The organism is Sphingomonas kyungheensis, assembly GCF_037120395.1.
GTDB classification, from domain to species: domain Bacteria; phylum Pseudomonadota; class Alphaproteobacteria; order Sphingomonadales; family Sphingomonadaceae; genus Sphingomonas; species Sphingomonas kyungheensis.
In genome coordinates, this window is sequence record NZ_JBBBDM010000002.1 from 222,028 (window position 1) to 278,151 (window position 56,124).

Below are 56,124 nucleotides of genomic sequence, written 5' to 3' on the forward strand. Positions count from 1 at the left end.
GGGCGGATCACCTTCGGCGACGTCGGCCTGTACGACGATGCCACCGAGGCGGCGATGGCGCGGGTGCTCGAATCGGTGCGCCGCCATTCCGACATGCCGATTGCGATCCAGCTCGCCCATGCCGGGCGCAAGGCGTCGACCGACCTGCCGTGGCGCGGTGGCAAGCAGATCGCGCCCGACCATGCCGACGGCTGGCAGACGGTCGCGCCGTCGCCTGCGCCCTTCGCCGAGGGCGAGAATCCGCCGCACGCGCTTTCGGTCGCCGAGATCGAGGCGCTCGTCGCCGCCTTCGCCGAATCCGCCCGCCGCGCCGCGCGGCTGGGGATCGACGCGGTGCAGTTGCACGGCGCGCACGGCTATCTGCTCCACCAGTTCCTGTCGCCGCTCAGCAACCGGCGGACGGATGAGTATGGCGGCAGCCTCGACAATCGCATGCGCTTCCCGCTCGCAGTGTTCGACGCGGTGCGCGCCGCCTTCCCGGCGGAGCGGCCGGTGACGATGCGCGTCTCGGGCACCGACTGGGTCGAGGGCGGCTGGGATGCCGAACAGACCGTCGCCTTCGCCCGCGCGCTCGAAGCGCGCGGCTGCGCGGCGATCCACGTATCGAGCGGCGGGCTCGATCCGCGCCAGCAGATCCCGACCGGGCCGAGCTATCAGGTACCGCTCGCCCGTGCGGTCAAGCAGGGCTGCGGCCTGCCGGTCGTCGCGGTCGGGCTGATCACCGACTATGAGCAGGCCGAGGCGATCGTCGGCACCGGCGATGCCGACATGATCGCGCTCGCCCGCACCATCCTCTACGAACCGCGCTGGCCCTGGCATGCCGCGGCGCATCTCGGCGCGCACGTCAAGGCGCCCGACCAATATCTGCGCTCGCAGCCGCATCGCTTCCGCGACCTGTTCGACGCGTGAGGCAGGCTGGTTTTGTCAGACTGGACCTGAACCCCGGATCGGAGGATGTAGCGCCAGCTTCAACCTGGAGGGGATATGCCATGACCGATCATCACGTGCGCACCGTATTGCCGGTACAGGCGGTACTCGGCGAGGGGCCGGTGTGGATCGGGCGCGAGCAGGCCGTGTGGTTCGTCGACATCAAGAGCCGGCATATCCACCGCTTCGATCCCGCGAGCGGCACGGCGCAGCGCTGGGATGCGCCCGATCAGGTCGGCTGGGTGCTGCCGAGCGACGACGGCGGCCTGATCGCCGGCCTGCGCACCGGACTGCACCGCTTCGATCCCGCCGACGGCAGCTTCACCTTCCTGGCGCGGCCCGAGGGCGATGCCGCCGGCAACCGGCTCAACGACGCGGCGACCGACAGCGCCGGGCGGATCTGGTTCGGCACGATGGACGACGCCGAGACGGATCTGACCGGGCGCGTCTATCGCCACGCCGGCGGCACGGTCAGCGACAGCGGCCTCGCCCCGGTATGCATCACCAACGGCCCGGCGATCGCCGGCGACGGCGTCACGCTCTACCATACCGACACGCTTGGCAAGACGATCTGGCGCGCGACGATCGATGGCGACGGCCGGCTCGGCGCGGCGACGCGCTTCGTGACGATCGAGGAGGGCGCCGGCTATCCCGACGGTTCGGTGGTCGATGCCGAAGGGTGTCTGTGGGTCGCGCTGTGGGGCGGCTGGGGCGTGCGCCGCTACGATCCCGCGGGCGCGCTGATCGGCACGGTGCGGCTGCCCGCGTCGAACATCACCAAGATCGCCTTCGGCGGCGCCGATTTGCGCACCGCCTATGCGACGAGCGCGCGCAAGGGACTCGATGCCGAAGCCTTGGCGGATCAGCCGGAAGCGGGCAATCTGTTCGCCTTCGATCCGGGCGTGGCCGGCGTACCGGTGACGCCGGTGGCGGTGTAAGGAGCGCCTTCCGGAGGTGTCGCACCACATTGATGCTTGGCGGGCCTTGAGGATATCGGCACGCCCGAACACGTCTGCGCAAGTGTCGCTGCACCTGCCAGAGCATCACAGTATTCCTGCGCGGGCGGGAATCCGGTGGCCAAGCAGACCATCGGGTTACGACTAAGAAGACGCTGGGCTCCCGCCTGCGCGGGAGTACTGCAATACTTCGCCCGTCATGCCGGACGCGTTCCAGCATCCACCGTTCGGCACGAGCATAACCCGACATATTGCGGCGCGACGGCCGCCGGAGCAATCCGAAGCCGCTCGGAAGGTCGTCCCGTAGCGACACGCACCACCCCCGGCGAAGGCAGGGGTCCAGTCGGGTGAAGCGCGGTGGAGTCTTTCGACGACGCTCTAACTGGACCCCGGCCTTCGCCGGGGTGGTGCGAGGTTCGGGAAGGTTTCGATCATCGTCTGGCGCGACGATCGGTTCGAGGTGATGCCGAGCCTGTTCAACAGGGCTCGTTCCGCTTCAAACAAAAGCGGGCGGGCGACCAGAGGCCGACCCGCCCGCCTCATGAACGACACTCCCGCCCTTGGACGGGAGCATCCACAGCTTACCGCGGGCTGGCTTCGCGCTTGCCGTCGAGCCGGCGGGCGATGCTCCAGCCGTTGTCGTCGCGCAGCGCGGCGGGGAGCAGCGCCGGCGCGAGGTTCTGGAAGCAGACCGGGCGCAGGAAGCGCGCGATCGCCAAGGTGCCGACCGAGGTCGTCCGCCCGTCGCTGGTCGCCGGGAAAGGGCCGCCGTGGACCATCGCCGGCGCCACCTCGACACCGGTCGGCCAGCCGTTCGCCAGCACGCGGCCGACGCGGCGTGCGATCACCGGCATCAGCTTGGCCGCATCCGCCTCGTCGGCGGGATCGAGCTGCAGCGTCGCGGTGAGCTGACCTTCGAGCTTGCCGACCACCGCGATGATCTCGTCGATGCTGGCGCAACGGACGACCACCGACGACGATCCGAACACCTCGTGCGACAGCGCGACGTCGGCGAGGAACTGCTCCGCCGTCGTCTGGAACAGCGCGCCGACCGCCTGGTTGACACCTTCGCCGACCTTGCCGCGCGCGATCGTCGTCACGGCGGAATGGCTGGCGAGCGCCTCGACGCCCTTTTCGAAGCTCGCATGGATGCCGGGGGACAGCATCGTCGCCGGCTGGCTGTCGGTCAGCGCCGCGCCGGCGTCGCGCACGAAGGCGTCGAGCTCAGGACCGTCGATCGCCAGCACCAGGCCGGGGTTGGTGCAGAACTGCCCCGCGCCCATCGTCAGCGATGCGACGTACTCCTTGGCGAGCGCCGCCCCGCGCGCGGCGAGCGCGGCGGGGAAGATCACCACCGGGTTGATGCTCGACATCTCGGCATAGACCGGGATCGGCTCGTCACGCTCGGCGGCGATGCGGGCGAGGGCGAGGCCGCCGGCGCGCGAGCCGGTGAAGCCGACCGCCTGGATGCGCGGATCGGCGACGAGCGCGCCGCCCAGCTCGTTCGTCTCGCCGGGCAGGTAGGAGAAGACGCCGGCGGGCAGCCCGGCGGCCTTCACCGCCTGCTGGATCGCGCGGGCGACCAGCTCGCCGGTACCGGGATGTGCGGGATGGCCCTTGACCACCACCGGGCAACCGGCGGCGAGCGCCGAGGCGGTGTCGCCGCCCGCCACCGAGAAGGCGAGCGGGAAGTTGGACGCGCCGAACACCGCCACCGGACCGATGGCGAGGTTGATGCGGCGCAGGTCGGGGCGCGGCAGCGGCGCGCGCTCGGGCTGCGCCGGATCGATCGTCGCGTCGAGGAAGTCGCCCTGGCGCACGACGCCGGCGAACAGACGCAGCTGACCGACGGTCCGGCCGCGCTCGCCCTCCAACCGGGCGCGCGGCAGGCCGCTCTCGGCCATCGCGCGCTCGATCAGCGCGTCACCGATGTCGAGGATGTTCTGCGCGATGCCTTCGAGGAAGGCGGCGCGCGCCTCGAGGTCGGTGGCGGCGAAGGCGGGGAAGGCCGCTTCGGCGAGCGCGCAGGCCTCGGCCACCGCATCGGCACGCGCCGACGAGAAATCCGGGGTCAGCGTTTCGCCGCTCGCCGGATTGACCGCGGTGAAACGGTCGGAAGCTTGGCGTGATTCGCCGCCGATCAGCAGGGCGCCGTCGATCATCGGAAATACCTCTCAGGAAATTGTCTGAGTTAATCTAGGCCACCGGCCGCCCCGCGACAATGGCGCACGTTGATCCTCGTCGCGCGTCAGGCTCACTCCTCCGCTTCGAACGTCACGGCCTCGCCGCTGTCCTGCGGATCGAGATCCCAGAGCGCAGCGACCTGTTCGACCGCGCGGCGGGCGATCGCGTCGAGCGATTCGGGGCAGGAGGCCTGCACGTCCCAATTATGCCCGGCTCCCGCCCACGGCTCGGCGAGCGTCGGTAGCATGAAGTCGATGGCGGTCCCCTCACTGTCGAGCGACAGACGCAACGCCGCGCGGTTGAGCTCGTCGCGCAGGGCCTCGGCACCCAGCGTCGGGCGGGGGTGGCCGGCGGCGGCAGCATGTCCGGCCGATCCGGACTGGGGTTCGTCGTCTTCCATGACAGGGCAAGCGCAACAGGATGAGGATCGTTCCGCTACGTTACCCATCGACATTTTCGACCCGAAACCTGCCGCGATGCGGTAGATTGCTGTTCTTCATCGGAAAAAGCGTCAATGGGCGGGGATGCGCTATTTGCTCCTGCCCGCCCTGACGCTCGCCACCCCCGCCGTCGCGCAGACTGGCGCGGCGGCCGACGACATCGTCGTCACCGGGCGCGGCCTGCCCGATTCGCCCGGCGAGCGCGCCTTCGACATCGTCACGATCGATCGCGACCGCTTGCAGGCCAATGCCGCCGCGCGGCTCGAAAGCGTGCTCGCCGACGTCGCCGGCCTCCAGCAATTCCGCCGCTCGGACAGCCGCAGCGCCAATCCGACCAGCCAGGGGATCAGCCTGCGCGGCATCGGCGGCAATGCGTCGAGCCGGGCGCTGCTGATCGTCGACGGCGTGCCGCAGGCCGATCCGTTCGGCGGCTGGGTCGCCTTTCCGGCCTATGCCACCGGCCGGTTGGGGCAGGTGCGGGTGACGCGCGGCGGCGGCAGCGGCTATTTCGGCCCGGGGGCGCTCACCGGCACGGTGCAGATCGACAGCGCGACACCCGACCAGCTCGCCCCGCTCGACGCGAGCGTCTTCTACGGCAGCCGCGATTCGGTCGACGCGCAGGGCAATGCCGCCCTGGTCCGCGACGGCGGCTTCGCGACGCTCTCCGCGGCCTATGCGCGCGGCGACGGCTTCGTGCCCACCGTCGCCGGACAGCGTGGCCCGGTCGACCGGCCGGCGCCCTACGAACAGGCCTCCGCCGCGCTGCGCACCGTCGTGACGATCGCGCCGGCGACCGAACTCCAGGCCAATGTCAGCGCCTTCACCGACCGGCGCGAGCGCGGCACCGCTTATACCGCCAACCAGTCCGACGGGGCCGACGCCAGTCTGCGGCTGGTCGGACGCGGCCGCTGGGGCTGGTCGGCGCTCGCCTATCTGCAGACGCGCGCCTTCGCGTCGAGCTTCGCCAGCGTCAACGCGGCGCGCACCACCGCCAGCCAGTCGCTGAATCAATATAACACGCCCGCGACCGGACTCGGCGCGCGGATCGAGGTGCAGCCGCCGGTCGCCGACACCGTCGACCTGCGGCTCGGCGCCGATCTGCGCGACGTGTCGGGCAAGACGCAGGAGCTGTTCACCTTCGTCGCCGCCCGTCCGACGCGGCGCCGTGAGGCGGGGGGCGAGACGCGGACGCAGGGCCTGTTCGCCGACGGCAGCGTCACGCTCGGCGACCTGACGCTGACCGGCGCGGCGCGGATCGACTGGTGGACGATCGACGGCGGCTATCTCAGCGAACGCCCGCTCGCCGGCGGCGCGGCGCTGACCGATACGCGTTTCGCCGACCGGTCGGGGGACGAGGCGACCGGGCGGGTCGGCGCGGCCTGGCGCGCGGCCGACTGGCTGACGCTGCGCGCCGCCGGCTATCGCGGCTGGCGGCTGCCGACGCTCAACGAACTCTACCGGCCGTTCCGCGTCGGCAATGACGTCACCGCCGCTAACGCCGCGCTGTCGCCCGAGCGGCTGACCGGGATCGAGGCGGGCGCGACGCTCACCCCGCTTGCCGGAGCGAGCCTCGCCGCGACGGTGTTCCGCGACCGGCTGACCGATGCGATCGCCAACGTCACTTTGTCGTCGACGCCGACCAGCGCGTCGCGCGTCCGCCGCAATCTCGACGCGATCCGCTCGACCGGGGTGGAGGTGGACGCGCGCTACGCCTTCGGGCCGTTCGACGCGCTCGCCTCGTGGAGCCATGTCGATGCGCGGGTGCGCGCCTCGGGTGCGGCGGCGACGCTCGACGGGCTGCGCCCGGCGCAGACGCCGCGCGATGCGGTGTCGGCGACGCTCGGCTGGCGCCGCGAACGCGCCGCGCTGTCGGCGACGCTGCGCCATGTCGCGCGACAGTTCGATGACGATCAGAACAGCCGCAGCCTCGCGCCCGCGACGACGCTCGACGGCTATGCCGCGCTGCCGCTCACCCGCGCGCTGACGCTGGAGGCACGCGCCGAGAACCTGTTCGATGCCCGCGTCGAGGCGGGGATCAGCGGCGCGAATATCGTCGAGCGCGCCACCCCGCGGACGCTGTGGATCGGGCTGCGCGCACGGCTCGGCTGACGCGGGCATCGACGCGGCGGCCGCGGGGGATTAAGCGGCGCGCGTGACCGCACCGCTTCGCCTCCGCCTCGACGCCGCCGCTCTCGCCGACAATTGGCGCACGCTCGACCGGATGAGCGGCGCGGCAGCCTGCGGCGCGGCGGTCAAGGCGAACGGCTATGGCCTCGGCGCGATCGCGGTCGCGGAGCGGCTCGCCGCCGCCGGTTGCCGCGATTTCTTCGTCGCGACCTGGGCGGAGGCGGAGCGGCTCGCTCCGCTCGGCCTGTCCGTGTCGGTGCTGCACGGCGTGCGCGACGCGGACATGCCGCTGGCGCTGGCGGGGATCGCCCGGCCGGTGCTCAACAGCGAGGCGCAGGTGGCACGCTGGCGCGCGGCGGGCGGCGGCGCCTGCGACGTGATGATCGATACGGGGATCAACCGGCTCGGCGTCGCGCCGAAGGCGGTGCGCGACGGCCTGCTCGACGGTCTGGCGATCGAGACCCTGCTCAGCCATCTTGCCTGCGCCGATGAGGACAGCGAAATGAACGCGCGGCAGCGCTCCGCCTTCGCCGGGCTCGCCGGGGCGACCGCGGCGCGGCGGATGAGCCTTGCCAATTCGGGCGGCATCGCGCTCGGCGGCGATTATGCCTTCGATCTGACCCGGCCGGGCATCGCGCTCTATGGCGGCATCGTCCGGTCCGACTATGCCGGGCGCATCCGCAGCGTCGTCACGCCGCAGGCGCAGGTGCTGCAACGCCGTACCGTCGCGGCGGGCGAGACGGTCGGCTATAACGCGACGTGGAGAGCGCCGCGGGCGAGCGAGGTCGCGATCCTCAACCTCGGCTATGCCGACGGTTACGTCCGCGGCTTCTCCGACACCGGCACCGCGGGGGAGGGGCGCCTGCCGGTGATCGGCCGCGTCTCGATGGACCTGCTCGCGCTCGACGTCAGCGCCAGCCCGGATCTGGGCGAGGGCGATTGGGTGACGCTCGACTTCGCGTTGCCCGACGCGGCGGCGGCGAGCGGGATGTCGCAATATGAGCTGCTGACGCTGATGGGGCAGCGTTATGATCGGGTCTGGGGTTAGGCGGCTTCCGGGCCGGTCCATACGTCGAACGGGCGCGCGCGTATCCATCGCGTCGCCAACCATTTGACGCCGCTGCGCACCGGCTCGCCGGCGTGGCGGGCGGTGGCGAGCGCATGCCCCGCGGCATCGACATTGTCGAAGATGATCGCGTCTCCCACGCGCGGGCGGATGACGAGCCCGTGATCGGGAAAACTCGTCTCGCCGCCGGTGAAATCGTCGTTGAGATAGACGAGCACCGTCGCGACGCGCTGATTGCGCACCTGCGGAAGAATGTCCGAATGGAGGCGGAATTGCTGGCCGGGCCGGTAGCGCAACACGGTCAGCGCTTCGCCTTGGCCGATCCGGGTGGCGCTCAGCGCGGCGATCCGCTGGTTGAGCGCGCGGATCACCGGGTCCTCGCGCACCGGGCCGATCACCGCCGCGTCCGACGTGCGGATCGGGTGCGGCACCGATCGCCCGGTGCGCGGATCGACGACCGCTGCCGGCGCGAGCAGATCGTCCGCGGCGCGCGCGATATGGGCGCATTCCGCCAGGGTGAAGGCCGCGACGGCGCGACGCACGCTGCCGTCGGCGGTGAGCGGCTGAATCACGGGCAGGCTTGCCGGCGTCCCTGCGTCATCGAGCGACATCGCGGCAAGCAGCGTTTTTAGCTGACGCGCCGGCACGTTGCCCGCTGCGACCGCAGTATCGAGCAACCCCATCGCCGTGTGCCAGTCAGCGTCGGCACCGGTGCCGTTGGCGGCGAGCGCGATCTCGATCAGCTGCGCTTCGTCATGGCCGGCGTCGGCCGCCCGTCTGAGTGCGGCACGCGCGCCGGGCAGGTCGCGCGGCAGGGGGCGGCCCTGCAATTGCCACAGGCCGAGCTGGAACAGTGCCTCGCCTTCCCCGGCAGCGGCACGTCGTTGAACCGCTGCGACGGCGGTCATCGGGTCGTTCTGCATCGCCGAATGGTGGACGAAAAAAGGGCCGGTGGAAACCACCGGCCCTCCAGTTTTCGGGTTTGCAGAAGCGCTTAGAAGCGCGCGGTGACGCCCGCGTAGAAGCGACGCCCGATATTGTCGAAGATCGCGCTGCCGGCACCGATGCCGGTCGCGCCGAGCGGCGGCAGGCGATCGGTCAGGTTGTCGACGCCGATGTAGAAGGTCGACCGCTCGCTGAAATCGATGCCGAGCTTGGCGCCGATGTACAGGACATCCGGATAGAAGGGGATGTCGTAATCGTCGAGGTTCTGCGCCGGGCGACCCTGGAAGGCGCTGTGATTCTCGATCGCGCCGACCGACTGCTTCGACAGATAGCGGAATTGCGTGTCGAGGGTGACGAGACCGAAATCGGCGCCGAGGTTCACCGTCACCTGATCCTTCGGATAGCCCAGCTCGCCGACGAAAATATCCGCGAAGCTCGGCTGCAGCGGATTGAGGAAGTTGCTGGCCTCCAGGATATGCGTGTAGATCACCTGACCAGACAGGCGCGTACCGCCGAAGCTGTGCGCGTAGGACAGGTTAGCGTCGATGCCGCGCCGCTTCAGGCTCGCATAGTTGAGCGGATTGTCGAGTAGCGCACCTTCGATGATTCGATAGGACTGTTCGCCATTCGGACCGGTCGCGCCGGCGGCAACGCGGGTGAACTGATTACAGAACTGATTGTCGGTGATCGTCGGCGAGTCATAGCAATTGTTGACGGTGGCCTGCGCGCCCGCCGACTGGATGACGTTGTTGACCTTGATGTTGTAATAATCGACCGACAGGATCAGCCCCGGCACGAAGGTCGGCGAGATCACCGCGCCATAGGTGTACGAGTCAGACTTTTCGGCGCGCAGATTGGCGTTGCCGCCGCTCAGGATTTCGAGCGACTGGACATATTGATAATTGTAGCTGGTCGGAATGCCCGCCGCGGCGCAGTTGGCGGCGCGGAACTGTGTGCCGCGGCCAAGATTGTCCGCCGAGCACGGATCGAGGAAATTGGGCGCGAAATTCTGCCCGGCCGACGCATACAATTCGCTGAGGTTCGGTGCCCGCACCGAGCGGCCGTAATTGGCACGCAGGCGAATGCCCTCGACCGGCGCCCAGACGCCGTTGAGGTTGTAGGTGTAGACGGTGCCTGCCGAGCCCTTGTAGTCCGACACGCGACCGGCGGCGCCGACCGTGACTTCCTTGAGCAGGGTGATGTCCTTCAGCAACGGCACGCGCAATTCGCCGAACGCTTCCTTCACCTCGAACGACGGCGGATCGAACCGGGCCAGCGCGTTGTAGAAGGTGTAGCCGGCCTGGACGTAGGGATCAGCCTGGAAATAGTTCGTCTCACGACGATATTCCGCACCGATCGAGAAGCCGACGGCGCCGCCGGGCAGGTTGAAGAACTTCGACGAATCACCCGACACGTTGGCGAGCAGGTCGAGCTGGGTGATCTTGCCTTCCGAGACGGTGTTGCGCAGCACGTAGTTGCGCGTCGCGTCCGAAATGCTGCCGACGCCGAACGGATTGAGCGGCTGGCAGGCGGCGATATCGCTGGCGAGGTTCGCGGCATTGCCGCCGAGATCCTCACCGAAGGCGAAGCGGCTGGCATCGAGCTGCGCGCCGCAGACGATCTGGCCGGTCGCCGGATTGCGCACCGCGTCGAGCGCGAGGCTCAGCCGCTGCACGTCGACGTTGCCGAGGACGCGGGTACGCTCCTTGAACTCGCCGTAATTGGCCGACACTTCGTAGTTGAACGTATCGAGGAAATCACCGCGCACGCCGCCGACGATGCGATACGTCTCGCGCCGCGCATCCTCGCGCCGCGAGCCGAGATCGGTCAGGTTCTTGCGCAGGATGAAGCGATAGGCGCCGCTGTTGATCTGCGTGCGCAAGGTTGCGGCCTGGTCCGCGGTGATCGCCGCACCGGTGGTGGGATTGATCCCGTTGTTGACCGCCAGCAGCGCCTGTGCGGTCAGTGCCGCACTTGCATCCGCGCTCAGGAACGGGTTGTCGAGGCGCGGACGCTCATATCGCGCGTCGATCGTCGATCCGGTGTAGAAGGCCGGACCCGAGCCGCCGAGGCTGACCGAGTCGACGCGGACATATTTGGCTTCGATGAACGGGACGAAGGCATCCGACACGGCGAAATGGCCGACCAGATTGGCCGAATAGCGATCGAGCTGCGGCAGCAGCTGGATCAGCGTGCCTTCACGGCGCGTATTGCCGTTGCCGCCGATGAACGCGCCCGAAGGAGCCGCCGAGGGCGCCGCCGCCGAGCCGTTGGCGATGCCGACGCGCGTCCCGGTCTCCTGGATCAGCGAACCGCCGGGCTGGAACAGATAGTTGCAGGTATAGGCGCGGCCGAGCGGATCGCGGCCGCAGCGCGCATTCGACGCCGCGCCAAGCCCGGCGCCGGCGAAGGTGACCAGGCCGCCGTCATAGATGGTGGCGCTGCGCACGTTGCGGAAAAACACCGCGTCCGGCACGCCGTCATAATTGAGCTTGCCGTCGACACCGACGCCCGCCGCATCGACGTTGGTCGTGACGAACGTGTCGTTCTGGCGATAGGCCTTGCGGTCCGACGCGAACAGCGCCTCGGTGCGGGCATATTCGAGGTTGACCGCAAGGTTGCCGCGGCCGTCGGCGAAGTTCTTGCCGCCGGTCAGGCTGACGAAATAGCTGCCTGCGTCCTTCTCGTCGCTGACGCCGCCCTGGGCGCGGATCTGCAAGCCTTCGAAATTCTGCTTGAGGCGGAAGTTGACGACGCCGGCGATCGCGTCCGAGCCGTAGACCGCGGAGTTGCCGCCGGTGACGAGGTCGACGCCCTCGATCAGGTCGGTCGGGATCGTGTTGACGTCCACCGACACCGCATTGTTGAGGATGTCAGACCCGACATGGCGGCGGCCGTTGACGACGACGAGCGTGCGCGACGTGCCGAGCCCGCGCAGATCGAGCAGGTTGAGACCGCCGGTGCCGAGGAAGCGCGTCGAGTTCGACTGGCTGTAGGTGCTCTGCAGCTGCGGCAGATCGTTGAGCACGTCACCGATCGAGGTGCGCGCGGTCTGGGTCAGCTCGGCGGCCGACACGGTGGTGATCGGCACGACCGATACCGCGTTGGGCGAACGGATGCGCGATCCGGTGATAACGATTTCCTCGGACGGCCGCGTCGGCTCGTCCTGATCGGGCGCCGCCATCGAGGTCCCGGCCGTGTTGCTGCCGGCCTGCGGCGCATTCGTATCGGGAGCGGTTTGCGCGAAGGCATTGGTGGCGAGCAGCATCCCGCCCGCGAGCGCGCTCGCGGAGAACAACCAGTTCTTCATAATAGTCCCCTGTGTCAGGCGTTTATCGCCTTTGTCAGGGGACCATGTTGGCAAACGCACGGCCGCAGGGACAAGCGGCAATGCCTCCAAAACGTGTCAATCTTGTCATTTAGCTGTAATGTGTCGCCAAAATGACACGATCATGACGGTCATCGTGTCCGAATGTTGCGATTATGTCAGCGGCCGTGTCGTATGGCCTCAGCGCTCCACGCACATCGCGATGCCCATGCCGCCGCCGATGCAGAGCGTCGCCAGCCCCTTCTTCGCATCGCGCTTCTGCATCTCGTAGAGCAGCGTGGTGAGCACGCGCGCGCCGCTCGCGCCGATCGGATGGCCGATCGCGATCGCGCCGCCGTTGACGTTGACCTTGTCGGCATCCCAGCCGAGCGCCTTGCCGACCGACAGCGCCTGCGCCGCGAACGCCTCATTGGCCTCGATCAGGTCGAGATCGGCGAGCGTCCAGCCGGCCTTGTCGAGCGCCTTCTGCGAGGCGGGCACCGGCCCGATCCCCATCACCGACGGGTCGACGCCCGCGCTCGCCCAGCTGCGGATCGTCGCCAGCACCGGCGCGCCGCGCTTTGCGGCCTCCTCGCGGCTCATCAGCACCAGCGCGGCAGCGCCGTCGTTGAGGCCGCTGGCATTGGCGGCGGTGACGGTGCCGTCCTTCTTGAACGCCGGGCGGACACCGCCGACGCTCTCCAGCGTCGCGCCGGCGCGGATATATTCGTCGTCCGCCACCACCGTGTCGCCCTTGCGGCCTTTGATCGTCACCGGCGCGATCTCGTCGGCGAAGCGGCCGCCGGCGCGCGCCGCCTCCGCCTTGTTCTGGCTGGCGACGGCGAAGGCGTCCTGGTCGGCGCGCGTCACCTGATATTCCTCGGCGAGATTCTCGGCGGTGATCCCCATGTGATAGCCGTTGAACACGTCGGTGAGCCCGTCGACCACCATCGTATCGACGAGGCTGATCGCGCCCATCTTGGTGCCGCCGCGCATCGTCTGTGCGTGCGCGCTCAGCGACATGCTCTCCTGGCCGCCGGCGACGACGATCGTCGCGTCGCCGGTCTGGATCGCCTGCGCGGCCAGCGCCACCGCGCGCAGCCCCGATCCGCACACCTGGTTGACGCCCCAGGCCGGCACCTCCTTGGGGATGCCCGCCGCCATCGACGCCTGCCGCGCCGGATTCTGGCCCTGCGCCGCGGTCAGCACCTGGCCGAGGATCACCTCGGACACGTCGGCGCCGTCGACGCCGGCCTGGGCGAGCGCCGCCTCGATCGCGATGCGGCCGAGCTCGTGCGCGGGGGTGGCGGCGAAGGCGCCCAGGAAGCTGCCGACGGGGGTGCGCTTGGCGGCGGCGATAACGATCTCGGTCATGATGATCCTACTCCTTTGCGGCCTGTCTACCGCCCGGCAGCGCGGCGATCCAGTGCGCCAGCGGCTCCCACAGCATCGCCCGCCCGCGTCCGCCGACGATCATCCCGACATGGCCGAGGCCGAGGTCGCGCCGATCTTCAAGCCCGGCGGCGGTCGCCGCGGGGACGATGCGATCGGTGAGCGAGACGAACTCGACCGCGGGGCAGGTGAGGCGCTCCGGCCCGGCGGCGACGCCGCGGATCGGCCAGCCGCCGGTGCCGGGGCGGTCGGCGGCGACGAAGCCCTCGAACAGGTCGCGCGCCGCGGCGAGCGGCAGCGGCTCGCCGGCATTGGCCCAATCCTCGAGCCGGACGAAGGCGCGCGCCGCCGCGCCGTCCGGATCGAGCCGGCCGAACGATTCATATTTGGCGACGGTGCGCGCCGGGTCGAGCCGCCAGAAGCCCGCCTGCAACGCCTCCATCGGCAGCACGCCGAGCGCCTCCGCGGTCGGCGCGGCGGCGTGCCACAGGTCGAGCATCGCCGGCGCGGCATCGCCATAGCCGGCGAAATGCCACGGCGCGGCGATCGTCGCGAGTCCCGCGACCTGCGTCGCCCCCGCCGCGGCGAGCGCCATCGTCCCGCCGAGGCAATAGCCGACCAGCACCGGCGGTTCGTCGAGCTGCTCGATCAGCCGCAGCAGCAGCGATTCGACGTGGCCGGTCATGTCCATGTCGCGGTCTGCGGCCCCCGGCGATCCCCAGTCGACCAGCGCGACGCGGAATCCCTGTTGCGCCATCCAGCGGACCAGCGATGCCTCGCCGAGGTCGAGGATCGCCGGCGGATTGATCAGTGACGGCACGAACACCACCATGCGCCCGCGCCCGCCGTAATAGCGCAGCGACGCGCGCCCCGCGGTGGCGAGCGCCGGCATCGGCGCGGGCGGCGCGGGGCGGGGCGCCTGCTGATAGGCGGCGAGTCCCGCCAGCGCCGCGGCGGTACGCGCCGGCTGCGCCGCGGTTTCGCTGCGCAGCATCTCGAGGAACAGGGGCAACGGCCGCGGACCGTGTTGCGGTGCGAAAAATTGCGGCGTACCATCGGGATCAGTCACGGCAACGCACCGTCGCGCAACAGGGGAGCGGTATGAGGAAACAGGCCAGGGGCGACGGAATCGTCATCATCAAGAAATACGCCAACCGGCGCCTCTACAATACCGAGACCTCGTCCTACATCACGCTCGACCATCTGGCGACGATGACCCGCGACGGCCGCGACTTCAAGGTCGTCGACGCCAAGACCGACGACGACATCACCCATAACGTGCTGACCCAGATCATCATGGAAGAGGAAAGCCGCGGCCAGACGATGCTGCCGGTCAGCTTCCTGCGCCAACTCATCTCGATGTACGGCGATTCGATGCAGGCGATGGTGCCGGGCTATCTGGAGGCGTCGATGGACAGCTTCCGCCGCAACCAGGAACAGTTCAAATCGGCGGTCGAGGGCGCCTTCGCCCACTCGCCCTTCGCCGAGATCGCCAAGCGCAACCTGCAGATGTTCGAGGTCGCGGCGCAGGCGTTCCAGACCCCGGCGGCGGCGGTCGCGCCCGCCCCCGCCGCGCCGCCGGCGAGCAAGGACGACGAGATCGCCGCGCTCAAGGCCGAATTGCTGCGGCTGAAGGATAAGGTCGAAAAGCTCGGCTGAGCCATGCCGCTCCTGTTCTGGGGCGCGGGCGGCACGGTGCTGCTCGCGCTCGTCGCCGCCTTCGCCGACCGCCGCCGCCGGTTGCGCGCCGACCCCGACCGGGTCGGCTTCATCGACTGGCGGACGGTGCAGATGGCGGCGCTGCTCGCGACGATCCTGCTGGTCAGCCTCGGGCTGCACACGCGGTAGTTTTTTCTCTTCGACGCGGAGGCGTTTGGGTTCGCGCATAGGCGCGAAGGGCGCAGAGGGGTCCCGATCGGCGTGTATCGCCTCTGCCGTTCTGGCGACGTTGGATCGCCGGAACGATCAACCCTTCCGCGCCTCCGCGCCTCCGCGTGAACAATTTTTCTTCGCCCGCCGCTCATTCATAAGAAGCGGGGATGAGCCATTGGCGAGAAGAAGATAGGGTTCACGCGGAGGCGCGGAGATGTCTCTTTTGCCGCGCACGATTTGCCCCAATCCTACAAGTGAGGTGGGGCTGCTGGCGCAGCCATTGTCTCTGCGTCCTCTGCGCCTCTGCGCGCATCAAATCTTCAGTAGAATTGCCGCAGCGTCAAAGTCCGCACCGTCCCGTCGCACAGGCCGAGCCGCACCACCGTTCCCGGCGTACCGATCGCCCATTTCGCCAGCGCGCTCGTCGGATAGTCGGCCGTTACCGGCGCGTCGTTGATCCGGCAGATCGTCTCGCCGGCGCGCCAGCCCGCCGCCGCCGCCGGTCCGCCGCGCATGACGTGCAGCACCTTGAGCCGGTCGCGCGTTAGCCCGACGAGCAGCCCGCTGGTCGAGCGCAGCGGCGGCGCATCCGCATCGGGGCCGGGCTTGAGCACCATCCGCCCGGCGCCGGGGTCGAGCAGCACCCGATAGCTCTGCAACAGCCCCGATCCGACCCGACCGGCGACGCCGATCGTCTCCGAAAAGCCCGCGGGCGGCTCGACGCGCGTCTCGACGTTGCGGATCTGCTGCTGGCCGATCGCGACCGCCGGCAGGATGGCGAGCGTGCTCACCGTCTCGCCGGCGAGGCCGAAGGAGATGGTCGTCGTCGTCGGCAGCTTGGCGATGCCCGCACTCGCCGCCGACGCCGCCGACAGCGTCAGCGCCGACCCGTCGCCGGTGTCGACGATCATCGGCGACAGCCGCTTGCCCGCGATCGTCGCGCTGCTCTCATAGACGCGGCGCCCGGCCGAGATGGTCAGCGGCGCGATCGCGCCGACGAACGGCAGCCGCCCCGACGGGAGCAGGCGGAAGCGGTGATTGGCATAATCGATGTCGAGCGCATGGCCGCCGGTGACGTCGCGGCCGATCAGCATGTCGACCGCCTGTGCGCTGCCGGTGGCGAGCGCCGGCAGATCGGCGACGGTGACGCCGCCGCCGCTGCGCGTCAGCCCGCCGATCACCAGCCGCCGGGTCGGCAGCCAGCCGACCGCCACCGCGCCATTGCCGCCGCCGCCGATCGCCGTCGCCTGTCCGTCGGCGGTGATCCGCGCCGGATCGGCGGCGGCGGATTTGCTCGCCAGCACCGAATAACTCACGCCGGTATCCAGGATCGCGGTCACGGGGCGCGCATCGAGCGTCAGCGTGAAGCGGATCTGGTTGCCCGGGGTGAGATCGAACGGCACCCAGCGCGCTTCGCTGTCGGCGGCGAGCGTCGCCACGCCTTCGCGCACCGGAGGCACGGGCGCGGCGGCGATCAGCAGCAGGGGAAGAAACAGACGCATCGCCGGACCCTAACGACGGATCGCCGACGCCGCCACAAAGGCTTGGGGGCAGGGTGGCATCAACCCGGTCGAGGATCGGGCCGAATGTCGCTCGATGCTTGTGCAGGCATGGCCCTGGCGCGATCCACCCACCCATCACCGCCGTCATCGCGGTGAATGACAGCCGCCGCCGCGTCGCCTAAGGGATTGCGCGTGACGTCGCTCCGCCGCCTGTTGCTGGATCATCGCGCGCTGGCGGCGTGGCTGCTGGCGCTGGCGCTCGCCGTGCGGCTGCTCGTGCCGGCGGGCTATATGATCGATCGGGTCGATGGCCGGCCGGTGCTGGCGATCTGTAGCGGTTATGGGCCGGTGCGCGCCGCGCCGATGGCCATGACGATGCCGATGGCGCATGCCGGTGCCGGCCATGACGCGCAGGGCGGACCGCATCCGGTCGCGGACAGCCCTTGCCCGTTCGGCGCGCTCGCGCAGGCCGTCGCGCTGCCGGTCGTGCCGCTGCTGCTCGCGCTCGCGATCGCCTTTGCGATGGCGCTGGCGATGCGGCCGCACCGCCGGCCGGTCCTGCCCGACCGCATCTACCTCCGCCCGCCGCTGCGCGGACCGCCGCGCCCCGCCTGATCCGACCTTTGCCTTCATGACGGCGCGCGCCAGCGGGTGCGCGCCTGGATCAGGACGAATATCAATGCACCTCAGACCAACCGCGGCAGCGGCGGGCCTTGCGCTCGCGCTGGCGAGCCCGGCATGGGCACAACAGGACGACGCCACGCGACCATCGGCGACGCAGGACACCAGTTTCTCGGTCGGCGACATCGTCGTCACCGCCGGCGAGATGATGCGCGCGCCGAGCAACGTCGTCACCTCGATCGACCGGCTCGGCGGCGATGTCGCGCAGCGGCAGAATGTCGACAACAGCTGGGAATTGTTCGCGCGCCTGCCCGGCGTGTCGCTGACCGACTTCAATCAGGGCACCACCTCGGGCCGCTTCTCGATCCGCGGCTTCAACGGCGAGGGCGAGATCAACGCGGTCAAGCTGCTGATCGACGGCGTGCCGAACAATGCCAACGACGGCAGCATGCCGCTGATCGACGCGGTGATGCCGCTCGACATCGCGCAGATCGAACTGGTCCGCGGCACCGCCGACCCGCGCTACGGCCTCCACGCGATCGCCGGCAGCGCCGATATCGCGACGCGGATCGGCGGGAATTACCTCGACATGCGCGCGCTCGGCGGCGCGTTCGGCACCGCCGACGGACAAGTGTCGGCGGGGGTCGAGACCGGCCGGTTCAGCCAGAATTACGCGCTCGGCTACCGGCATAGCGACGGCTATCGCGATCATGCCGGGCTCGATCGGCTGAGCTTCGCGGGCAAATGGTTCTACGACTGGGGCGGGGTGCGGCTCGGCGGCATCGCCCGCTATGCGCAGACGCGCGCCGACGAACCCGGCTATCTCACCGATGCCGATGCCTATCGCGACCGCCGCCTGTCCTATCCCGTCTCGGCGAGCGACGGCGGCCGGCGGCAGACGGGCCAGTACAGCCTTCACCTCGATGCCGATCTCGCCCCGACGCTGGCGCTGACCGCCAAGGGCTATGCCAGCAGCCTCGACGACGATCGCTACGTCCGCTTCTCGGCGACCGTCGCGCAGCAGCGGCGGCTGACGCAGGAGCAGCAATACGGCGGACTCGCCGCGCTCCATTACCATCCGCAGGTCGGCTTTCTGCACCGGCTGATGATCGAGGTCGGCGGCGACGTACAGCGGCAGGACAACCAGAGCCTGCGCTGGCTGACCGCCGACCGCCGCATCACCAGCCAGACGCGCGATCAGGCGTTCGGGCTGACGATCGCGGGCGGCTATGCGCAGGCGGTGATCGAGCCGGTCGGGTGGCTCAGCATCACCCCGGGCTGGCGCATCGACACGGTGTCGGGATCGCTGCGCAACCGCCTCAACGGATTACGCTATCCCATCAACGATTACGGCACGATCAGCCAGCCCAAGCTCAGCGTCGCGATCATGCCGCTCGCCGGCCTTACCGCTTACGGCAATTACGGGCGGACGTTCCAGATCGGCGTCGGCGCGGGCGCCTATCGCGTGCCGCCGCGGATCACCAATCTCGCGCCGTCGATCAACGAAGGCTGGGAGGCAGGCGTCAAATATGCACGTGGCCGCTGGCTCGAGACGCGGGTCGCGCTGTGGCAGCAGACCGCGAGCGGCGAGATCAAGCGCCGGCTCAACGATCCCTCGGGCGACAGCGACAATCTCGGCAGGACACGCCGGCGCGGGGTCGACGTCCAGCTCAACCTGACGCCGGTGCGCGGCGCGACGCTGTGGGGCGCCTATTCCTACCAGCATGCGCGGATCGTCACGCCCGATCCGGCGACGCCGTCGCAGGCGGGCAATTGGATCGACCATGTCCCCCAGAACCTGTTCTCGGGCGGTGTCGACCTCGTCCCCGCCGAACGCTGGCGGCTGTCGCTGTCGGGCAACGGCCAGTCGAGCTATCATCTCACCCCGGCCAACAGCCTGCCGCGCTATGGCGATTATCTGGTGGTCAACGGTGAGGTGGCGTGGCGGCTGCGACCGCAGCTGGAACTCGCCGCGCAGCTCAAGAACATCGGCAACCGGCATTACGAATATGCCTGGTACGACGGCACGCAGGTGCTGCACTCGCCCGCCGATCCGCGCGCGCTCTACGGCAGCCTGCGGCTGACGCTGTGAGCGCGCGCGGTATCGTCCGCCGGGTGCATCTGTGGCTGGGGCTGAGCGTAGGCGCATTGTTCGTGCTGACCGGGCTGACCGGCAGCCTGCTCGTCTTCTACCCGGCGATCGACGGTGCGCTGCATCCCGGCCTCGCGCGGGTGGCGGCGGACGCACGGCCGGCGTCGTGGCAGGCGGTGTATGACGCGCTGCGCCGCGCCGAACCGGGGCGTGACGGGGCATGGCGGATCGAGGTGACGCCCGACGGCGGGCCGATCCCGGTCCGCTATTACGCCGCCCGCGAGACGCGCGCGCGTGCCTTCGCGCCGCTGATGCTGTGGCTCGAACCGGTACGGCTGACGGTGGTGCGGCGCGGTTTCTGGGGCGGCTATGCGACGACCTGGCTCTACGATCTCCATTACCGGCTGCTGCTCGAAAAGCCGGGGGCGCTGGTGATGGGGATCGCCGGGATCGTCATGCTGGCGATGCTGGTCAGCGGATTGTGGGCGTGGTGGCCGCGACCCGGCGGCTGGCGACGCTCGCTTGCGTGGAAGCGGGAGGCGGCGCGCTCGCGGCGCCTGTACGACTGGCACAAATGGGCGGGGATCGGCAGCGCCCTGGTGCTGGTCGTCGTCGCCGCGACCGGCGTGCTGCTCGACCTGCCCGATCAGGTCCATCCGCTCGTCGCGCGCGCCTCGCCGCTGTTCGCGACGCCGCGGCTGCGCAGCGTCCCGAACGGCCCGCCGCTGCCGCTCGATACGCTGGTCGACCGCGCGGAGCGGGCGCTGCCCGGCGGCGCGCTGGCGTGGATCGAGACGCCGGCGGACGCGCATGGCGTGGTGCGCGTCAACCTCGCGCTGCCGGGCGAGCCGAGCCGCCGCTTCCCGCGCAGCAACGTCTGGCTCGATCCCTATACCGGGCGGGTGCTCGCGGTGCGCGATGCGCGGCGCGACGGCGGCGGCGATATGCTGCTCGACTGGCTGCACCCGCTGCACGATGGCGAGGCCTTCGGGCTGGCGGGACGCTGGCTGGCGTTCGTCTCCGGGCTGGTGCCGGCGGTGCTGTTCGTCACCGGTCTGTGGCGATGGCGGGTGCGGGCGAAGGCGAGGGCGAGGGCGCGCTAGGCGCCCCCCTTATTTCATCAGCACCAGTTCCTCCGCCATCGTCGGGTGCAGCGCGACCGTCTCGTCGAACTGCGCCTTGGTCAGCCCCGCCTTGACCGCGATCGCCGCCGCCTGGAGGATTTCCGGCACGTCGGGGCCTATCATGTGCAGGCCGACGATCCGCCCGGTCTCGCCGTCGCACACCATCTTGTAGAGCGCCCGCTCGTTGCGCCCGGCGAGCACGTTCTTCATCGGCCGGAAGTCGGACGAGTAGACGCGGATCGAGCCGAGCTTCTGCTTCGCCTCGCTCTCGGTCAGGCCGACGCCCGCCATCGGCGGATGGCTGAACACTGCCGAGGGGATGTTGGTGTAATCGACGCTGGTCGGCTTGTTGCCGTAGAAGGTGTCAGCGAACGCCTGGCCCTCGCGGATCGCCACCGGGGTCAGCTGGATGCGGTTGGTGACGTCGCCGATTGCGAAGATGCTGTCGACGCTCGACCGGTTCTGCGCATCGACGACGATCGCACCCCTGTCGAGCGCGACGCCTGCTGCCTCGAGCCCGAGGTCGCGGGTATTCGGTACGCGGCCGGTGGCGAACATCACCATGTCGACGGTGACCGGCTCGTGGTTGCTCATATGCACCGTCAGGCAGCCGTCCTCGCCCTTGACCAGTTGCTGGAAGGTCGCGTCGAACTTGAATTCGAGGCCCTTCATCATGCTGATCTGCAACAGCCGGTCGCGGATCGACAGGTCGTAGCCGCGCAGGATGTCCTGCGTCCGGTTCATGATCGTGACGTGCGCGCCGAGCTGGTGGAAGATGCCGGCGAATTCGTTGGCGATATAGCCGGCGCCGGCGATCAGGATGCGCTTGGGGATGGCATCGAGGTGGAACGCCTCGTTGCTGGTGATGCCGTGCTCCGCGCCGGGGCAGTCGGGCACCGCCGGATGCGCGCCGACCGCGACGAGGATGCGCTCGGCCGTCTTCTCGCTGCCGTCGGCGAGGCGGACGCTGTGCGGGCCGGTGACGACGGCGCGCTGGTGGATGATCTCGACGCCGTGATTCTCCAGCGTCTGCGTATAGGCGCCGTTGATCCGGTCGACCTCCTCCAGCACGTTGTCGCGCAGCGTCGGCCAGTCGAAGGCGCATTCGTCGGGCACCTGCCAGCCGAAGCGCTTGGCGTCCTTGAGGTCCTCGGCGAAATGCGCACCGTAGATCAGCAGCTTCTTGGGCACGCAGCCGCGGATGACGCAGGTGCCGCCGACGCGATATTCCTCGGCGACCGCGACCCTGGCGCCGTGCGCCGCGGCGACGCGGCTGGCGCGCGTGCCGCCCGATCCTGCGCCGATGACGAACAGGTCGTAATCATAGTCAGCCATTATACACTCCGGGAGTGTCGAGCGCCGACCGAAGGCCGGGATGCTGGACGAAGGGGTCTAAATCACGATCGCTATACAATAGCGGCAGGCGATCAAGGATGCATCGCGTCGCGATCAGCGTGTCGATCGTCTTGCGGACGGTGATGCCGCGGCTGCGCAGGTGGCGATAGTGGCGTGCCGCTTCGATGGCGACGCGGTGGTCGCTGACGAAAACGAATTCGAACGCCGACAACGCCGCCAGAGCGGACGAGAATTCCCGTTGATCGCGTGTGCCCTGCAACACTTCCGTGAGGATGAGATCGCCGACCAGGAGCTTACCATGCCGGGCCGTGATCGCCCGCAACGCGGTGGTGTGCCGCGTAACACGATGCGCTAGGTGATCGATCCATACCGATGAATCAACAAGTACGATCACTTCGCCGGGATGTACTTGCTGGTCCGCATGTCGTCGAGGTCACCTTCCCAGCCTAACCCCTGAAGGGCGTCCAGGGCCGCCAGTTGACGCTTGACCCGAAGATACTCCCTCAACGCATAGGATACTGCTTGCTCGGCGGTAGTGGCGTTCGCTACCTGCATTGCTTCCGTGACCAATGCATCATCGATTTGGACGTACATGTCTTAGACTCCGCCGATACCTCAATATAGAGGCATCGCGACGCAGCGACAACGTCACCGCTCGCCGGCGCGGCGCATCGGCATGGCGTCGATCGTTTCGGCGAGCATCTCGGCCGCGATCGGCGTGGCCTTGCGCAGCTTGACGCCGCCGTCCTTGCCGATCAGCACCGCGGCGAACCGGTCCGACGGCATCCGGTAGCGCCGGCGCAACGCCGTCGCCGTATCGGCCGCGCCGGTGACGCGGTCGCCGATCACCGTCACCACGGTGAGGTCGCGCTCGCGCGCCGCTGCATCCCAGCCGGCAAGCGCGTGGCGCTGCGCCACGAGCGCGGGATCGTCCGCGCGCGGCGCCGTCATCACCAGCACGCGCCGCTGCCAGCGCATGGCGGCGACCGTCATCGGCGACGGAGCGGCTGGGGCGGGTGCAAGCGCCGCGGCGAGGAGGAGCGGGATCATCCGGCGTCAACGCCCGACGATCCCGCCGGTCGCATCAGTCGAGCCCGGCGCGGCGGATCAGGTCTTCGGTCGAGGCGTCGAACGACTGGCCGCCGTGATCCGCCGCCTTGGCCATCTCCTTGCCGAGCTCGACGCCGAACTGGTCGAACGAATTGATGTCGAGCAGCACGCCGTTCACGAACACGCGATGCTCGTAGAAGGCGATCAGCGCGCCCAAGGTACGCGGGTCGAGCACGTCGAGCAGCAACGTCGAGGACGGCCGGTCGCCGCTGTACGAGCGCGCCGGATCCTCGACCTGCTTGCCCTTCATCAGCGCCGCCCCCTGCGCGAAGGCGTTGAGCAGCAACTGGCGGTGGTGATCCTCGGCCAGCGTGTCGCCCGGCTCGATCACCGCGATGAATTCGACGGGGACGAGGTGCGTGCCCTGGTGGAGCAGCTGGAACACCGCATGCTGCGCGTCGGTGCCGACGCCGCCCCAGGTGATCGCCGCGGTCGGCCGCCCGACCGGCCGACCGTCGACCGTCACCCCCTTGCCGTTCGACTCCATCTCGAGCTGCTGGAGGTAGCTCGGCAGCAGCCGCAGCCGCTCGTCATAGGCGAAGGGCGCGCGCGTCTCGGCATGGCGGACCTGCGTGTAATAGAGGTCGGCGAAGGCGGCGAGCGCCGGCGCATTCTGCGCGAGCGGGGTCAGGCGGAAATGCCGGTCCATCGCCGCCGCGCCTTCGAGCAGCTCCTCGAACGCGCCCCAGCCGAGCGCGATCGCCGCGGGGAAACCGATCGACGACCAGAGCGAATAGCGGCCGCCGACGCCCTCGCCGAACGGCAGGATGCGCGTTTCGTCGACGCCCCATTCCATCGCCTTGTCGGGTGCGGCGGTCAGCGCGATCACCTTGCCATAAGGGTCGCTGACGCCGTGTTCGGTCATCCACTGCAGCGCCGATTCGGCGTTGAGCATCGTTTCCTTGGTGGTGAAGGTCTTCGACGCGACGACGAGCAAGGTCGCGGCCGGATCGAAATCCTTGATCGCATCCTCGAGCGCGACGCCGTCGACGTTGGAGACGATCGCGACGTCATAGCGCTTGTCCTCGCGGCCGAGCGCGTCGACGAGCAGATGCGGGCCGAGCGCCGAACCGCCGATGCCGATGTGCAGCACGTGGCGGATCTCGCCGAGCGCGCCGCCCTCGATCGCGTCGATCAGCGAACGCATCCGCTCGTGGAACTTGCGCGCCAGCGCGACGCTCTCCGGATCGCCCTCGCCGCGCTCGGCGGTGTGACCGACCGGGCGGTCCTCGGTGACATTGACGTGCTCGCCGCCGAACATCGCGTCGCGCTTGCCGGCGAGGTCCTTGGCCTCCGCCAGCGCGGCGAAGGCGTCGATCGCCTCGCGGGTCAGATGCGTCTTCGACCAGTCGAAATGGATACCGGCGACGTCGAGGCTCAATGTGGAGAGCCGCTCGCCGTCCTGTTCGAACAGATCGACCAGCTTGACGGAGGGGAGGGCTTCGATCGCAGACCAGTCGCTCATGATATGTCCTTCGGGGAAGGGATGTCCGGTTGGCTCCGTATCGAACCTGCGCGTCGCGGCAAGCCCCTCGGAACGACTACTCAGGACGCTTAGGGGGCGCTAAGGCTCCCTTCGCTATGGATCAGACTCCCCAAACCGCGCCGGCCGCGGCGACCACGCCGGCCAAGCCCCGGTCCGAACTCGCCGAGACGCTGCGCTTCCTCGTCAAGCTGGCGGTCATCGTGCTGATCCTCAGGAGCTTCCTGTTCGCGCCCTATTCGATCCCCTCGGAATCGATGCTGCCGCGGCTGCTGATCGGCGACTATCTGTTCGTCACCAAATGGAATTACGGCTATTCGCGCTGGTCGCTGCCGGCCGGGGTGCCGCTGATCCCGGGGCGGATCCTCGGCCGCGATCCGGCGCGCGGCGACGTCGTCGTGTTCCGCTCGCCGGGGCCGGACGATCATGACGTCATCAAGCGCGTCATCGGCCTGCCCGGCGACACGATCCAGGTCCGCCACGGCCAGGTCATCCTCAATGGCAAGGCGATTCCCAAGCAGCGGATCGGTGATTTCATCCTGCCGCTCACGGCCAATTTCGATGCGCAGAAATGCGGCGCGAGCTTTCAGGACGTCGATGCCGCCGGCGTGCCGATCTGCCGCTACCCGCGCTTCCGCGAAACGCTGCCCAACGGCAAGAGCTATGAGGTGCTCGATCAGGCCGAGATTCCGCAGGCGGACGATACCGGCCTCTATACGGTGCCGGCGGGCGACGTCTTCCTGATGGGCGACAATCGCGACGACAGCGCCGACAGCCGCTTCCCCGCGCCGATCGGCATGGGCTATATTCCGATGGAGCGGATCGAGGGCAAGGCGGTGGTCACCTTCTTCTCGACCAACGGCAATGCCTCGTGGATCAATCCGGTGAGCTGGTTCACCGCCGCACGCTGGCAGCGGATCGGAGAGGGCTTCTGACCGCCGCGCTACCCGACTGGCTCGGCCGCACCTTCGGCCGCCGCCCCGCCGACCTCGCCCCCTTCGAACGCGCGCTGACCCACGGCAGCCAGGCGGCGGAGAATTACGAGCGGCTCGAATTCCTCGGCGACCGCGTCCTCGGCCTGGTCGTCGCCGAATGGCTGTGGGAGCTGTTCCCGAACGAGCCCGAGGGCCATCTGTCGAAGCGGCTCAACGCGCTCGTCACCGGCGCGACCTGCGCCGAAGTCGCGCGCGAACTCGGCGTGCGCGATCATCTCCGCCTCGGCAAGCAGGCGCGCGATGACGGCGCGTCGAACAGCGACAATATCCTCGGCGACGTGATGGAGGCGCTGATCGGCGCCTGGTATCGCGAGGCGGGGCTCGACGGCGCGCGCGCCTTCATCCGCTCGGCGTGGCGCGAACGCGTCCAGCGCGGCGACAAGGCGCCGCAGCATCCCAAATCGGCGTTGCAGGAATGGGCGGCGGCGGCGGGGCGCCGCGCGCCCGAATATCAGGTCGTCGACCGCTCCGGCCCGCATCACGCGCCGCGCTTCACCATCCAGGTCCGCATCGGCAGCTTCGCCGAAGCGAGCGCCACCGGCACCAACAAACAGGAAGCGGAAACCGCCGCGGCCAAGGCGCTGCTGGACAAGCTGCGCACATGAGGCGCTTTCCGTTCCCCTCGATTGCACCGATCGTGCATCGCCCAACACCGGACCATCCATGACCCAGACCCAACATTGCGGCCTCGTCGCCGTGGTCGGCGCGCCCAATGCGGGCAAGTCGACGCTCGTCAATGCGCTCGTCGGCCAGAAGGTCGCGATCGTCAGTCCCAAGGCGCAGACGACGCGCACCAAATTGCTCGGCGTCGCGATCGAGGGCGAGGCGCAGATCCTGCTGGTCGACACGCCCGGCATCTTCGAGCCGCAGCGCCGGCTTGATCGCGCGATGGTCGCCGCCGCCTGGACCGGAACGGAGGGCGCCGATCTGATCGCGCTCGTCGTCGACGGCAAGGGTGGCGTCGGCGGCAAGGTCGAGCGGATCGCGGAGGCGCTGAAGGATCGGCCCGAGCGCAAAATCCTCATCCTCAACAAGGTCGACATCGCCGACAAGCCGAAGCTGCTGCTCCACGCCGAGAAGCTCAACGCGCTGATCGGCTTTGCCGACACCTGGTTCGTCTCGGCCCAGACCGGCGACGGCGTCGCGGAACTCAAGGCGGCGCTCGCCGCCGCCATGCCGGCGGGGCCGTGGCATTATCCCGAGGATCAGGTGTCCGACGCGAGCGAGCGGGCACTGGCCTCCGAAGTGACGCGCGAGCAGCTCTACCTCCAGCTCCACGCCGAACTGCCCTATGCGAGCACCGTCGAGACCGAGAAATACAGCGAGCGCGAGGACGGGTCGGTCGAGATCCACCAGCAGATCCTCGTCGAACGTCCGACGCAGCGCGCAATCGTGCTCGGCAAGGGCGGCCAGCGGATCAAGGAGATCGGCGCGCGCGCCCGCGCCGAACTGGCGGGCATCATGGACCGGCCGGTCCACCTCTACCTCCACGTCAAGGTCAAGCCGGGCTGGGACGAGGACCGCGAGGTCTATCGCGACATCGGCCTCGACTGGGTGGAATAGCGCGCGAGGCGGCGCCCCCGTCGCGGGAGGGGAGTCGGGAGGATGTTCGCGCGCAGGCGCGGAGGGCGGGTGACCGCCGCGGCAGTGCCATTCTCCCGGTCAGGTTGAACCATGCCGTGCCCTCTCAGGCGCGCGCCTCCGCGCCTCCGCGCCAACCCGCTGCTAGGCCAGCATCTCCGCCACCCAGGCCGGCACCAGCGTCCCCGCCGGCCCGAGCCGCGTTTCGGCGAACAGCGCGCTGCCCGCCGAGCGTTCGAGATTGAGTTCGATCGTGTCCGCGCCATAGGCATCGGCGAGCTGGACGAAGCCGGCGGCAGGATAGACGGCGCCCGATGTGCCGATCGAGACGAACAGGTCGGCGCGCGCCAGCGCCGCCTCGATCCGTGCCATCTGATAGGGCATCTCGCCGAAGAAGACGATGTCCGGGCGCAGCGCCGCCGCACCGCACGTCTCGCAACGGGTGCCCGGCGGCAGCGCCTCGGACCGTGGCCGACGCGCGCCGCACGCGGCGCATAGGGCCGACTGGAGTTCGCCATGCATGTGCAGCAGCCGCCGCGTCCCGGCGCGCTCGTGCAGATCGTCGACGTTCTGCGTCACGATCAGCAACTCGCCGGGCCAGGCCGCGTCGAGCGCGGCGAGCGCGCGATGCGCCGCATTGGGCTCGACCGCGGCGAGCGCCGCCCGCCGCGCGTCGTAGAAGCGGTGCACCAGCAGCGGGTCGGCGGCGAGCGCCTCGGGCGTGCAGACGTCCTCGACGCGGTGCCCCTCCCACAGGCCGCCCGGCCCGCGGAACGTGGCGATACCCGACTCGGCGGAGACGCCGGCGCCGGTGAGGATGACGAGCGATGCGGTCATCCCGCCACGATAGCGTCGCGCCGCCGCCGCGCCAGCATCGGTTCTATGACGAGGGGTCAGCGGACGGCGGGGAGGGGGATATTGATTGCCTAGCTGGCGACGGTGGCATTCGATCAGACGATCCTGCTGATCGCGCTGATCGGCGATCATCAGGGGCTATCCGACGGCTATCGCTTCAGGACACCCGATTGGCCGGTTCTCGATCGGGCAACGCATCCGTACCTGATACTCATCGGATCAGCGCTGTTCTGCCTTGGCGTGGCGATGATCTTGGGGCGGCGTCGGCTCGGCCTCCGCCTCCGCACGATCGTCGGTTGGATCGGCTACCTTGGCCGGTTCGTCACCGATCTGGCATAAGCGGCACGCTCGATCTTTGTCAGCGAGAGGCTGGGCTGTCGCCCGGCGCGGCGCTGTGGCAGAGGGCGCGCATGGACCATTCTCCCCACGTCGGACCCGCAGCATGACCGCGATCGGCATCTATGGCAGCAGCGGCCGGATGGGCCGCGCGATCACCGAGCAGATCGCGATCGAAGGCGCGACGCTCGCCGGCGGCACCGATGCCGGCGGCGATCCGGCGGTGCTGGCGCGCGTCGCCGACGTACTGGTCGATTTCTCGACGCCGTCTGCGCTCGGCGCGCATCTCGCCGCCGCCCGCGCGGCGCGCACGCCGCTGCTGATCGGTACGACCGGGCTGACCCAGTCGCAGCATGCCGCGATCGACGACGCCGCTGCCGAGATCGCGATCCTGCAGACCGGCAATACCTCGCTCGGCGTGACGCTGCTCGCGCAACTGGTGCGCGAGGCGGCGACGCGGCTCGGCACCGACTGGGATATCGAGATCGTCGAGAGCCACCACCGCCACAAGGTCGACGCGCCCTCGGGCACCGCCATCCTGCTCGGCGAGGCGGCGGCGGCGGGGCGGGGGACGATTCTGTCGGAGCTGCGCGTCGACGGCCGCGCCGGGCTGACCGGCGCGCGCACCGAGGGGACGATCGGTCTGTCGTCGCTGCGCGGCGGATCGGTGATCGGCGATCATACGGTCGTCTTCGCGAGCGAGGGCGAGCGGATCGAGCTGTCGCATCTCGCGCAGGACCGGTCGATCTTCGCCAAGGGCGCGGTGCGTGCGGCGCTGTGGCTCGCCGACCGGCCCGCCGGCCGCTATCGCATGGGCGACGTGCTCGGCCTGTGAAGAAGGCCGACGTCTTCGAATTCTACCGGCGGCTGGCGGAGGCCAATCCGCATCCCGAGACCGAACTCGAATCGGGCAACGTCTTCCAGTTGCTCGTCGCGGTGGTGCTGTCGGCGCAGGCGACCGACGCCGGCGTCAACAAGGCGACGCGCGCCTTGTTCGCCGAGGTCGGGACGCCCGAACAGATGGTCGCCCTCGGGCTCGACGCGCTCAAACAGCATATCCGCACGATCGGCCTGTTCAACACCAAGGCCAAGAACGTCATCGCTCTGTCCGAGGCGCTGGTCGCCGACCATGACGGTATGGTGCCCGCCGACCGCGCCGCGCTCGAGGCGCTGCCCGGCGTCGGTCGCAAGACCGCCAATGTCGTGATGAACGTCGCCTTCGGCGCGGAGACCTTCGCGGTCGACACGCATATCTTCCGCGTCGGCAACCGTACCGGCCTCGCCCGCGGCAAGACGCCGCTCGCGGTCGAGCGCAAGCTCGACGCGGCGACGCCGCAGCCGTTCCGCCTGCACGCGCATCACTGGCTGATCCTGCACGGCCGCTACGTCTGCAAGGCGCGCCGGCCCGAATGCTGGCGCTGCATCGTCGCCGACCTCTGCGCCTTCAAACCCAAGACGCCGCCGCCGAAGACCGCCGCATCTCCGCCACCGGCATAAAGCCACTGGCGCCGCGCCTTCGGCTTTGCTAGGCGCAGCCAACCAGGCACCCGTAGCTCAGCTGGATAGAGCGCTGCCCTCCGAAGGCAGAGGCCACAGGTTCGAATCCTGTCGGGTGCGCCACCCATTCGTCCTGTCCCATTTGCCGGTCACCACCGGTCAAGCCGTCCGTCGGATACGGGGCCGCCTGCGATTCAGCGGCGGCGGAGGTGTCCTGCGTCACGACAAAAACGTCACCCTTCAATACCAAAAACTAAACCTTTGTGGTCACTGGCTATTTCGAGGGCCGGCGAGGCCAGGTGACGGGGATGGTGGCGATGACGGCGGGGCCAGGACGCGAGACGCGTATCGATATCTTGCGCGGGCTGGCGATGGTAGTGATCGCGATCAATCACATCACCGTCGCCTTCCAGATCTATCATCTCGACGGTCGCGGCGTACCGACGCCGTCGTCCTTCGGCTATTCGTCGTCTGCGTCGATCTTCGTGATCATGTCGGGCTACATGGTCGGCATGGTCTATCAGCGAAAGGCCAATCCGACCGCGGCGGTGTTGCGGCGGGCGGCACGGCTCTACGTCTACGACGGGCTGCTGCTGCTCGCGGTGACGCCGGTCCTGGCGATGATGCCGGCCTGGGAGGCGACGGCCTGGAGCGCCGACTTCCTCCATCGCAGCCCCACCGAAGGGCTGCTGCTGTTCCTCGCGCTGCTGCGCGCGCCGACATTGCTCGACGTGCTGCAACTCTATGTGATCTTCATGCTGGTCACGCCGGTGGCGCTGTGGCTCCACCGGCGCAGCGCGACGCTGTTGGTGGGCGTGTCGGTCGGCCTGTGGCTGGCATCGCAGTTCGCGACCCTGACCGGGCTGCTCGATCCGGCGGTGGTCGAGTGGAAGTTCAACCCGGCGGCGTGGCAGATCTTCTTCTTCGTGCCGATGCTTCTCGGGACGCGTCGCGCGCATGAGCGGGTCTTCGCCTATCTGGAAGCGCATCGCACGATGACGATCCTGCTGGCGGTGACCGTCGGTGCCTTCGCGGCGGCCAAGCTGCTCCATATCGAGCGCCATGTTCCCAATTCCGGGCTGCTCACGTCGAAGGGCAATCTCGGCCTGCTGCGGCTGATCCATGCGCCGATCATCATCGCTTTCTATTGCGGCCTGCTGTCCTGGCGGCGCGATCTGGTGGCATCGGCGCCGATGCGGGCGCTCGCCTGCATCGGCCGGCAGACGCTCTATTGCTATATGGCGACGGTGTGGATCACCTATGTGCTCGCCGCGCTATGGTATCGTGCGGGCGGGGGTTATGCGACCTATCTCGGCGCGGTGATGCTGGCGGTGCTGCTGACGGCGGCCGTCGCCGTGGTGTTCGATGCGCGTGCGCGCCGGACGACGGCGCACCGGAAGCTGGCGATCACCGCGTAGCGGGCATGTCGCCGGCATTCCGATCGGCGCCGAGCAGCGAAGCGATCGCGGCCTGTTCGACGCGCAGATGGTCGAGCAACTGTTCGGTGATCGTCATCATGTCGCGGCGATAGGCGGGCCACTCGGCGGCGAGATCGGCATGCTGCCAGCGGCTGACATAGGCGGCGAAGCTGTCGCCCATCAGCACGCATTCGCATTTGAGCAGCCGCGCCGTCGCGCCGCGCCTGCCATGCCCTTCGGCGATGACCGGATCGAACACCCGGCCGTGCTTGAACCGCTGATAGTCGCCGAGCAGCGCGAAGATGCCTTCACGGTTGCGGGTCAGCGTCGCCGCCGCGGCGCGCGTGTCGGCGATCACCAGCGCCCGCGCGTCGCGCAGGAAGGTCATGGCCTCCGCGACGAAGCGATCGGCCTCGATCCGGACGGCGGTGATATCAGACGGGTTCATGTCATGGTCCATATCGGACACGTGCACCCTTATCTCTTAACGGAAGCACCTCGATCGGAAACGGTGTGTTCGCCTGCGGATCTAGGTCGCCTTCATGTTGGACGAAACGTTCTGGAACGTCGTCTTGAGCTTGTTGCCGAGGCCCTGCATCGCGGCGATCGCTGCGACCGCGATAAGGGCGGCGATCAGCCCATATTCGATGGCGGTTGCGGCCTTGCGGTCGTGGACGAGCGAATGAAGGATATGACGCATGATCATCCGCTTAACCACGCGAAGGTGAAGAAAGCGTAGCGCCCGCCGCGGCGCCGGCCTAGACCTGCGCGAGCCATGCAGGGGAGAGCGATGACCTACCAGCATATCCTCGCCGAGGCGCGAGGCGACGTCCGCGTGCTGACGCTCAACCGGCCCGAGCGGCTCAATGCCGCGCCGCCCGCGCTGTTCGACGAGCTGCGCGACGCACTCGACCGGCTCGACGGCGCCCGCGCGGTGCTGATCACCGGGGCAGGGCGCGCCTTCTGTTCGGGCGCGGACGTGGCCGGCGGCGCGCTCGACGGCGACGATCCCGGCACGGCGACGCATGCGGCGCTCACCGATCACTACAATCCGACATTGGTCGCGATCGCCGATTGCCCGGTGCCGGTGGTCAGCGCGGTGCGCGGCCCCGCCGCCGGCATCGGCTGCAGCCTCGCGCTCGCCGCCGATCTCTGCATCGCCAGCGACACCGCCTATTTCCTGCAGGCGTTCGTCAATATCGGGCTGGTGCCGGACGGCGGCGCGACCTGGATGCTGCCGCGGCTGATCGGCCGCGCCCGCGCCACCGCGATGATGCTGCTCGGCGAGCGGGTCCCCGCCGCCACCGCGCGCGACTGGGGGATGATCCACGACGTCGTCGCCGACGATGCGCTCGATGCGGCGGCGCTGGCGCTGGCGACGCGGCTCGCCGCCGGGCCGACGGTGGCGCTCGGGCTGATGCGCCGCGCGATCGGCCGGGCGCTCGACGGCGACTATGCCGGCGCGCTCGCCGCCGAGGCGGAGGCGCAGCGGACCGCGCGCGGCACGGCGGATTCGCGCGAGGGCGGAGCGGCCTTCCTCGCCAAGCGCAAACCCGTCTTCACCGGCCGCTGAGCCGCGGCGGCGCGCGGATGCGACACATATTGCGACATAAAAAGGCTGGACGCGCCGGTGTGTCGGCCACACGATACGGCCATGGTCCGCGCCTCCGCTCTGTTGCTCGTCCCCGTCGCGCTCGCCGGATGCACCGTCGGCCCTGACTATCACCCGCAAAGCGCCGCCGCGCTCGGCGTGCCCGACGGCTATTCGGTGCCGGCGCAGCAGACCGCCGAGGACCTGACCCGCTGGTGGGCGAATTTCGACGATCCGGTGCTCGGCCAGCTGGTCGAACAGGCGCGGCTCGCCAACACCGATATCGCGCAGGCGGTGGCGCGGCTGCGGCAGGCGCGCGAATCGCTGGTGCAGAGCCGCGCGTCGCTGCTGCCGACGCTGTCGGGTTCGGCAGGCTATCAGCGCAACGAAAACCTGCGCGGCGGCGGACGCTCGTTCACCTTGCCCGACGGCACCGTCGTCGACACCGGCGGCGGCGGCACCAACAGCTTCTCCGCCGGCCTGTCGGCGAGCTACCAGCTCGGCCTGTTCGGCGAGGTGCGCCGCACGGTCGAGGCGACGCAGGCGCAATATGCCGCGACCGGCTTCGATTATGCGACGACGCTGCTGACCGTCGAGAGCGAGGTGGCGACCAATTACGTGCTCGCCCGCGCCTATCAGGCGCAGCTCGCCAATGCCCGCGCCAGTCTCGCGATTCAGGACGACAATCTCGAGATCGCCGGCTTCCGCGTCCAGGCCGGGCTGGTTTCCTCGGTCGATGCCGAACAGGCGCGGGCGCAGCGCGCGCAGACCGCCGCGACCGTGCCGCAGATCGAACAGCAATATGCCGCCGCGGTCGCGCGGATCGGCGTGCTGACCGGTCAGGCGCCCGGCGCGCTGCGCAGCCGGCTCGCCGCCGCGCGGCCGATCCCGCGCGGCCCGGCGACGGTCGGCGTCGGCATCCCCGCCGACGCATTGCGCCGCCGCCCCGACGTACGCGCCGCCGAACGCGCGCTCGCCGCCGCGACCGCGCAGATCGGCGTCGCCAAGGCGCAGCTCTATCCGGCGCTGGCGATCAGCGGCAACGTCAACTCCAACGCGACCGGGCTCGGCAGCCTTGGCAATGCGATCACCGGCAGCCTGTTCGCCGGGCTGACCCAGGCGATCTTCAACGGCGGCCGATTGCGCAGCCAGGTGCGATCGAACGAGGCGGCGGCGGATGCGGCCTTCGCCGCCTATCGCGGCACGATCCTCACCGCGCTGGAGGATATCGAGAATGCGATCGTCGCGCTCGATTCGGCGCGCCAGCGCGAGATGCAATTCGGCATCGCTTATGATGCGAGCAACGCCGCGGCGATCCTCGCGCGCAGCCAGTATCGCAGCGGCCTCACCGATTTCACCACGCTCAACCAGCAGGAAGCGACGCTGCTGTCGGCGCAGAACGGCCTCACCCAGGCGCGCTCGGACCAGGCGACCGCGCTGGTCGCGCTGTACAATGCGCTCGGCGGCGGCTGGGACCCGAGCGTGACGCCTGAGGCGCCCGCCCGCGCCGCCCGCAACCCGGCGGCGCAACCGCCTGCCCGAACCGCTCCAGAAGAGACCCGCTGATGGCCGAACCGATCGACGATTTTCTGGGCGTGAAGCCGGTGCCGGTGTGGCGGCGCTACCTCAAATGGGTGTTCGTCGCGATCGGCGTCGTGCTGCTCGCGCTGCTGCTCAAGAGCTGTTTCGGCGCCAAGGCGGAGGCGGGCTATGCGACGCAGGCGGCGACGCGCGGCAATCTCACCGTCACCGTCTCGGCGACCGGCAAGCTCGCGCCGACCAATCAGGTGACGGTCGGCTCGCAGCTGTCGGGCCTCGTCACCAAGGTGGTGGTCGACGTCAACGACCGCGTCAGCGCCGGCCAGCCGCTCGCTCTGATCGATCCGCAGCAGATCGACGATCAGATCCGCCAGCAGCAGGCCCAGATCGCCGCCAACCAGGCGCAGGTCAATCAGGCGCAGGCGACCGTCGCCGAAAGCCGCGCGCAGCTCGCCCGCCTGGAGGAGGTGTACAAACTCTCCAACGGCCGCGTCCCCTCGGGAACCGAATTGCAGACCGGCCGCGCCGATTATCAGCGCAGCGTCGCCGCGCTCAAGGTCGCGCAGGCGAACGTCGCCGCGGCGCAGGCGGCACTGGCGCAGAACCAGACGCAGCGCGCCCGCGCGGTGATCCGCTCGCCGGTCAACGGCGTCGTGCTCGCGCGCCAGATCGATCCCGGTGCCACGGTCGCCGCCTCGTTCAACACGCCGACGCTGTTCGTCATCGCCGAGGACCTCAGCAAGATGAAGCTCGAGGTGGCGATCGACGAGGCCGATGTCGGTGAGGTCAAGGTCGGGCAGAAGGCGAACTTCACCGTCGACGCCTTTCCCGGCCGCACCTTCCCGGCGACGATCACCCGTGTCGATCTCGGCTCCAATCTGACCGTCAGTTCGGCGAGCTCGACATCGACGACGACCACCACCAGCTCGACCAGCGGGCAGGTGGTGAGCTATGCCGCCGACCTCACCGTCGCCAATCCCTCGCTGCAATTGCGGCCCGGCATGACCGCGACCGCGGATATCGTCACCTCCGACAAGCAGAACGTGCTGCTCGTCCCCAATGCGGCGCTGCGCTTCAAGCCTGCGGCGGGCGGCACGGCGGGCGGGTCGAGCGGCGGCATTGCCGGCTCGCTCACCTTCCGCCCGCGCCGCGATCGCCCGGAGCGTACCGCGACGCTGGCGCGCGGCGCGTCGCAGACGGTGTACGTCAAGGGCGCGGACGGCAAGCCGCAGGCGGTGCAGGTGACCACCGGCGACACCAACGGCACGATGACCGAGGTGCTGGGCGGCGACCTCAAGCCCGGTCAGCAGGTGATCACCGGCCAGCTGTCGAGCGGCAACGATGCCGGCGGCGGGGCGAAGCGCGGCGGCGGCCAGCGGCGTCAGGGCGGCGGCGGTGGACAGTAAGCGGCCCGCCGTGTCGTCCTCGCGCAGGCGAGGGGCGAGCGACGCAAGTCGTCCGGCTCCTGCGCAGCGCGGGCGCGTCTGGCTCCCCGCCTGCGCGGGGATGACAGGCGAGGGAAAAGCGCATGGCTGACCCGATCATCACGCTGCGCAACGTCACCAAGGTCTACGGCACCGGTGCGACGCAATTCCAGGCGCTGAAGGGCGTCGACCTCGATATCGCGGCGGGGGATTTCGTCGCGGTGATGGGGCCGTCGGGATCGGGCAAGTCGACGACGATGAACATCCTCGGCTGCCTCGACGTGCCGTCGGGCGGCACCTTCCTGTTCCGCGGCCATCATGTCGAGACGCTCGACCGCGACCAGCGCGCGCTGCTGCGCCGCCGCTACCTCGGCTTCGTCTTCCAGGGCTTCAACCTGCTCAGCCGGACGAGCGCACTGGAGAATGTCGAGCTGCCGTTGCTTTATCGCGGCGAGGACAAGAAGGCGCGGCGCGAGCTCGGCATGGCGGCGCTCGCCAAGGTCGGGCTCGATCGCTGGTGGGATCATACCCCCGCCGAACTGTCCGGCGGCCAGCAGCAGCGCGTCGCCATCGCCCGCGCGATCGTGACGCAGCCCGACGTGCTGCTCGCCGACGAGCCGACCGGCAACCTCGACAGTGAACGCTCGGTGGAGATCATGGAATTGCTCACCGACCTCAACCGTACCAGCAACATCACCGTGCTGATGGTGACGCACGAGCCCGATATGGCCGCCTTCGCGCGCACCGTGATCCACTTCAAGGACGGGTTGGTCGAGCGGATCGAGGCGCAGCATCGCCAGGGCGAGGCCGTGGACGCGTCATGATCGGCACCACGCTCATCCTCGCGCTGCGCTCGATCCGGCGGCATCTGCTGCGCTCGTTCCTCACCATCCTCGGCATCGTCATCGGCGTCGGCGCGGTGGTGACGATGGTGACGCTGGGCAAGGCGACCACCGCGGCGGTGCAGCAGCAGATTTCCGCGCTGGGCAGCAACATCCTTCAGGTGCGGCCGGGGCAGGGCTTCGGGCGCGGTGGCGGCGGGCCGCCGCCGCCGCCGTTCAAGATCGCCGATGCCGATGCGATCGCGACGCAGATCGCCGGCATCACCGCGGTCGCGCCGCAGACCAGCTCGAGCGCCACCGCGATCTACGAAGGCGCCAATTGGTCGACGACGATCAACGGCACGACGCTGGCGTTCAACACCGTCCAGCCCTGGCCGCTCGCCTCCGGCCGCTACTGGACGCCGGGCGAGGAGGAGGCGGGCAAGGCGGTATGCCTAATCGGCAATACCGTGCGCCAGAATCTCTACCGCGGCGGCGATCCGATCGGCACGCGCATCCGCCTCGGCAACGTCAGCTGCGACGTGATCGGCGCGCTGACGACGCGCGGCCAGGGTGGCTTCGGCGATCAGGACGATGTCGTCGTCATGCCGATCAAGACCGTGCAGCGCCGTTTCGTCGGCAATGACGACGTGCGCGTGATGCTGGTCGGCGTCGACAGCGATTACCAGACGAGCGCGGTACAGGCCTCGATCACCGCGCTGCTGCGCGAGCGGCGGCACCTGTCCGGCGGGCGTGACGACGATTTCAACATCTTCGACACCAAGCAGATCTCCGACACGCTCACCGGCACGACGACCCTGCTGACGCGGATCGTCGCGGCGGTGGCGGCGATCAGCCTGGTGGTCGGCGGGATCGGCATCATGAACATCATGCTCGTCTCCGTCACCGAACGGACGCGCGAGATCGGCATCCGCCTCGCGATTGGCGCGGTGGCGCGCGAGGTGCTGCTCCAATTCCTCGTCGAGGCGGTGGCCTTGTCCTGCCTCGGCGGGATCATCGGGCTGGTGATCGCGCAGGGCGTGATCCTCGCGCTGGTGCCGCTGATGCAGGTGCCGTGGACGTTCGATCCGCAGATCAACATCATCGCCTTCGCCATTTCGGCGGTGATCGGCGTGGTGTTCGGCTATTTCCCCGCCCGACGCGCGGCCGCGCTCAACCCGATCGACGCACTGCGCCACGAATAGGGGGGGCGCTCTGAGGGGCGAGCCTTACCCTGCACCTTGTCATCCCCGCGCAGGCGGGGATGATGAGTTGGGATAAAGCTCTACCCCTCCGCCGCCACCCGTCGTCCGACCCGCGTATACACCTCCGGCGCATGGACCAGCTCGCGCAACCGGGCGAGCTCCTCCGGCGTATCGACATCGATCAGCTCGGCGGGCGTCGTCACGACATGCTTGCCCGCCCGCACCATCGCGCGCGCACCGGCGTCGCCCTCCAGCGCGAGCAGCGCGTCGAAGCGGCCGGCGCCGAACACCGCGGGCGGCTTGGGCGCGCGGCCGTCGCTCGACGCGACGATCGCATCCGCGTCGTCGGCGGCATCGAGCAGCTGATAGATATGCGTCGCGGTCACCCGCGGCATGTCGGCGAGCGCGACGACGATGCCGCGCGCCTCGAGCGCGCGCGCGCGCTCCACGCCGAGCGCCAGCGACCGGCTCATCCCCATCGCGGGATCGTCGTTGCGGATCAGCGTGAAGCCATGCGCGGCATAATCGCATTGCGCGCGCCCGACGATCGCCACCCGTTCCCGGAACGGCATGTCCTCGAGCGCGATCGCGACGTGCAGGCCTAGCGGCCGACCGAGGAACGGTTCGTCGAGCTTGCTGCCGACATCGCCCATCCGCTGCGACCGCCCGGCGGCGAGCAGCACCAGCACGCAATCCGCCGCCGCGATCATGCGCGCTGGCCGTGGAACGCGCCGACCATCGCCGCGGCGATCGACAGCGCGATCTCCGACGGGCCGATCGCGCCGATGTCGATGCCGACCGGCGCGTCGATCCGGTCGATCTGCGCCGCGCTCAGCCCCGCCGCGGCGAGCCGGTCGCGGCGCGCGGCATGGCTGCGGCGGCTGCCGAGCGCGCCGACATAGGGCGAGTCGCTGGCGAGCGCGGCGATCAGCGCGGGATCGTCGATCTTGATGTCGTGGCTGAGCGTCACCACCGCGGTCGCCGGACCGGGGCGCAGCGCCTCGATCGCCTCGTCGGGCCAGCGGTCGTCGAGCGTCACGCCGGGGAAACGCTCCTCGGTGAGGAAACGCGCGCGGGGATCGATCACCGTCGTGTCGATGCCGAGCGTGCGGGCGAGCGCGGCGAGCGCCTGGGCGATCTGCACCGCGCCGACGATCAGCAGCCGCCGTGCCGGATCGTAGCGGTTGGCGAACACCTCGCCGGTTTCGATGGGGCGCAAGTCGCTGTGCCCGGTGGTGAGATCGGTGGTGACGGTGAGCGCCTCGCCGCGTTCGCGCGCCTCGGCGATCCGGTCGAACAATTCGGGGTCGAAGCCCGCCGCCGAAACCGGCTGCACCATCACCGCGATCTCGCCGCCGCAGGGCAGGCCGACCTCCCATGCCGCATCGTCGGCGACGCCGTAGCGCTTGAGCTGGAAGGGCGCGCCGGCGATCACCTCGGCGGCGGTCTGCAGGATGTCGCTCTCGACGCAGCCGCCCGACACCGATCCTTCGAACCGTCCGTCGGCATGGACGAGCATATGGCTGCCGCGCGGCCGCGGCGCGCTGCCCCAGGTGGAGACCACCGTCGCGAGCGCGAGCGGTTCGCCCTGCCAATGGCGGGCGGCGGCGAGGACGGAATCGTTTTCGGCCATAGTCTATCCTTTGGTTCCTCCCCGGCACGGGGAGGGGGACCGCGACGCGGAGCGGCGTGGTGGAGGGGTGCTTCCACACACGGTACCGCTTGTGGAAGCCCCCCCTCCACCACGCCCTTTCGGGCGCGGTCCCCCTCCCCTTTCAGGGGAGGAATTATACGTCAGGCAATCCTGCCAGCAATTTATCCAGCGTCACCGGAAAGTCGCGCACGCGCACGCCGCAGGCGTCGTGGATCGCATTCGCCACCGCCGCACCCGCGCCCGAGATGCCGAGCTCGCCCACGCCCTTGGCGCCGACCGGATTGGCGCTGTCGTCGATCTCCTCGATGAAGCGGACGTCGATGCGCGGCACGTCGGCGTTCACGGCGACGTGATATTCGGCGAAGTCGGGATTGACGAAATGGCCGTTGCGCAGGTCGACCACCGCCGCCTCGCCGAGCGCATAGGACAGGCCCCAGACCATGCCGCCGATCAGCTGGTTCGCCGCGGTCTTGGCGTTGAGCACGCGTCCGACGTCGAACACGCCGAGCATCCGCCGCACCCGCACCTCGCCGGTGACGGCATGGACCGCGACCTCGACGAAATGCGCGCCGTGGCTCGCCTGGCTGGTGGCCTGCGTCTCGGCGCCGGGGCCGGTCTTGCCGGTCGCGACGATGGCGGCGCCGTCGAGCAGGTCGACGAGCGCGACGTTGCGCCCGCCCGCCGTGACGACCCCGTCGTGCAGCAGCAGATCCTCGGGCGCGGCGTTCATCCGCAGCGCGAGCGTGGCGAGGATGTCCTCGCAGGCGAGCACCGCCGCCGAACAGGCGCTGCCCGCGCCGAACGATCCGCCGGAGCCGGCGCTGGCGGGCAGGTCGCTGTCGCCGATCTGCACCTCGACCGCGGCGATCGGCAGGCCGAGCATCTCGGCGACGGTCTGCGCGAGGATCGTATAGGTGCCGGTGCCGATGTCGGTCATGTCGCAGGCGACGATCGCGCGCCCGTCGCCGGCCAGCGTCACCCGCGCCTCCGCCTTGACGGTGAAATTGCCGCGCAGCGCCGCCGCCATGCCGTGGCCGATCAGCCAGTCGCCCTCGCGCCGCTTGCGCCGCTCCGCCCAGCCGAAGGCGCGCGCGCCCTCGTCGTAGCAATCGAGCATCCGCCGCGTCGAGAAGCGCTTGCCGCTGACCGGATCGACCTCCGGCTCGTTGCGGCGGCGCAGCTCGACCGGGTCGAGGCCGAGCGTCTCGGCCAGCTCGTCCATCGCGCATTCGACCGCGAAGGTGCCGATCGCCTCGCCCGGTGCGCGCACCGCGCCGGTGGCGGGCAGGTCGACGCGGACGAGATCGGTGCGGAAGCGCCGGGCCTCGCCGGCGTAGAGCGGCAGCGAGCCGAACGGGATCGGTTCAAGGAAACTGGCATCGTCGTTCTGCGCGGCGACGCCCTCATGCGCAAAGGCGGTGATCCGGCCGTCGGCGGTGGCACCGATCCGCACCCGCTGCGTCGTCGCCGAGCGATGGTGGACGAGATAGGCGGTCTGCGCGCGCGGCAGGGCGATCTTGACCGGCCGGCCGACCCGCTCGGCGGCGATCGCGGCGAGGATCACCTCGGGGCCGACGCCGGTCTTGCCGCCGAAGCCGCCGCCGACGAAGGGAGCGAGCACGCGAACGTCCTCGGCGGCGAGGCCAAGGGCCCTGGCGATCGTCCGCCGCGCGCCGCCGATCACCTGATTGCTGGTGCGCACCAGCAGCTTGCCGTCCGCCCAGGCGACCGTGCTGGCATGCGGTTCGAGCGCGGCGGGGAAATGGACCGGCGTCGTATAGCTGCGGTCGAGCACCACCGGTGCCGCCGCCAGCGCCGCATCGACATCGCCGATCTCGACCGGCTTGAGGAAGCCGATGTCGGGATCGCGCTGCACCGGCTGCGCCGTGGGATCGAACCGGCCGTCGCCGGTCTCGGTCGAGACGACGACCAGCGTCGCGGCCTCGCGGGCGACCGCCTGATCCACGGCGACGACGATCGCGACCGGCTGGCCGTAGTGGAAGATGCGGTCGGTGTCGCTGTGTGCCTGCGCTTGCGAGTTGCTTCCGCCGGTCACCATCCGCGGATCGCCATGGATCACCGCGAGGACGCCGGGCAGGGCCTCCGCCGCCGCGGCGTCGATCGCGGTGACGCGGCCGCTGCCGACCGGCGCGCCGACGATCGCGGCATAAGCGATGCCGGGCTCGGCGCCTTCATAGGCATAGGTCGCGGTGCCGCTCACCTTCGCGGGTCCGTCGATCCGCGGCACCGGCGCGCCGAGCACCTCGCCCCGCGCCAGCCCTGCCGGCCGGTAGGCACGGTCCATCGTCATATCGTTCATCGGCTTATCCTCGCCCCCGGGCGCAGGCTATGTAGGGCAGGCAGGCGGCGAGGAACAGGGGAGGGGGGCTGATGATCCTCGCCCGCGGTGCGCGTCACGCCTGCGAAGAGGGCTCCCGGTGATGGCGGCACCACGGATCGTCGCGAACACGAGACCTTTGCGATGTCTCGGCCTCGCCCGAAACGCACCGTCACCCCGGACGTGTTCCGGGGTCCACCGTGCCGCGCAGGCAATGGCTGAAACTCCTGCGGGGCCGTGGATGCCGGAACGAGTCCGGCATGACGGAGGGGGTCTCGCAGGATCCCGCGGAAGGGGAAACCAGTGGCCGAGCAGAGCAACAACTTCGCGCTCAGTAACACCGGGTCTCCGCCTGGGCGGGAGCACGGCAGCGAGCGCCCCCGCCCGGTCCCCTTACACCACCGGCAGACCTTCGAGCAGCTTGTCCAGCGTCAGCGGATAGTCGCGCACCCGCACGCCGGTGGCGTTGTAGATCGCATTGCCGACCGCCGCCGCCGCGCCGCAGATGCCGACCTCGCCCAGTCCCTTGGCGTGGAGCGGATTGGCCTGGATGTCGCGCTCGTGCAGGAACTCGACCTCCAGCTGCGGCACGTCGGCGTTGACCGGCACGTGATACTCGCCGAGGTCGCGGTTGACGACCTTGCCGTTGCGGGGATCGTGGACCAGTTCCTCGGTCAGTGCGCTGCCGATGCCGAAGGTCATACCGCCGAGGCATTGCGAGCGCGCCGTCTTCTCGTTGAGGATGCGCCCCGCGGTGAACACGCCGAGCATCCGCTTGACCCGCACCTCGCCGGTGACGACGTTGACCGCGACCTCGGCGAAATGCGCGCCGTAGCTCGCTTGGTTGAACGTCTTTTCCTGTCGGCCGGGGGCGATCTCGCCAGTCGCTTCCATGCCGTCGCCGACCAGCTCCGCGAGCGGCACGCTGCGGTTGTCGGCGATGACGCGCCCGTCCTTGAGCGTCATCGATGGCTCGTCGACGCCCATCGCCTTGGCGATCTGTCCGCGCAGCGCCTCGCAGGCGAGATAGACCGACGACCCCGACGATCCGGCGCCCCACGATCCGCCCGATCCCGCACCCGGAGGCGCATCGGTGTCGCCGAGGTGGACGATGACGTCCTCGATCGGCAGGCCGAGGATCTCGGCGGTGATCTGGCCGAGGATCGTGTAGGTGCCGGTGCCGATATCGGTCATGTCGGTTTCGACATGCGCCTTGCCCTGACCGTCGATCGACACCTTGGCGGCGGACTTCTGCAATTGGTTGGAGCGTGCCGCCGAGGCGACGCCGATTCCGTACAGCCAGTCGCCGCGGCGATCGGTGCCCGCCGGCTTGCGCTTGGCCCAGCCGAACCGCTCCGCGCCGCGTTCGAGACACGGGATCAGCATCCGCGACGAATAGGGGACCTTCTTCTCGGGATCCTGTTCCGGCTCGTTGCGGCGGCGCAGCTCGATCGGATCGATGCCGATCTCCTCGGCCAGTTCGTCGATCGCGCCTTCCAGCGCGATCAGCCCGACCGCCTCGCCGGGCGCGCGCATCGATCCGGACAGCGTCCAGTCGAGCCGGACGATATCGTGCGTGATCAGCCGATTCTCGCCGTCGTACAGGAAGTGCGTCGCCATGCCGGCGGGCTCGAAATAATCCTCGCCGGGCAGGTTGGAGGTGATCGTCTCATGGCCGATCGCGATCAGCTTGCCGTCCGCATCCGCGCCGAGCCGCATCCGCTGTTCGGTGTTCGAGCGACGGACGGTGGCGTCGAACACCTGCTGGCGGGCCATCACCGCCTTGACCGGGCGGCCGAGCCGCTTGGCGGCGATCGCCGCGGCGACGCTCTCCGGCGCGATGCCGAGCTTCGAGCCGAAGCCGCCGCCGACATAGGCCGCGACGATCCGCACCTTGTCCGCCGAGACGCCGAGCGACTTGGCGAGCTGCTGCTTGTCCGATGCCGGCATCTGGTAAGCGCCGTACAGCGTCAGCGCGCCGTCTTCCCATACCGCGAGGCTGGCATGCGGCTCCATCGCCGCCGAATTCTGGCTCGGCGTGGTGTAGGTGACGTCGATCCGGTGCAGCGCCTGCTTCATGCCTTCTTCGATATCGCCCTGCTCGTGATAGGGCGGGATCTGCTGCGGCGACGGCTTTTCCGCCTCGTTGCGATGCGTCTGGAAATCGTAGCGGCCTTCGCTCGGCGCATAGTCGACATGGAGGCGCAGCGCCGCGTCGCGCGCCGCCTCATAGCTTTCGGCGACGACGATCGCGATGATCTCGCCATAATAAGCGACCTGTTCGACGCCCTGCGTCGGTGCCCCGGTCTCGCCGCCCTGCTGCGGGTTGCGCAGGAAGGTGGCGTAATCGGTGATGACGTCGATCACCCCCGGCATCGCCTTGGCGGTCTCGGCGTCGAGCTTGGTGATCTTGCCCGCGCCGACCGTGGCGCGGACGAGATAGCCGTAGGCGACGTTTTCGAGCGCATATTCCGCGGCATAGGTGGCCGTGCCGGAGACCTTCTTCGGTCCGTCGATCCGGTCGATCGGCTTGCCGATCACGTCCTGCGCCGAGCTGTCGAGCAGCGACTCCGGATGCGCCTTGTTCATCGTCAGCGAGTTGGTGTCGCCCTTGCCGAAACCGAACATGCTTATTCTCCCGTCAGGTCGCGCAGCGTCGCGATCAGGACCCGCCGCGCCAGCGGGATCTTGAAGTCGTTCGAACCATAGCCCTTGGCATCGGCGAGCAGCGCATCCGCCGCCGCGGCGAATACCGCGTCCGACGGCGCCTGGCCGACCAGCGCCGCTTCCACCGCCGGATTGCGCCACGGCATAGGACCGAGTCCGCCGAAGGCGAGGGCGGCAGAGGCGATCTTGCCGTCCGCCACCTCGACCACCCCGGCGATCGAGACGAGCGCGAAGGCGTAAGACGCGCGGTCGCGGACCTTGACGTAGACCTGCTTGCCCTTGGGCGGTGCGGGCAGTTCGACATGGGTGATCAGCTCGCCGGCTTCGAGCACCGTCTCGATCTGCGGCGTATCGCCGGGCAGGCGATAGAAATCGCCGATCGGGATGCGGCGCTTGTCGCCGTCGGCCTTGAGCGTGATGATCGTCGCATCGAGCGCACGCATCGCCACCGGCATGTCGCCGGGGTGGGTGGCGATGCAATGCTCCGACGTGCCGAGCACCGCGAGCACGCGGTTGAAGCCGCCGATCGCCGAACAGCCGCTGCCGGGCTCGCGCTTGTTGCACGCCGTCGACGTGTCGTAGAAATAGTAGCAGCGCGTCCGCTGGAGCAGATTGCCGCCGGTCGTCGCCTTGTTGCGCAGCTGACCGCTCGCACCGGCGAGCAGGGCGCGGCTCAACACCTCATATTTGGCGATGACGCGCGGATCGGCGGCGAGGTCGGAATTGGGCACCAGCGCGCCGATCGTCAGCCCGCCATCCTCGCGCTCCTCGATCTCGCCGAGCGGCAGGCGGCTGATGTCGACCAGCTTCTCGGGCGTCTCGACCTGCAGCTTCATCAGGTCGAGCAGATTGGTGCCGCCCGCGATATATTTGGCGCCGGAGACGTGCGCATCGCGCACCGCGGTCTCGGCATCGTCGGCCTTGGCGTAGCTGAACGTCTTCATGCGCCTGCCTCCACCGGCTGACGGGGAGCGATCTTGGTGTCGCCGTTGCTCTCGGCGACCTCGCGGATCGCGTCGACGATATTGGGGTAGGCGGCGCAGCGGCAGATGTTGCCGCTCATCCGCTCGGCGATCTCGCCGTCGTCGAAGGTCGGCGCATCGAGATCGCCGGTGACGTGGCTCGGCCAGCCCTTCTTGACCTCGTCGAGCATGCCGACCGCCGAGCAGATCTGCCCCGGCGTGCAATAGCCGCACTGATAGCCGTCATGACGGACGAAGGCCGCCTGCAACGGATGCAGATCCTCGGGTGCGCCGAGCCCTTCGATCGTGGTGATCTCGTCGTCCTGGTGCATCACCGCGAGACTGAGGCAGGAATTGATGCGGCGGCCGTTGACCAGCATCGTGCACGCACCGCACTGGCCGTGGTCGCAGCCCTTCTTGCTGCCGGTCAGCCCCAGATGTTCGCGGCACAGATCGAGCAGCGAGGTGCGGATATCGGGTTCGGCCTCGAACGATTGGCCGTTGATCGTGAAATGCATGCGCTGCCTCGCGAGGATCGGGAGTCACACCCGTGAAGGAATGTACGTGTAACGCGCGCAATCATGATGGTTTCCGATTTGCGAATCGCTCTCACCGCCACGCTGCTGCTGGCATCTGCGATGGTCTGCGCGCAGGATCGCGCGATGCCCAGACCCGTCACCGAACCGATCGTCATCGCGCACCGCGGCGCCAGCGGATCGCGCCCCGAACATACGCTCGCGGCCTATGATCTCGCGATCGATCAGGGCGCCGATTTCATCGAGCCCGATCTCGTGCCGACCAGGGACGGCGTGCTGGTCGCGCGGCACGAAAATGCGATCGGCGGCACCACCGACGTCGCCGCTCATCCCGAATTCGCCGACCGCCGCACCACCAAGACGATCGATGGCGCGACACTGACCGACTGGTTCGTCGAGGATTTCACGCTCGCCGAGCTGAAGACGCTGCGCGCCCGCGAACGGCTGCCGCAACTGCGCCCCGGCAATGCCGCCTATGACGGCCGGTTCGAGATCCCGACGCTCGCCGAGATCATCGCCCTCGCCAAGCGCCGCACCGCCGAGACCGGGCGGACGATCGGCATCTATCCCGAGACCAAGCATCCGACCTATTTCGCGGGCATCGGCCTCGGTACCGACCTGCCGCTCGTTGCGGCGCTGCGGCAGGCGGGATGGGACAGGGCCGACGCGCCGGTGTTCATCCAGTCGTTCGAGGTCGCCAACCTCCGGCATATCCACCGCCTCACCAGGGTGCGGCTGATCCAGCTGATGGCGGGGGAGGGCGGCCCGGCCGATCATGCGGTGCCGAGCTATGCGGCGATGCTCACCCCCGCCGGCCTGCGCGCGGTGGCGGGCTATGCCTATGGCATCGGCCCCGACAAGGCGCAGCTGTGGCAGGGCGATACGCCGACGACCCTGGTCGCCGACGCGCATGCCGCCGGGATCAAGGTGCATCCCTGGACCTATCGCGCCGAAAACACCTTCCTGCCGCCGCGTTTCCGCCGCGGCGACGATCCGGCCGCGCACGGCGATATCGCCGGCGAGATCCGCCGCGCGCTCCGCCTTGGTGTCGACGGATTCTTCACCGATTACCCGCTAATCGGCGTCGAGACCCGCCGTGCGGCCAAGGATCATCCGTAAATGCGTAGCCTGTTTCTGCTTCTCCCCGTCACGCTCGCCACCGCGGGCTGCGTCAGCACCGCCACCTCGATCGTCAAGGCGCCGTTCCAGGTCGCCGGCAAGGCGGTCGACTGGACGACGACGAGCCAGTCCGAGGCCGACCGCAACTACGGCCGCAAGATGCGCAAGCAGGAGGCGAAGGAAGGCCGCGAACGCAAGAAGGCCGCCGCCCGCTGCCGCTCGCACCCGGACGATCAGGACGCCTGCCACTATGCGGGTTATCGCGCCGGCTATTGAGGGGCATCGGTTGGGGTGATCGGGCCGCGAGCCGGTCGATCGCCTCGGGTATCCGCCGCCTCCGTCGGATTGACCGTCGCTGAGGCTTAAGTGGTTCAGCGCCTCGGAAATCCCAGTCTTGCCGCCGCCCCAAACGCGCCGTCACCCTGGACGTGTTTCGGCGCCCACCGTGCCGCCAGCGCGAGGGCTTATGCTCCTGCGGAACCGTGGTTGCCGGGACGAGTCCGGCATGACGGAAATAGGTCTGCACGAGTCCCAAGGCTTGCGCTGTCGTCTCGCGGATGTGGGGCTCCCTCATCGCGATCGTGGCCACGCCATGCCCCCGAGCAGGACTCCTCCGCGCCTCCGCGCCTCCGCGTGAATCAACGCCGTTCGCCACGGTCGCCTGTCGACGATGGATCACGCTAGGACGCTAAGTCGCTAAGACGCGAAGAGAAGAAGGGGTTCACGCGGAGGCGCGGAGGCGCGGAGAGAAGGTGAACGGAAGACGCAGTTCCTGTTTAATCGCCGTCTGAAGGGAGACGGGCCGCGCTCATAGGCACCCTCTTCGCGGCTTCGCGTCTTCGCGTGAAATCCTCAAACGGCCTCGAAACCCAAACCGCCCGCACCCGCTACCGGTCCTGCACCACCGCATCCTGCGCCAGCGCCGCGGCGATCGCGAGCAGCACCTCCGGGTGGATGTGCACGCCGAGGTGGCCGCTGCTCACCTCGACCGCCTCGGCGCTGGGGTCGTGGCAGATGAAGCCGTTGACGAAGCCGTCGCTGCGGCTCCAGATCGCGGTGCACGGCACCGGCAGCGGCGCGGCGATCGCCTGGCTGCGGGCGATCACCGCCGGGTCGTCGACGCGCTCGCCGGTCGCCCATTCGAACGCCCGCCAGACGTTGGTGGCACGGCCGCCGCCGGCATAAGGCGAACTCACCGTCACCACCTTGCGGACGAGATCGGGCCGGCGATGCGCGACCAGCCGTGCCATGATCCCGCCGAGGCTGACGCCGACCAGCGCCACCGGCCCCGCCTCCGCATGCAGCGCCTCGACGCGGGCAATCAGCCGTTCCGCCTCGATGCCGACGCTCTTGACGCCGAGGTTGCGGCCCAGCCCCCAGCCTTCGGCGCGATAGCCGAGCTTCGCCAGAAAGTCGCGCAGCACGATGCTCGACCCGTCCGAATCGAACAGGCCGGGCAGCGCCATCACCGCACCGCCACGCCCCGGCGGCACCGCCGCGAGCGCCGCGGCGTGGCGCCAGCGGGTCGCCAACATCCAGGCGACGCGCGGCACCTCACTCGCCGCGAGCGCCTTGGGCGGCGGCGGCGGCGCGAGAAAGTCGGGGCCGAAGCGCGCATGCGCGGGCGGCTCGCTGCGCCAGCGCGCGAGGCCGGCCTGCAATTTGTCTAGAACCATTGCAGCACCGTCACCGGAAACGGCGTCCAGCGGCCGACCCGGACGCCGGCAAAGCGCAGCGCGTCGCCGACCCAGGCGTTGCAGGTCCGCATCGCGCTGTAATGGCCGCGCGCGGCATAGAAGGCATCGTTGCGATCATAGCCGCGCCAGCGCTGCCGCTGCGGCGCGGCACTCGCCCGGATGAACGCGGCGAGGCGGCGATATTCCTCCGGCCGCAGCACGATGCGGCGAACGTCGTTACCCGGCTCCGGTGCAGGAACGTGCTCGACGTGCAGCAGCGTCGCGTCGCTGCCGATCGCCGCGGCGAGCACGCGCCCCGGCCGCACGTCGCGCCAGTGCGGCGTGTCGAAATAGAAGGTCCGTTCGCCCCAGCCGATCGCAAGATGGTCATATCCTTCGTAACGCGGCGCGGCGAGGTCGGCTCCCGGTGCCCAGCCGCGCCAGTCGATCCCCGCCGCCACCTTGGGCACCACCAGCCCGACATGGATGCCGTTCGACTCGATATAGACGGTTACGCCGCGTGCGGGCGGTCGCCAATCGCGATGCGACGGAATGGCGCCACCGACCAGCCCCGCCACGCCATAGCCGACGACCAGCAACGCGACGAGCGCGGCGATGCGCGCCAGCCAGCGGCTCAGGCTCGTCAGGGCAGGATGTCGTATCATTCGAAACCTTATGCTAGGCTGCCGTCATGGCCGATGAATCACCCCAACCCCACGCCCCGTCCGCCGACTGGACGATCCCGCAGGACTGGCAGCATTATACGGCGGAGGATCATGCCACCTGGGATACTCTGTTCGCGCGCCAATCCCAATTGCTGCCCGGCCGGGCGTCGGAAGCCTATCTGCGCGGCCTCGACGTGCTCAAGCTGTCCAAGCCCGGCATCCCCGATTTCGCCGAATTGAGCGAGCGGCTGATGAAGCTGACCGGCTGGCAGGTGGTGGCGGTGCCCGGCCTCGTCCCCGATGACGTCTTCTTCGACCATATGGCGAACCGCCGCTTCGTCGCCGGCAATTTCATCCGCCGCCCCGACCAGCTCGACTATCTCCAGGAGCCGGACGTCTTCCACGACGTCTTCGGCCATGTGCCGATGCTCGCCGACCCGGTCTTCGCCGATTATCTGGAGGCCTATGGCCGCGGCGGGCAGCGCGCGCTCGGGCTCGACGCGCTCAAATACCTCGGCCGGCTCTATTGGTACACCGTCGAATTCGGCCTGGTGCAGGAAGGCGACGACCTGCGCATCTATGGGTCGGGCATCGTGTCGAGCTTCGCCGAGAGCCGCTTCGCGCTCGACGATCCCAGTCCCAACCGGATCGCCTTCGATATCGCTCGGGTGATGCGCACCGACTATCGGATCGACGATTTCCAGCAGAATTATTTCGTCATCCCGAGCTTCGACGAATTGCTCCGCGTCACCGTCGAGACCGATTTCGCGCCGCTGTACGAGGAGCTGAAGCGCCAGGACGATATCCCGGTGGCGGCGATCGTCGCGGGCGATCGGGTGCTGACCCAGGGAACGCAGCATTATGCGCGCAGCAAGGCGCGCGGGTAGGGGAGCGATCCGAGCAGGGTGGCGGGGCGGCGATCCGCCCCGCCCGGGGATCAGTAGACCCGCTTCTTCGGCTTGATGTAATCGACGTCGTCGGTGAGCGTGTAATCGTGCACCGGACGATAATCGATCGCGGTCGCGCCGCCGACGCCGCCCCAGCCGGTGAAGCTGGTGATCGTGTGCTTCATCCACTCGCCATCGTCGCGGTCGGGATAATCCTCGTTGACGTGGGCGCCGCGGGATTCCTTGCGGTTGGCGGCGGAGTCGATCGTCACCACCGCCTGCGCGGCGAGATTGTCGAGTTCGAGCGTCTCGATCAGGTCGGTGTTCCAGATCAGGCTGCGGTCGTTGACCGCGACATCGGCGATCTGGCCGTAGATGCCCTTCATCAGCGCCTGGCCCTCGGTCAGCAGCGCATTGTCGCGGAACACCGCGCAATGCTTCTGCATCGTCCGCTGCATCTGGCCGCGGATCTCCGCAGTCGGGATGCTGCCGGTGGCGTTGCGGAACTTGTCGAGGCGGGTCAGCGCCAGCTCCTCCGACCCCTTGGGCAGCGGATTGTGCGTGCCGTTGGGCTTGCAGATATCCGCGATCCGCTTGCCGGTGGCGCGGCCGAAGACGACGAGATCGATCAGCGAGTTCGAGCCGAGGCGGTTGGCGCCATGGACCGAGACGCACGCCGCCTCACCGACCGCGAACAGGCCGGGGACGACCGTGTCGGGATTGCCGTCCTTGAGGTGGACGACCTCGCCGTGGAAGTTGGTCGGGATGCCGCCCATGTTGTAGTGGACCGTCGGCGTGACGGGCAGCGGCTGGCGGGTCAGGTCGACGCCGGCGAAGATCTTGCCGGTCTCGGTGATGCCGGGCAGCCGCTCGTGCAGCACCTTGGGATCGATATGGTCGAGGTGCAGGAAGATATGGTCGCCGTTCTTGCCGACGCCGCGGCCTTCGCGCATCTCCATCGCCATCGAGCGCGACACGACGTCGCGGCTGGCGAGGTCCTTCGCCGACGGGGCATAACGCTCCATGAAGCGCTCGCCTTCGGAGTTGGTCAGGTAGCCGCCTTCGCCACGCGCGCCCTCGGTGATGAGCACGCCCGCGCCGTAGATGCCGGTCGGGTGGAACTGGACGAATTCCATGTCCTGCAGCGGCAGGCCGGCGCGCAGCACCATGCCGCCGCCGTCACCCGTGCAGGTATGCGCCGAGGTCGCCGAGAAATAGCAGCGGCCATAGCCGCCGGTCGCCAGCACGGTATTGTGCGCGCGGAAGCGGTGGATGCTGCCGTCTTCCATGCACAAAGCAACGACGCCGCGGCACTGGCCGTTCTCCATGATCAGGTCGAGCGCGAAATATTCGACGTAGAAGTCGGCATCGTAGCGCAGCGACTGCTGGTAGAGCGTGTGCAGCATCGCATGGCCGGTGCGATCCGCGGCGGCGCAGGTGCGCTGCGCCGGCGGGCCTTCGCCCATGTTCTGCATCATGCCGCCGAACGGCCGCTGGTAGATGCGGCCTTCGTCGGTGCGGCTGAACGGCATGCCGGCATGTTCCAGCTCGTAGACCGCGGCCGGCGCCTCGCGCACCATATATTCGATCGCATCCTGGTCGCCGAGCCAGTCGGAGCCCTTGACGGTGTCGTACATATGCCAGGTCCAGTGATCCGGACCCATGTTGCCGAGGCTGGCGGCGATGCCGCCCTGCGCCGCGACGGTATGGCTGCGGGTCGGGAACACCTTGGTGATGCAGGCGGTCTTGAGGCCGTTCTGCGCGCATTCCATCACCGCGCGCAGGCCCGAACCGCCCGCGCCGACGACGACCGCGTCATAGGTGTGATCGATGATCTTATAGGCGTCCGACATTATGCGGCAGCTCCGAAGGCGACCTTGAGGATCGCGAAGATGGCGATCGCGGCAGTGGCGACCGTGAAGAAGTTGAGCAGCAGGATCGCGGCGACGCGTTTCTGCTCGTGCTGGTAATCCTCGATCACCACCTGCAGGCCGAGGCGGAAGTGGTAGAAGACCGAGACGATCAACAGCAGCATCGGCACCGCCGCCCAGCTGTTCTGCAACCAGCTGTGCACATTGGCATAGTCATAGCCGGGCATGCGCAGGATCGAAAAGACGAACCACAGGGTCAGGAACAGGTTGGACCCGGCGGTGACGCGCTGGCGCCACCAATGGTGCGCGCCTTCCTTGGCGCTGCCGAGGCCGCGGACGCGGCCGATATGCGTACCCGAACCCATCACTTGATCCCCAGGTAGAGCCAGAAGGCCACGGTCAGCACGATGCCGCCGGCGATGACGATCAGGCTGAACATCTTGTTGCGCTTCAGTTCGAACGCCGCGCCTGCGTCCATCACGAGGTGGCGGACGCCGTTCAGCATGTGCGTGAAGAACGCATAGGTCATGCCGACGCCGATCACCCAGCCGACGATGTTGAGATGGCCCATGTCGGTGGTGAAGACGTCGCGGAACCGCGCATAGGCCTCCGCCCCCGAGGCGATCGCGGCGAGCCACCAGACGAGCAGCACCGTGCCGACCGTCGCCATCGCCGAGCCCGTCGCGCGGTGGAGGATCGAGACCAGCATATGCGGGCCCCAGCTGTAGTGGAGCTTCAGAAAGCCCGAGAAAAGATGCGGGCTGCGCGGGCGCGCCGGAGTGCGGGATGCCATGAACGGTCCTCGGCCAAAATCGATTGCCTGCCTATTAGGCCTGAGGACGGGCGATGCAAGCCATAGCGGCGCAAAGTGACGCAGCGCACCATCGTCGCGGCAAGGAGTCCGGCCGGCGATCGGCCGACGCCGCCTCTAACCGACCATTAACCAGTGAACTCTAATCCCTGCAACACTCTTGATACATTGCCGACCGTGGAGACGCTCTTGCCCGACCTCGCCCTGCCACAGCCGGCCAGCATTGCCGCCGCGATCGACCTGCGCAGCCGCATCATCGCCTTCGACGGCGGCGAGAACACGCTGATCCCGCGCGCGGCGGAATTGTGGACGATCATCGAGGCCGACGCGCCGACGATCGTCGAGGCCTATTGGGCGCATTGGCGGCGCGCGCATCCCGGTGCGCCGGAATGGACGCCGCTCGAATCCGAACGCCGCGTCACCGCCGGCATCGCCTATCTGCGCAACCGCTGCTGCCACCTCGACGGGCTCGCCTGGGTCGAGTCGCTCGAACGATCGGTCGCCGCCGCTTATGCGGCGGGCGTGTCGACGATGGAGGTGCTCGCCATGTCGTGCGCCAGTGATCGCGCCGCGCTGCGCGCGCTGATGGCCCGCGTGCCGGCCGACGATCCGCGCCACAGCGGCCTGGTCGACGCGCTGATGCGCTTGTTCGGCATGGAGACCGAGCTGACCGTCGAGCTGTTTGCCGGCTATGCCGATCACGGCGCGCGGCTCGCCCGCGAAGGCCTCGCCGACGATTTCCGCGAGGGCATCACCAGCGCGGTCGAGATCGCCACCGATGAAGGCCGCGCGCTGCGCGACCAGGCGCAGCGCAGCTCGGGCTCGGCGCGCGGCATGCTCGGCAAGGCAAGCGAGGTCGCCGCCGCCGCCGAACAATCCGCGGTCGCGATGCGCGAGGCGGCGCAGACCGCCGCCGGTCTGATCCGTGCGATCGAGGACGCCCGTACCGAAGTGGAGGCCGCCGCCGAGATCGCCAGCCGCGCCAGCGTGCAGGCGACCAATGCGGTGGGCATGTCGGAGACGCTGAGCGATCATGCCAAGTCGATCGAATCGATCCTCAGCCTGATCCGCGACATCGCCGGACAGACCAATCTGCTCGCGCTCAACGCGACGATCGAGGCGGCGCGCGCGGGCGACGCCGGCCGCGGCTTCGCGGTGGTCGCGCAGGAGGTGAAGAGCCTCGCCAACCAGACCGCCCGCGCGACCGACGACATCGCCGCCAAGATCGCCTCGATCCAGTCGGCGACACGCTCGACGGTCGAGACCAACGCCAGCATCAAGAGCACCGTCACCGAGGTGCAGGAGAGCGCCGACCGCATCCGCTATGCGATGGAGGCGCAGGCGCAGACCGTCACCGCGATCACCGCCGCAGTCGACGAGACCGCGCTCGCCGCCGATTCGATGTCGAGCACGATCGCCGCGATCCGCAGCGACACCGAGACGGTCGCCGCCGAGATCGACCATGTCGGTCGCGGCTTCGACCGGCTCGACGGCCAGCTGATCGCGCTCAAGACCAGCGCCGGCGAATTCGTCACCAAGGTCGCGGCCTGAGATGACCAGGGCGCAGCGCGATCTCGCCGAGCACCTTGGCGAATATGACTGGGACGGAGAGATCGCGACCTCCTGCCGCGAGATCGCCGGGCTGCTGACCCCGGCGGACTATGGCGAGATCTCGCGCCGCTTCTGGGACCATTATCTGTCGCTGCCCGCGGTGCAGCCGTTGCGGCGGCTGTTCACCGCCGACCGGCTCGAACGGCGGATCGCCGACAGCGCCCGTTACGCCTTCCTCAAGTACAGCGCGCCGTTCGATGCCGCCTGGGGCGCGATCGCGGTGCGCAATGCCGAACAGTCCGCGCAGTCCGGCGTGCCGATGGCGAGCCTGCAGGCGGCGCTCGCCCAGTCGCACAGTTTCACCGTGAGGACGCTGGAACGCCATTGCGAAGGCGATACCAAGCGATTGCTGCGGCTGTGCGACGCGGTCCAGCGCATCTCTCTGGTCGAATCCGACCTGATGACCGGGCGGCTCGTCGCGCTGCGCGACGAGGCGGCGCGCGAGGAGCGGCAGGCACGATCGGCGGCGTTCCGCGAGAGCATCGCCTGCGCGATCGCCGGCACCGCGACGCTCGGCGCGCGTATCCGCGTCCAGGCCGGCGCGGCCTCCGCCTCGACGCGCGAGATGCTCGGCAAGGCGGGGGAGGTCGCCGCGGCGGCGGAGCAATCGGCGGTGGCGATGCGCGAGGCGGCGCAGACCGCGGCGGGCCTGATCCGCGCGATCGACCATGCCCGCGCCGAGGTCGATTCCGCCGCCGGCATCGCGCGGCGCGCCAGCGACCATGCCGGCGAGGCGGTGCGCGCGAGCGCGCTGCTCAGCGATCACGCCCAGTCGATCGAATCGATCCTCGGCCTGATCCGCGACATCGCCGGGCAGACCAATCTGCTCGCGCTCAACGCGACGATCGAGGCGGCGCGGGCAGGGGACGCGGGCCGCGGCTTCGCGGTGGTCGCGCAGGAGGTGAAGAGCCTCGCCAACCAGACCGCGCGTGCGACGGACGATATCGCCGGCAAGATCGCCGCGATCCAGCATGCGACGCGGACGACGGTGGCGACCAATGCGGCGATCCGCGAGACGGTCGGCGAGGTGCAGGTCTCCGCCGATCGCATCCGCGACGCGATGGCCGCGCAGGCGCATACCGTCACCGCGATCACCGCGGCGGTCGACGAAACCGCGCTCGCCGCCGATTCGATGTCGCACACGATCGGGGCGATCCGCGCCGACACGCAGGCGGTCGCCGGCGAGATCGACAGCCTCGGCGCCGGCTTCGGCGAGGTCGGCGACCGGCTCGGGCAATTGCAGCAATCGGCGGACGGGTTCTCGGCCAGCGTCGGATGATGCCGGAAGTCGGCGGGTCGAGAGGCTTGCCGACGCAATAGGCCCGCGGGGTGGAATTCCTCTCCTCCACCAGTCACCACCCCGGCGAAGGCCGGAGTCCAGTTGGGTGAAGCTCAGTCGAGGCCAACGACCGTTGCCCGACTGGGCCCCGGCCTTCGCCGGGGTGGTCGGCTTATGATGCGCTTTCTGTGCACCTCCGAGACTTTTGGGTTAATCGAACGGCGCCGCGCCGCCGCGCCGCCGCGCCGCCGGGCCTCTGCGTGAACATTCGGCATCAGCGCC

Annotated in this window: 52 protein-coding genes and 1 tRNA gene (1 of these 53 only partly in view); 27 read left to right on the plus strand and 26 right to left on the minus strand. The window is 69.2% G+C overall.

Annotated features, from left to right (window positions below):
* On the plus strand, positions 1 to 909 hold the 3' portion of the coding sequence (locus tag V8201_RS05085; protein WP_336544645.1) for an NADH:flavin oxidoreductase/NADH oxidase. The gene continues 195 nt to the left of window position 1, outside the view; 909 of the gene's 1,104 nt are visible here — the last part of the coding sequence; its start codon lies beyond the left edge, outside the window; the stop codon is at positions 907 to 909.
* 80 nt (positions 910 to 989) lie between these two features.
* Positions 990 to 1,865, plus strand: coding sequence for an SMP-30/gluconolactonase/LRE family protein (locus V8201_RS05090; RefSeq protein ID WP_271300329.1), 876 nt, complete (start codon positions 990 to 992; stop codon positions 1,863 to 1,865).
* A gap of 599 nt (positions 1,866 to 2,464) precedes the next feature.
* Here V8201_RS05090 and V8201_RS05095 read toward each other — a convergent pair.
* Together V8201_RS05095 and V8201_RS05100 are read right to left on the minus strand one after the other, a co-directional pair.
* A complete protein-coding gene (locus V8201_RS05095) occupies positions 2,465 to 4,045 on the minus strand; it encodes an aldehyde dehydrogenase (NADP(+)) (protein WP_336544646.1) in 1,581 nt (526 codons plus the stop codon).
* Positions 4,046 to 4,137: 92 nt separating this feature from the next.
* Positions 4,138 to 4,467: a hypothetical protein gene (locus V8201_RS05100; RefSeq protein WP_037531404.1), complete on the minus strand. Its 330-nt coding sequence runs from the start codon at positions 4,465 to 4,467 to the stop codon at positions 4,138 to 4,140.
* A gap of 124 nt (positions 4,468 to 4,591) precedes the next feature.
* Here V8201_RS05100 and V8201_RS05105 point away from each other — a divergent pair, with 124 nt between their 5' ends.
* Positions 4,592 to 6,616: a TonB-dependent receptor gene (locus V8201_RS05105; protein WP_336544647.1), complete on the plus strand. Its 2,025-nt coding sequence runs from the start codon at positions 4,592 to 4,594 to the stop codon at positions 6,614 to 6,616.
* A gap of 43 nt (positions 6,617 to 6,659) precedes the next feature.
* Entirely contained in the window at positions 6,660 to 7,682 is a 1,023-nt protein-coding gene (locus V8201_RS05110; protein WP_336544648.1) for an alanine racemase, read from the plus strand.
* Here V8201_RS05110 and V8201_RS05115 read toward each other — a convergent pair.
* The 4 genes from V8201_RS05115 to V8201_RS05130 all read right to left on the minus strand — a co-directional run bounded on the left by V8201_RS05115 (position 7,679) and on the right by V8201_RS05130 (position 14,338).
* The gene (locus V8201_RS05115; protein ID WP_336544649.1) at positions 7,679 to 8,608 is read right to left on the minus strand and encodes a prolyl hydroxylase family protein; all 930 of its coding nucleotides are present in this window, start codon (positions 8,606 to 8,608) and stop codon (positions 7,679 to 7,681) included. The genes V8201_RS05110 and V8201_RS05115 overlap by 4 nt on opposite strands.
* A gap of 86 nt (positions 8,609 to 8,694) precedes the next feature.
* A complete protein-coding gene (locus tag V8201_RS05120) occupies positions 8,695 to 11,955 on the minus strand; it encodes a TonB-dependent receptor domain-containing protein (protein WP_336544650.1) in 3,261 nt (1,086 codons plus the stop codon).
* Between the two features lie 198 nt (positions 11,956 to 12,153).
* The gene (locus tag V8201_RS05125; RefSeq protein ID WP_336544651.1) at positions 12,154 to 13,326 is read right to left on the minus strand and encodes an acetyl-CoA C-acetyltransferase; all 1,173 of its coding nucleotides are present in this window, start codon (positions 13,324 to 13,326) and stop codon (positions 12,154 to 12,156) included.
* Between the two features lie 7 nt (positions 13,327 to 13,333).
* Positions 13,334 to 14,338 (minus strand): alpha/beta fold hydrolase, encoded by a 1,005-nt coding sequence (locus V8201_RS05130; protein ID WP_336544909.1) that lies wholly within the window; start codon positions 14,336 to 14,338, stop codon positions 13,334 to 13,336.
* Positions 14,339 to 14,445: 107 nt separating this feature from the next.
* Here V8201_RS05130 and phaR point away from each other — a divergent pair, with 107 nt between their 5' ends.
* Both phaR and V8201_RS05140 read left to right on the plus strand, forming a co-directional pair.
* Complete coding sequence (gene phaR, locus V8201_RS05135) at positions 14,446 to 15,003, plus strand: polyhydroxyalkanoate synthesis repressor PhaR (RefSeq protein ID WP_037531415.1); 558 nt, start codon at positions 14,446 to 14,448, stop codon at positions 15,001 to 15,003.
* A 3-nt stretch (positions 15,004 to 15,006) separates the two neighbouring features.
* The gene (locus tag V8201_RS05140) at positions 15,007 to 15,192 is read left to right on the plus strand and encodes a hypothetical protein (RefSeq protein WP_336544652.1); all 186 of its coding nucleotides are present in this window, start codon (positions 15,007 to 15,009) and stop codon (positions 15,190 to 15,192) included.
* Positions 15,193 to 15,536: 344 nt separating this feature from the next.
* Here the strand turns inward: V8201_RS05140 and V8201_RS05145 are convergent, their stop codons facing one another.
* A complete protein-coding gene (locus tag V8201_RS05145; RefSeq protein ID WP_271300336.1) occupies positions 15,537 to 16,718 on the minus strand; it encodes an aspartyl protease family protein in 1,182 nt (393 codons plus the stop codon).
* A gap of 192 nt (positions 16,719 to 16,910) precedes the next feature.
* Between V8201_RS05145 and V8201_RS05150 the strand changes: the two genes are divergently transcribed.
* The 3 genes from V8201_RS05150 to V8201_RS05160 all read left to right on the plus strand — a co-directional run bounded on the left by V8201_RS05150 (position 16,911) and on the right by V8201_RS05160 (position 20,534).
* Positions 16,911 to 17,333: a DUF2946 family protein gene (locus V8201_RS05150; RefSeq protein ID WP_336544653.1), complete on the plus strand. Its 423-nt coding sequence runs from the start codon at positions 16,911 to 16,913 to the stop codon at positions 17,331 to 17,333.
* 64 nt (positions 17,334 to 17,397) lie between these two features.
* On the plus strand, positions 17,398 to 19,431 hold the full coding sequence (locus tag V8201_RS05155) for a TonB-dependent receptor (protein WP_336544654.1): 2,034 nt from the start codon (positions 17,398 to 17,400) through the stop codon (positions 19,429 to 19,431).
* Positions 19,428 to 20,534, plus strand: a complete 1,107-nt coding sequence (locus V8201_RS05160) for a PepSY-associated TM helix domain-containing protein (protein WP_336544655.1) — start codon at positions 19,428 to 19,430, stop codon at positions 20,532 to 20,534. The genes V8201_RS05155 and V8201_RS05160 overlap by 4 nt, the downstream gene beginning before the upstream one ends.
* A 9-nt stretch (positions 20,535 to 20,543) precedes the next feature.
* Here the strand turns inward: V8201_RS05160 and gorA are convergent, their stop codons facing one another.
* The 5 genes from gorA to pgi are packed head-to-tail and all read right to left on the minus strand — an operon-like array spanning position 20,544 to position 24,486.
* Positions 20,544 to 21,890 (minus strand): glutathione-disulfide reductase, encoded by a 1,347-nt coding sequence (gorA, locus tag V8201_RS05165; RefSeq protein ID WP_336544656.1) that lies wholly within the window; start codon positions 21,888 to 21,890, stop codon positions 20,544 to 20,546.
* Complete coding sequence (vapC, locus tag V8201_RS05170; protein ID WP_336544657.1) at positions 21,883 to 22,305, minus strand: type II toxin-antitoxin system VapC family toxin; 423 nt, start codon at positions 22,303 to 22,305, stop codon at positions 21,883 to 21,885. The genes gorA and vapC overlap by 8 nt, the downstream gene beginning before the upstream one ends.
* The gene (locus tag V8201_RS05175; RefSeq protein WP_271300342.1) at positions 22,302 to 22,505 is read right to left on the minus strand and encodes a type II toxin-antitoxin system VapB family antitoxin; all 204 of its coding nucleotides are present in this window, start codon (positions 22,503 to 22,505) and stop codon (positions 22,302 to 22,304) included. The genes vapC and V8201_RS05175 overlap by 4 nt, the downstream gene beginning before the upstream one ends.
* Before the next feature lie 54 nt (positions 22,506 to 22,559).
* Complete coding sequence (locus V8201_RS05180) at positions 22,560 to 22,961, minus strand: DUF4174 domain-containing protein (RefSeq protein ID WP_336544658.1); 402 nt, start codon at positions 22,959 to 22,961, stop codon at positions 22,560 to 22,562.
* 34 nt (positions 22,962 to 22,995) lie between these two features.
* Complete coding sequence (pgi, locus tag V8201_RS05185; RefSeq protein ID WP_336544659.1) at positions 22,996 to 24,486, minus strand: glucose-6-phosphate isomerase; 1,491 nt, start codon at positions 24,484 to 24,486, stop codon at positions 22,996 to 22,998.
* A gap of 116 nt (positions 24,487 to 24,602) precedes the next feature.
* Here pgi and lepB point away from each other — a divergent pair, with 116 nt between their 5' ends.
* The 3 genes from lepB to era are packed head-to-tail and all read left to right on the plus strand — an operon-like array spanning position 24,603 to position 27,062.
* Entirely contained in the window at positions 24,603 to 25,439 is an 837-nt protein-coding gene (gene lepB, locus V8201_RS05190) for a signal peptidase I (RefSeq protein ID WP_336544660.1), read from the plus strand.
* Positions 25,436 to 26,104, plus strand: coding sequence for a ribonuclease III (rnc, locus tag V8201_RS05195; RefSeq protein ID WP_037531533.1), 669 nt, complete (start codon positions 25,436 to 25,438; stop codon positions 26,102 to 26,104). The genes lepB and rnc overlap by 4 nt, the downstream gene beginning before the upstream one ends.
* Positions 26,105 to 26,162: 58 nt before the next feature.
* Positions 26,163 to 27,062, plus strand: a complete 900-nt coding sequence (gene era, locus V8201_RS05200) for a GTPase Era (protein ID WP_037531438.1) — start codon at positions 26,163 to 26,165, stop codon at positions 27,060 to 27,062.
* Positions 27,063 to 27,224: 162 nt separating this feature from the next.
* On the opposite strand, the gene V8201_RS05205 is transcribed toward era, so the two are convergent.
* Positions 27,225 to 27,917 carry an NAD-dependent deacylase gene (locus tag V8201_RS05205; protein WP_336544661.1) on the minus strand — a complete coding sequence of 231 codons (693 nt, stop codon included), beginning with the start codon at positions 27,915 to 27,917 and terminating at the stop codon, positions 27,225 to 27,227.
* A gap of 102 nt (positions 27,918 to 28,019) precedes the next feature.
* Between V8201_RS05205 and V8201_RS05210 the strand changes: the two genes are divergently transcribed.
* From V8201_RS05210 to opgC, 5 genes are all read left to right on the plus strand, one after another.
* Complete coding sequence (locus V8201_RS05210; protein WP_336544662.1) at positions 28,020 to 28,274, plus strand: hypothetical protein; 255 nt, start codon at positions 28,020 to 28,022, stop codon at positions 28,272 to 28,274.
* A 103-nt stretch (positions 28,275 to 28,377) separates the two neighbouring features.
* On the plus strand, positions 28,378 to 29,106 hold the full coding sequence (gene dapB, locus V8201_RS05215) for a 4-hydroxy-tetrahydrodipicolinate reductase (protein WP_037531445.1): 729 nt from the start codon (positions 28,378 to 28,380) through the stop codon (positions 29,104 to 29,106).
* Positions 29,103 to 29,768, plus strand: coding sequence for an endonuclease III (gene nth / locus V8201_RS05220; protein ID WP_271300350.1), 666 nt, complete (start codon positions 29,103 to 29,105; stop codon positions 29,766 to 29,768). Before dapB ends, nth begins: the two co-directional genes overlap by 4 nt.
* Positions 29,769 to 29,814: 46 nt before the next feature.
* A tRNA-Arg gene (locus V8201_RS05225) sits at positions 29,815 to 29,891 on the plus strand.
* 194 nt (positions 29,892 to 30,085) lie between these two features.
* Positions 30,086 to 31,186, plus strand: coding sequence for an OpgC domain-containing protein (gene opgC, locus V8201_RS05230; RefSeq protein WP_336544663.1), 1,101 nt, complete (start codon positions 30,086 to 30,088; stop codon positions 31,184 to 31,186).
* Here the strand turns inward: opgC and V8201_RS05235 are convergent.
* Positions 31,176 to 31,634 (minus strand): hypothetical protein, encoded by a 459-nt coding sequence (locus tag V8201_RS05235; RefSeq protein WP_336544664.1) that lies wholly within the window; start codon positions 31,632 to 31,634, stop codon positions 31,176 to 31,178. The two genes, opgC and V8201_RS05235, sit on opposite strands and share 11 nt — an antisense overlap.
* Positions 31,635 to 31,715: 81 nt before the next feature.
* Positions 31,716 to 31,886: a Flp family type IVb pilin gene (locus tag V8201_RS05240; protein ID WP_336544665.1), complete on the minus strand. Its 171-nt coding sequence runs from the start codon at positions 31,884 to 31,886 to the stop codon at positions 31,716 to 31,718.
* A 90-nt stretch (positions 31,887 to 31,976) separates the two neighbouring features.
* Between V8201_RS05240 and V8201_RS05245 the strand changes: the two genes are divergently transcribed.
* From V8201_RS05245 to V8201_RS05265, 5 genes are all read left to right on the plus strand, one after another.
* Positions 31,977 to 32,759 (plus strand): enoyl-CoA hydratase-related protein, encoded by a 783-nt coding sequence (locus V8201_RS05245; protein ID WP_336544666.1) that lies wholly within the window; start codon positions 31,977 to 31,979, stop codon positions 32,757 to 32,759.
* An 81-nt stretch (positions 32,760 to 32,840) separates the two neighbouring features.
* Positions 32,841 to 34,343 (plus strand): efflux transporter outer membrane subunit, encoded by a 1,503-nt coding sequence (locus V8201_RS05250; RefSeq protein ID WP_336544667.1) that lies wholly within the window; start codon positions 32,841 to 32,843, stop codon positions 34,341 to 34,343.
* Positions 34,343 to 35,722, plus strand: coding sequence for an efflux RND transporter periplasmic adaptor subunit (locus V8201_RS05255; RefSeq protein ID WP_336544668.1), 1,380 nt, complete (start codon positions 34,343 to 34,345; stop codon positions 35,720 to 35,722). The genes V8201_RS05250 and V8201_RS05255 overlap by 1 nt, the downstream gene beginning before the upstream one ends.
* Positions 35,723 to 35,844: 122 nt before the next feature.
* The gene (locus tag V8201_RS05260; RefSeq protein ID WP_037531460.1) at positions 35,845 to 36,564 is read left to right on the plus strand and encodes an ABC transporter ATP-binding protein; all 720 of its coding nucleotides are present in this window, start codon (positions 35,845 to 35,847) and stop codon (positions 36,562 to 36,564) included.
* Complete coding sequence (locus V8201_RS05265; RefSeq protein ID WP_271300357.1) at positions 36,561 to 37,766, plus strand: ABC transporter permease; 1,206 nt, start codon at positions 36,561 to 36,563, stop codon at positions 37,764 to 37,766. The genes V8201_RS05260 and V8201_RS05265 overlap by 4 nt, the downstream gene beginning before the upstream one ends.
* Before the next feature lie 80 nt (positions 37,767 to 37,846).
* On the opposite strand, the gene V8201_RS05270 is transcribed toward V8201_RS05265, so the two are convergent.
* The 6 genes from V8201_RS05270 to V8201_RS05295 all read right to left on the minus strand — a co-directional run bounded on the left by V8201_RS05270 (position 37,847) and on the right by V8201_RS05295 (position 45,905).
* Positions 37,847 to 38,476, minus strand: a complete 630-nt coding sequence (locus tag V8201_RS05270; protein WP_037531464.1) for a nucleotidyltransferase family protein — start codon at positions 38,474 to 38,476, stop codon at positions 37,847 to 37,849.
* The gene (locus V8201_RS05275) at positions 38,473 to 39,399 is read right to left on the minus strand and encodes an XdhC family protein (protein ID WP_336544669.1); all 927 of its coding nucleotides are present in this window, start codon (positions 39,397 to 39,399) and stop codon (positions 38,473 to 38,475) included. Before V8201_RS05275 ends, V8201_RS05270 begins: the two co-directional genes overlap by 4 nt.
* Positions 39,400 to 39,553: 154 nt before the next feature.
* The gene (locus V8201_RS05280; RefSeq protein ID WP_336544670.1) at positions 39,554 to 41,740 is read right to left on the minus strand and encodes a molybdopterin cofactor-binding domain-containing protein; all 2,187 of its coding nucleotides are present in this window, start codon (positions 41,738 to 41,740) and stop codon (positions 39,554 to 39,556) included.
* Positions 41,741 to 42,151: 411 nt separating this feature from the next.
* Positions 42,152 to 44,386, minus strand: a complete 2,235-nt coding sequence (locus V8201_RS05285; RefSeq protein WP_336544671.1) for a xanthine dehydrogenase family protein molybdopterin-binding subunit — start codon at positions 44,384 to 44,386, stop codon at positions 42,152 to 42,154.
* Between the two features lie 2 nt (positions 44,387 to 44,388).
* The gene (locus tag V8201_RS05290; RefSeq protein ID WP_037531469.1) at positions 44,389 to 45,369 is read right to left on the minus strand and encodes an FAD binding domain-containing protein; all 981 of its coding nucleotides are present in this window, start codon (positions 45,367 to 45,369) and stop codon (positions 44,389 to 44,391) included.
* A complete protein-coding gene (locus V8201_RS05295; protein WP_336544672.1) occupies positions 45,366 to 45,905 on the minus strand; it encodes a 2Fe-2S iron-sulfur cluster-binding protein in 540 nt (179 codons plus the stop codon). Before V8201_RS05295 ends, V8201_RS05290 begins: the two co-directional genes overlap by 4 nt.
* Before the next feature lie 144 nt (positions 45,906 to 46,049).
* On the opposite strand from V8201_RS05295, the gene V8201_RS05300 reads away from it, so the two are divergent.
* Positions 46,050 to 47,042 (plus strand): glycerophosphodiester phosphodiesterase, encoded by a 993-nt coding sequence (locus V8201_RS05300; RefSeq protein WP_336544673.1) that lies wholly within the window; start codon positions 46,050 to 46,052, stop codon positions 47,040 to 47,042.
* Entirely contained in the window at positions 47,043 to 47,318 is a 276-nt protein-coding gene (locus V8201_RS05305; protein WP_037531471.1) for a hypothetical protein, read from the plus strand.
* 611 nt (positions 47,319 to 47,929) lie between these two features.
* Here V8201_RS05305 and V8201_RS05310 read toward each other — a convergent pair.
* Together V8201_RS05310 and V8201_RS05315 are read right to left on the minus strand one after the other, a co-directional pair.
* Entirely contained in the window at positions 47,930 to 48,718 is a 789-nt protein-coding gene (locus V8201_RS05310) for an alpha/beta hydrolase (protein WP_336544674.1), read from the minus strand.
* Positions 48,709 to 49,383: a TIGR02117 family protein gene (locus tag V8201_RS05315; RefSeq protein ID WP_336544675.1), complete on the minus strand. Its 675-nt coding sequence runs from the start codon at positions 49,381 to 49,383 to the stop codon at positions 48,709 to 48,711. The genes V8201_RS05310 and V8201_RS05315 overlap by 10 nt, the downstream gene beginning before the upstream one ends.
* Before the next feature lie 26 nt (positions 49,384 to 49,409).
* On the opposite strand from V8201_RS05315, the gene phhA reads away from it, so the two are divergent.
* Entirely contained in the window at positions 49,410 to 50,270 is an 861-nt protein-coding gene (gene phhA, locus V8201_RS05320; protein ID WP_037531476.1) for a phenylalanine 4-monooxygenase, read from the plus strand.
* 50 nt (positions 50,271 to 50,320) lie between these two features.
* On the opposite strand, the gene sdhA is transcribed toward phhA, so the two are convergent.
* From sdhA to sdhC, 3 genes are read right to left on the minus strand one after another with little or no spacing between them, the layout of a single operon-like run.
* Positions 50,321 to 52,123, minus strand: coding sequence for a succinate dehydrogenase flavoprotein subunit (gene sdhA / locus V8201_RS05325; RefSeq protein ID WP_037531479.1), 1,803 nt, complete (start codon positions 52,121 to 52,123; stop codon positions 50,321 to 50,323).
* The gene (gene sdhD / locus V8201_RS05330) at positions 52,123 to 52,506 is read right to left on the minus strand and encodes a succinate dehydrogenase, hydrophobic membrane anchor protein (protein ID WP_037531481.1); all 384 of its coding nucleotides are present in this window, start codon (positions 52,504 to 52,506) and stop codon (positions 52,123 to 52,125) included. Before sdhD ends, sdhA begins: the two co-directional genes overlap by 1 nt.
* Complete coding sequence (sdhC, locus tag V8201_RS05335; RefSeq protein ID WP_037531484.1) at positions 52,506 to 52,934, minus strand: succinate dehydrogenase, cytochrome b556 subunit; 429 nt, start codon at positions 52,932 to 52,934, stop codon at positions 52,506 to 52,508. The genes sdhD and sdhC overlap by 1 nt, the downstream gene beginning before the upstream one ends.
* Positions 52,935 to 53,141: 207 nt before the next feature.
* Here sdhC and V8201_RS05340 point away from each other — a divergent pair, with 207 nt between their 5' ends.
* Positions 53,142 to 54,503, plus strand: a complete 1,362-nt coding sequence (locus V8201_RS05340) for a methyl-accepting chemotaxis protein (protein ID WP_081792880.1) — start codon at positions 53,142 to 53,144, stop codon at positions 54,501 to 54,503.
* Position 54,504: 1 nt separating this feature from the next.
* Complete coding sequence (locus V8201_RS05345) at positions 54,505 to 55,842, plus strand: methyl-accepting chemotaxis protein (RefSeq protein WP_037531485.1); 1,338 nt, start codon at positions 54,505 to 54,507, stop codon at positions 55,840 to 55,842.
* Positions 55,843 to 56,124 lie beyond the last annotated feature (282 nt).

What these genes read in the sequence shown, in the direction of transcription:
- V8201_RS05090 (WP_271300329.1), top strand. Translation starts at nt 990, where the DNA reads ATGACCGATCATCACGTGCGCACCGTATTGCCGGTACAGGCGGTACTC.
- V8201_RS05095 (WP_336544646.1), bottom strand. Translation starts at nt 4,045, where the DNA reads ATGATCGACGGCGCCCTGCTGATCGGCGGCGAATCACGCCAAGCTTCC.
- V8201_RS05100 (WP_037531404.1), bottom strand. Translation starts at nt 4,467, where the DNA reads ATGGAAGACGACGAACCCCAGTCCGGATCGGCCGGACATGCTGCCGCC.
- V8201_RS05105 (WP_336544647.1), top strand. Translation starts at nt 4,592, where the DNA reads ATGCGCTATTTGCTCCTGCCCGCCCTGACGCTCGCCACCCCCGCCGTC.
- V8201_RS05115 (WP_336544649.1), bottom strand. Translation starts at nt 8,608, where the DNA reads ATGACCGCCGTCGCAGCGGTTCAACGACGTGCCGCTGCCGGGGAAGGC.
- V8201_RS05120 (WP_336544650.1), bottom strand. Translation starts at nt 11,955, where the DNA reads ATGAAGAACTGGTTGTTCTCCGCGAGCGCGCTCGCGGGCGGGATGCTG.
- V8201_RS05125 (WP_336544651.1), bottom strand. Translation starts at nt 13,326, where the DNA reads ATGACCGAGATCGTTATCGCCGCCGCCAAGCGCACCCCCGTCGGCAGC.
- V8201_RS05130 (WP_336544909.1), bottom strand. Translation starts at nt 14,338, where the DNA reads ATGCTGCGCAGCGAAACCGCGGCGCAGCCGGCGCGTACCGCCGCGGCG.
- phaR (WP_037531415.1), top strand. Translation starts at nt 14,446, where the DNA reads ATGAGGAAACAGGCCAGGGGCGACGGAATCGTCATCATCAAGAAATAC.
- V8201_RS05140 (WP_336544652.1), top strand. Translation starts at nt 15,007, where the DNA reads ATGCCGCTCCTGTTCTGGGGCGCGGGCGGCACGGTGCTGCTCGCGCTC.
- V8201_RS05145 (WP_271300336.1), bottom strand. Translation starts at nt 16,718, where the DNA reads ATGCGTCTGTTTCTTCCCCTGCTGCTGATCGCCGCCGCGCCCGTGCCT.
- V8201_RS05155 (WP_336544654.1), top strand. Translation starts at nt 17,398, where the DNA reads ATGCACCTCAGACCAACCGCGGCAGCGGCGGGCCTTGCGCTCGCGCTG.
- gorA (WP_336544656.1), bottom strand. Translation starts at nt 21,890, where the DNA reads ATGGCTGACTATGATTACGACCTGTTCGTCATCGGCGCAGGATCGGGC.
- V8201_RS05175 (WP_271300342.1), bottom strand. Translation starts at nt 22,505, where the DNA reads ATGTACGTCCAAATCGATGATGCATTGGTCACGGAAGCAATGCAGGTA.
- V8201_RS05180 (WP_336544658.1), bottom strand. Translation starts at nt 22,961, where the DNA reads ATGATCCCGCTCCTCCTCGCCGCGGCGCTTGCACCCGCCCCAGCCGCT.
- pgi (WP_336544659.1), bottom strand. Translation starts at nt 24,486, where the DNA reads ATGAGCGACTGGTCTGCGATCGAAGCCCTCCCCTCCGTCAAGCTGGTC.
- lepB (WP_336544660.1), top strand. Translation starts at nt 24,603, where the DNA reads ATGGATCAGACTCCCCAAACCGCGCCGGCCGCGGCGACCACGCCGGCC.
- era (WP_037531438.1), top strand. Translation starts at nt 26,163, where the DNA reads ATGACCCAGACCCAACATTGCGGCCTCGTCGCCGTGGTCGGCGCGCCC.
- V8201_RS05205 (WP_336544661.1), bottom strand. Translation starts at nt 27,917, where the DNA reads ATGACCGCATCGCTCGTCATCCTCACCGGCGCCGGCGTCTCCGCCGAG.
- dapB (WP_037531445.1), top strand. Translation starts at nt 28,378, where the DNA reads ATGACCGCGATCGGCATCTATGGCAGCAGCGGCCGGATGGGCCGCGCG.
- opgC (WP_336544663.1), top strand. Translation starts at nt 30,086, where the DNA reads ATGACGGCGGGGCCAGGACGCGAGACGCGTATCGATATCTTGCGCGGG.
- V8201_RS05235 (WP_336544664.1), bottom strand. Translation starts at nt 31,634, where the DNA reads ATGAACCCGTCTGATATCACCGCCGTCCGGATCGAGGCCGATCGCTTC.
- V8201_RS05240 (WP_336544665.1), bottom strand. Translation starts at nt 31,886, where the DNA reads ATGCGTCATATCCTTCATTCGCTCGTCCACGACCGCAAGGCCGCAACC.
- V8201_RS05245 (WP_336544666.1), top strand. Translation starts at nt 31,977, where the DNA reads ATGACCTACCAGCATATCCTCGCCGAGGCGCGAGGCGACGTCCGCGTG.
- V8201_RS05250 (WP_336544667.1), top strand. Translation starts at nt 32,841, where the DNA reads ATGGTCCGCGCCTCCGCTCTGTTGCTCGTCCCCGTCGCGCTCGCCGGA.
- V8201_RS05255 (WP_336544668.1), top strand. Translation starts at nt 34,343, where the DNA reads ATGGCCGAACCGATCGACGATTTTCTGGGCGTGAAGCCGGTGCCGGTG.
- V8201_RS05260 (WP_037531460.1), top strand. Translation starts at nt 35,845, where the DNA reads ATGGCTGACCCGATCATCACGCTGCGCAACGTCACCAAGGTCTACGGC.
- V8201_RS05265 (WP_271300357.1), top strand. Translation starts at nt 36,561, where the DNA reads ATGATCGGCACCACGCTCATCCTCGCGCTGCGCTCGATCCGGCGGCAT.
- V8201_RS05270 (WP_037531464.1), bottom strand. Translation starts at nt 38,476, where the DNA reads ATGATCGCGGCGGCGGATTGCGTGCTGGTGCTGCTCGCCGCCGGGCGG.
- V8201_RS05275 (WP_336544669.1), bottom strand. Translation starts at nt 39,399, where the DNA reads ATGGCCGAAAACGATTCCGTCCTCGCCGCCGCCCGCCATTGGCAGGGC.
- V8201_RS05280 (WP_336544670.1), bottom strand. Translation starts at nt 41,740, where the DNA reads ATGAACGATATGACGATGGACCGTGCCTACCGGCCGGCAGGGCTGGCG.
- V8201_RS05285 (WP_336544671.1), bottom strand. Translation starts at nt 44,386, where the DNA reads ATGTTCGGTTTCGGCAAGGGCGACACCAACTCGCTGACGATGAACAAG.
- V8201_RS05290 (WP_037531469.1), bottom strand. Translation starts at nt 45,369, where the DNA reads ATGAAGACGTTCAGCTACGCCAAGGCCGACGATGCCGAGACCGCGGTG.
- V8201_RS05295 (WP_336544672.1), bottom strand. Translation starts at nt 45,905, where the DNA reads ATGCATTTCACGATCAACGGCCAATCGTTCGAGGCCGAACCCGATATC.
- V8201_RS05300 (WP_336544673.1), top strand. Translation starts at nt 46,050, where the DNA reads ATGCCCAGACCCGTCACCGAACCGATCGTCATCGCGCACCGCGGCGCC.
- V8201_RS05305 (WP_037531471.1), top strand. Translation starts at nt 47,043, where the DNA reads ATGCGTAGCCTGTTTCTGCTTCTCCCCGTCACGCTCGCCACCGCGGGC.
- V8201_RS05310 (WP_336544674.1), bottom strand. Translation starts at nt 48,718, where the DNA reads ATGGTTCTAGACAAATTGCAGGCCGGCCTCGCGCGCTGGCGCAGCGAG.
- V8201_RS05315 (WP_336544675.1), bottom strand. Translation starts at nt 49,383, where the DNA reads ATGATACGACATCCTGCCCTGACGAGCCTGAGCCGCTGGCTGGCGCGC.
- phhA (WP_037531476.1), top strand. Translation starts at nt 49,410, where the DNA reads ATGGCCGATGAATCACCCCAACCCCACGCCCCGTCCGCCGACTGGACG.
- sdhA (WP_037531479.1), bottom strand. Translation starts at nt 52,123, where the DNA reads ATGTCGGACGCCTATAAGATCATCGATCACACCTATGACGCGGTCGTC.
- sdhD (WP_037531481.1), bottom strand. Translation starts at nt 52,506, where the DNA reads ATGGGTTCGGGTACGCATATCGGCCGCGTCCGCGGCCTCGGCAGCGCC.
- sdhC (WP_037531484.1), bottom strand. Translation starts at nt 52,934, where the DNA reads ATGGCATCCCGCACTCCGGCGCGCCCGCGCAGCCCGCATCTTTTCTCG.
- V8201_RS05345 (WP_037531485.1), top strand. Translation starts at nt 54,505, where the DNA reads ATGACCAGGGCGCAGCGCGATCTCGCCGAGCACCTTGGCGAATATGAC.